Raw genomic sequence first — 57,671 nt, forward strand, 5'->3', positions numbered from 1 at the left:
AAAGCTAGCGGTAAAATCGTCCAAGGAAAGTTTTAGTACTAACTTATACTGGCTACACACGCCCGATAACGATGAGCTAAAGCTGACCACTATGCTGGGAACCAGCGTACTGACACTTAGCAGCCGTGAGGGGTACGCCAAACTGGAAGTCGATGGTAATAGCTATGAGGGGGACGATCCGCAGGCGTTGTTAAACCGGCTCGGGCACTGGCAATTTCCATTAACACAACTGCCACAGTGGATTCTGGGAATTGTCAGTGATGACTATCAGGTCAGTCGCGATGTTAATGGACGCCCGCTGCAACTCACCGATGCCAGTGTTTTGCCACCTTGGCGCATTCAATATCAGGGCTGGCAGCCGCAAAGCGGTACCACGGTGCCACGTCTGCTACGGTTAGATCGTGGCAATTTACAGTTAAAAATCCAATTGAATCAATGGCAGGCACTGACCAACGTGCAAGTGCCCATGGACAATCAGCGTTTATGACCCAAACACTTTCCTTAGGCTGGCCGGCACCAGCCAAACTCAACCTGTTTCTGCATATCAACGGGCGTCGAGCTGACGGTTATCACGAGTTACAAACGTTATTTCAATTCTTAGAACATGGCGATCTGCTGGATTTTAAGATCACTACCGGTAGCAAAATCTCGCTGCACTCCAACCTCCCGAGCAGTATTGCTGATGCCGACAATTTGATAGTCAAAGCGGCAAATTTGCTCCAACAACAAACTGGAACCCATCTTGGCGCTGAAATCTGGTTGGATAAAAAACTGCCGATGGGCGGTGGTGTTGGCGGCGGTTCATCCGATGCGGCCACCACATTAGTGGCACTCAATTCACTGTGGCAAACGGGGCTCGACAATCAGCAGTTGGCGGCCCTAGGGCTCAAGCTGGGGGCTGATGTTCCTATCTTCATCCACGGCCATGCTGCGTTTGCTGAAGGTGTTGGCGAAAAACTTCAAGCCGTTGATATTCCGGAACACTGGTATCTAGTAATAGCCCCCGATGTCCATGTTTCGACGGCAGAAATTTTTCAGCATCCTGATTTGCCAAGAGATACGCCAAAGGTTTCGCTGACAGAACTATTGTCCGCAAATTGGAAAAATGACTGTCAAACACTGGTGTGTAACGCCTTTCCTCAAGTTGCCAAGGCGTTGGCGTGGCTGCTAGAATATGCCCCGTCAAGAATGACCGGAACAGGCGCCTGTGTGTTCGGGGAATTCAAAACGCAGCAACAAGCGCTGGAGTGTCTGGCACAAATGCCAACGACATTCCACGGATTTGTGGCAAAAGGAACAAATATTTCGCCGTTACAGCGCCGTCTGACGCGGTGCTGAACAGTTTCTTCAGGGGCACAGCTTGTCACTTGTCCCTCCAGATCACAATAATGCAAACGCCCGAGGTTCATTAAAGTGCCCGACATAAAGCTCTTTGCTGGGAACGCTACCCCCAGTCTTGCTAAAAAGATAGCAGACCGTCTGTTTTGTAAACTAGGAGACGCCACGGTAGGCCGTTTCAGCGATGGAGAAATCAGTGTCCAGATCAACGAAAACGTTCGTGGTGCTGACGTCTTTATCATTCAATCCACCTGTGCGCCAACCAATGACAACCTGATGGAACTGGTTGTGATGGTCGATGCCCTGCGTCGTGCCTCTGCTGGCCGTATTACCGCTGTGGTTCCCTATTTTGGTTATGCCCGTCAGGATCGCCGTGTCCGTAGCGCCCGTGTACCAATTACTGCCAAAGTCGTGGCCGACTTTCTGTCAAGTGTTGGTGTAGACCGCGTACTGACCTGTGACCTACATGCGGAACAGATCCAGGGATTCTTTGACGTGCCAGTAGATAACGTTTTCGGTAGTCCAGTGCTGTTGGAAGACATGCTGGAGAAAAAACTGGAAACCCCTGTTGTGGTATCCCCAGATATCGGCGGTGTGGTACGTGCCCGTGCTATTGCGAAGTTGCTGGACGATACCGACCTAGCGATTATTGATAAACGTCGTCCGCAGGCAAACGTTGCCCAAGTGATGCATATTATTGGTGACGTACAGGGGCGTGACTGCATTATCGTTGACGATATGATTGATACTGGCGGCACGCTATGTAAAGCCGCTGAAGCGTTGAAAGAACACGGTGCCAACCGCGTCTTTGCTTATGCTACACACCCAGTATTCTCTGGTGCCGCGCTGCAAAACATCACCAATTCCGTGATCGATGAAGTGATAGTGACAGATACCATCCCGTTGCGCCCGGAAATTGCTGCCAGTGGTAAAGTCAAACAACTCACCATGTCTGGCATACTGGCGGAAGCCATTCGCCGCGTTAGCAATGAAGAATCTATCTCTGCAATGTTTCACCAGTAATTGCGCAGTGATAATAGAAACGCACCTAAGGGTGCGTTTTTTTATGGCTAGCGTCCAGATACTTCAAACAAAGACAGCAAAAAGCCCGTCTTATGGGACGGGCTTCATTGTATTGGCTGGGGTACTAGGATTCGAACCTAGGTATGCCGGAATCAGAATCCGGTGCCTTACCGCTTGGCGATACCCCAAAAATCGTTACATGAATATGGCTGGGGTACCAGGATTCGAACCTGGGGATGCCGGGATCAAAACCCGGTGCCTTACCGCTTGGCGATACCCCAAAAGTCAGCTTTACGGCTGAAGGCCTGATATTTCACTGCAGGCATACAGTGCAACATGGTGGCTATGGCGGGACTTGAACCTGCGACCCCAGCATTATGAGTGCTGTGCTCTAACCAGCTGAGCTACATAGCCATATTGGCTGGGGTACTAGGATTCGAACCTAGGTATGCCGGAATCAGAATCCGGTGCCTTACCGCTTGGCGATACCCCAAGATAACACTATGAAAAAATGGCTGGGGTACCAGGATTCGAACCTGGGAATGCCGGGATCAAAACCCGGTGCCTTACCGCTTGGCGATACCCCACCTGCAAGTTATCTCTATGGCTGCTTTCCTATAACAGGAAAGATGGTACGGGAGGAGAGACTTGAACTCTCACACCTTGCGGCACCAGAACCTAAATCTGGCGTGTCTACCAATTTCACCACTCCCGCATTTATCTCTTTTAACATCCGAGAAGGATGGTGGCTATGGCGGGACTTGAACCTGCGACCCCAGCATTATGAGTGCTGTGCTCTAACCAGCTGAGCTACATAGCCACGATAACTTGACGCCCCTCTGCCGAGAGGACGGGGCGTATTATGCTTATTCAGGTATTACAGGTCAACAGCTTTTTCGGGCTGAAGCCCGGCACTCCCGCCATTCGCTTAGAATCTCACCAAACTGCACATCAGATATGCAAATCGCGACAATTTATTGCGTTTTTACGCACCTTAAACGTTGAACAGGAAATGCATGACATCCCCGTCCTGGACGATATAAGTCTTGCCTTCCACCCGCAGCTTACCGGCTTCTTTTGCGCCATTCTCGCCTTTAAACTGCACAAAGTCGTCATAAGAAACCACTTGAGCACGGATAAAGCCACGTTCAAAATCAGTATGGATTTTACCTGCTGCCTGCGGTGCAGAAGCTCCCACTGGAATGGTCCAAGCGCGCACTTCTTTCACCCCAGCGGTAAAATAGGTTTGCAGATCCAGCAGCTCATAACCGGCGCGGATCACCCGATCAAGACCGGGTTCTTCTAGCCCCATATCGGCCATAAATTCCTGACGATCAGTATCTTCCATTTCCGCCAGTTCAGATTCAATAGCAGCGCAAACCGGCACCACCACCGCCCGTTCTTTCTCGGCAATAGCGCGCACCACCTCCAGATGGGGGTTGTTTTCAAAACCATCTTCAGCAACGTTGGCGATATACATGGTAGGCTTTAACGTCAGGAAGTTCAGATAAGCCACCGCTTCTAACTCTTCTTTTGAGAGATCGAGAGTTCGCAGCATGTGGCCTTCATCCAATACCGGCTTGAGCTTTTCCAGCACTTCCACTTCAAACTTGGCGTCTTTATCGCCGCCTTTCGCGCGTTTCTGCTGCCGCAGTATCGCCCGTTCACAGCTATCCAGATCCGCCAGCGCCAGTTCCGTGTTGATCACTTCGATGTCATGGGCCGGATTCACCTTGTTGGCAACGTGCACAATGTTGTCATTTTCAAAACAACGCACAACATGACCAATAGCATCGGTTTCGCGAATATTGGCCAAAAATTTATTACCCAGTCCTTCACCTTTTGACGCTCCGGCGACTAGACCGGCAATATCCACAAATTCCATGGTGGTTGGCAGTACGCGCTCTGGGTGCACTATGTCTGCCAGCACTTGCAGCCGTGCGTCTGGTACCGGCACAACACCGGTATTGGGCTCAATAGTACAAAAAGGGAAATTTGCCGCTTCAATACCAGCTTTAGTTAATGCATTGAACAGTGTCGATTTACCGACATTGGGCAAACCAACGATGCCACATTTAAAACCCATGATAGTTACCTTATCTCACTGTAATTTCCGGTATTGCTACACCGGACAGCTACTGGTGTGCCAGCAGCCTGATGTCATTGATTCGTTATTCAGCCTTGAACGCATGCAGGCGGTTCATGGCTTTGGTCATATCTTCAGCGTATAGAATATCGGTGGCCCGTAGGGCTTCGTCAATGGCGGCATCAATACGTTGTTGCTCTGCCTGAGGCGCTTTCCCAAGTACGTAACCACTGACCTTATTCTTATCGCCCGGATGGCCGATGCCGATACGCAACCGGTAGAAATTTTTATCGTTTCCCAAGCTGGCGATAATATCTTTAAGACCATTATGACCGCCATGACCACCACCGAGCTTAAACTTTGCCACTCCTGGCGGCATATCCAGTTCGTCATGTGCCACTAGGATCTCATCTGGCGCAATGCGAAAAAAACTCGCCAGCGCTCCCACCGCTTTACCACTGAGGTTCATGAAAGTAGTGGGCACTAACAGACGTACATCACGGCCTTTCACTGTAATACGGGCGGTAAGTCCGAAATATTTACTTTCTGGCATCAAGCTAGCGCCGTAATTACCCGCTAGTTGTGCCACATACCAAGCACCGGCATTATGCCGTGTCTGGGCATATTCCGCACCTGGATTACCCAGCCCGACAATCAGTTTTATTGTGGTCATCTTTTCTGTTTTTCTCACTTACCTATCGCGGAAAATAACAATGCCGCGACCAAAAACGCGGCATTTTAACACTGCAAATACGCTGGCAACAAATAATCAGGACAAACCAAGAGCGTATCTGAGTACCTGCTGTTTCACCGGCGTATTGATATCCGCCAGTTTTAGTCCAAGATTGCGCACCAGTTTCAGCGGCAGGATATCATTACTGAAACCGGCATAGAACAGATCCATCCCCGTCATCATCAGTTGGTTATCGTACCAACGCCGCCGCTGGTAGCGTGCCAGCACTGCATTATCCCACCACTGGACAGGGTTATCACTCAACGCCGATGCGACCTCTTCCAGTAGCGTATCCACGTCTTTAAAGCCGAGATTAACCCCTTGTCCCGCCAATGGGTTGATGGTGTGAGCCGCATCCCCCAACAGCACTAGGTTGTCACGATAATACTGTTTAGCATGGCGTCTAGTTAACGGAAAGCTACCACGTTCCAGCACTTCAAAATCACGGTTGAGTCGCTCCGGGAAATGACTGTCAATGGCTTGCTTCAGTTGCTTAGGTGACAACTGCATCAGCCCTTTGATCATCTTTGCATCGTCATACCACACGAGGGAAGCATGATGTCCCGGCAGTGGCAGCAAAGAACGCGGGCCACGCGGGGTAAACTGTTGCCAGGTAATATCCTGTTCATCGTCGGCGGTGGCGATATTGATTAACATACAGGACTGACTGTAATCCCAACCCGCCACGCCAATCCCCGCCCACTGGCGGACTAATGAATTGGCACCATCGGCGCCGACCAGCAGATGGCTATCCAATACTAGGCCGTTATCCAGACTCACTTCGATACCACTGCAACTGCGCACCATGCGCGTAACCTGCGCCGGACAGCAAACCGTCAGCTTGTCATAGCGCTCAAACTGCTGCCATAAGGCTAACTGCACAAGGCGATTTTCCACGATGTGCCCAAGATGCGACAATTTCAGCTGTTCAGCATGAAAGCGGGTGATACAGCCATCCATTTCCCAGGTTTCCAAGCCGCGATAAGCCACCTGCCGCATCTGTAGCAAACCTTCCAGCGCCCCTAACCGCGCCAGCAGATTCTCCGATGCCAGTGATACCGCCGATACTCGGACATCTAGCGCTTGTTCTGGGTCATACGCCTCTGGGGCACAGGCTTCCACCACGGCCACCCGCAAACCAAGTTGAGCCAGTCCCACAGCTGCGGCGGCGCCCACCATACCACCACCGATAATGACAATATCCTGCTGTTGATGTTGTTTTGTCACTGTTGCATTCCTGCTGTTGTCGTTCTATTTGCTGCGGCCACCGGATTTAGTAACGCCGACCGTTCCCCGAAAGTGAAATAATTCGCAACCCAATTCCAACCTCCTGATTCGCACTAAGTGTCCTATCTATAACACCTGCACAGTGCGGTACAGGTTCATCACAACCTAGGAGAAGAATATGGCAATCACATCCTTTGGCCGCTTTGCTGCCACCGCACTTATCGCTGTCGGAGCATTGTTCCCGTTGCAAAGCAAGGCTGAAAAACTGCCGGAAAAGCTAGAAGTGATTACTGTAACCTACATAGGTTCAGTCAATTATGCCTTATATCAACAATTCGCGGAAACCATGAGCGAATTACATTTTGCTCTGGTGGCAGATATTTATGACACGGCCAAAAGTGATAATCAGCAGATGGTACAGCGCTTTATGGCGAGCCATCCACCATTACTGACCCAACATGCAGCAACAATAGAAACAACCGGTTATGCCGCAACTCAGCACAGGGGAGCTAGGTAATGCCATTTTGCTACTGGCAAACGTTGGCAAGCGACGACAACTGTAGGTAAAATGGCGCGCTATTTTCCTTGATGTACGTGAGAGCGGCGCAAAACTGATGAGCAAGAAACTCCATATCAAAACCTGGGGCTGTCAGATGAATGAGTATGACTCAGCCAAGATGGCCGACCTGTTGAACGAATTTCAGGGCTATACCCTGACAGACGAAGCAGAAGATGCCGATGTGCTGCTGCTCAATACCTGTTCAATTCGTGAAAAGGCACAGGAAAAGGTGTTCCATCAGTTGGGTCGCTGGAAAGGTCTCAAAGATAAAAATCCGGACTTGATTATCGGTGTGGGTGGCTGTGTTGCGTCGCAAGAAGGCAAAGCCATCAAAGATCGGGCGCCCTGTGTTGATATCGTGTTTGGCCCGCAAACCTTGCATCGTTTGCCAGAGATGATCAACCAAGTACATAGTGGCAGTCATGCCGTTATTGATGTCAGCTTCCCGGAAATCGAAAAATTTGACCGATTGCCAGAGCCTCGTGCCGAAGGCCCCACAGCCTTTGTCTCTATCATGGAAGGTTGCAGCAAATACTGTTCTTTCTGTGTGGTACCTTATACCCGCGGTGAAGAAGTCAGCCGGCCAATGGACGATGTTATTCTGGAAGTGGCGCAACTGGCACAGCAAGGAGTGCGTGAAGTTAACTTGCTTGGGCAAAACGTCAACGCCTATCGCGGCGCAAAATTTGATGGTGACATCTGCACCTTTGCTGAACTGCTGCGCTACGTTGCGGCGATTGATGGCATAGATCGTATCCGCTTCACCACCAGCCATCCCATTGAATTCACCCAGGACATCATCGATGTCTATGCCGACACGCCAGAGCTGGTGAGCTTCCTGCATCTACCGGTACAATCAGGTTCTGACCGTATTCTGACCTTAATGAAGCGCGGTCATATGGCGCTTGAATACAAGTCGATTATCCGCCGTCTGCGTAAAGCTCGGCCAGATATCCAGATCAGCTCCGACTTTATTGTCGGTTTTCCCGGTGAAACCGCCGCAGATTTTGAAGACACAATGAAGCTGATTGAGGAAGTGAATTTCGACCATAGCTTCAGTTTTATTTACAGCGCGCGTCCCGGCACGCCGGCGGCTGACTTGCCGGACGATGTGGATCTGGAAGAGAAAAAACAACGGCTGGCACGACTGCAAGACACCATTACGCATCAAGCGATGCGCTACAGCCGCCAGATGTTAGGCACGGTGCAACGCATTTTGGTGGAAGGGCCATCGGTGAAAAATCCGATGGAACTGCGTGGCCGCACTGAAAACAACCGCGTGGTTAACTTTGAAGGTCAACCCCAACACATTGGTACGTTTGTCGATGTGGAGATCACCGATGTTTATCCTAACTCACTGCGCGGTAAGTTCATTCGTGGTGAAGATCAGATGGATCTGCGGCGCAATCTGCGGCCAGTGGATATTTTGGCCAAACACCAAAGTGCCGATGAACTTGGGGTAAAACGCTACCAACCCTAGTGATGACAAAAAGGCGGCCACGGTCGCCTTTTAGCTTGCTGACCAATGACATTTTTCTCATGGCATTTCGTCAGTGAGGCTCGTAAACTGAGCAGTGTAGCGTAATCTATTATCGGAGTTTTATTTGTCCCATAAATTAACCGCCATGGATCTGTATATGGAGCCCGCGGATAGTCGCCGACTGGCGTCCCTGTGCGGCCCATTTGATGACAATATCAAACAGCTCGAACGTCGTATTGGTGTCGAGATCAGTTACCGCAACAACCATTTTAAGATTGTCGGCCAGCCTCAGGGTTGCCTGACCGCCAGCAATTTGTTGCGCACATTATATGTAGAAACCGCACCACTCAAAGGCAGCACGCCGGATCTGGAACCGGAAAAAGTGCACATTGCCATTCAGGAAGCTATCTCCGTAGAAGCTGACCATGACAGTGAACAACCTCAAGAGCATTTTATTAAAACCCGTAAGGGTGTGATTAAACCGCGTAATCCTAACCAGAGTCAGTATGTGGTTAACATCGTTCGCCACGATATCACTTTTGGTATTGGCCCGGCGGGTACTGGCAAAACCTATCTGGCGGTCGCCGCAGCGGTAGATGCACTGGAACGGCAAGAAGTGCGGCGTATTCTGTTGACCCGACCAGCGGTAGAAGCCGGTGAAAAACTCGGATTTCTGCCGGGGGATCTGAGTCAGAAAGTCGACCCTTACTTGCGACCTTTATATGACGCATTATTTGAGATGCTGGGCTTTGAAAAAGTCGAACGCCTGATAGAACGCAGCGTGATTGAAATTGCCCCGCTGGCCTACATGCGTGGCCGGACTTTGAATGATGCCTTTATCATCCTCGATGAAAGCCAGAACACCACTGTGGAACAGATGAAAATGTTCCTGACCCGTATTGGCTTTAATTCCAAAGCGGTGATTACCGGTGACATCACCCAGATTGACTTGCCGCGCCATGTTAAATCGGGCTTGCGTCATGCCATTGAAGTGCTCGGCGATGTCGATGAAATTAGCTTTAACTTTTTCCAGTCAAAAGATGTGGTGCGTCATCCGGTCGTGGCGAGGATTGTGGAGGCATATGAGTCTTATGAACAACGCCAACAGGCCGCCAGTGCCCGTCACGATAGTCAGTATAAACTGACCGAACCTTCTGATATTACGGAATCCTCCGAACATGAGTCTTGAGCTGACACTAGATCTACAGATTGCCTCTGAATCCACGCAATTGCCGACAGAGGCCGAATTTTTACGTTGGGCAACCACAGCCCTGGACGGCCGCTTAGATGAAGCCGAAATGACGATTCGACTGGTCGATGAAGCCGAAAGTCATCAGCTGAATTTGGATTACCGTGGTAAAGACAAGCCCACTAACGTGCTATCTTTTCCATTTGAAGCACCTCCCGGCATTGAGTTGCCACTGATCGGGGATCTTGTTATTTGTGCCCCGGTCGTTGAGAATGAAGCACAGGAACAACACAAACCATTAGAGGCTCACTGGGCTCATATGGTTGTGCATGGATGCCTGCATCTGCTAGGTTATGATCATATCGATGACGCCGAAGCTGAAGAAATGGAAGCCATTGAGACAGAACTCATTGAAAGCCTAGGTTTTTCTGACCCTTACAAGGAGCAATAAAAGTTCGTCTTCCACGAACTGTGACACCACTATGAGTGATGATATCCCCCCGAGTACTAACGCCCACAAGAAGGGCTGGTTTGATCGTGTCAGCCAGTTGTTCATGGGCGAACCCCAGAATCGCGACGAATTGGTAGAAGTCATTCAGGACGCGGAACAACGCGACCTGATTACCGAAGATACCCGCGAGATGATCAAGGGTGTTTTGGAAGTCTCTGATCTTCGAGTTCGGGACATTATGATCCCCCGCTCGCAGATTGTTGCCATTCAATTTAACGATTCTGTCGAAGAGGTACTCCACACCGTTATTTCGTCAGCCCACTCCCGCTTCCCTGTCGTCAATGAAGACAAAGATCACATCGAAGGCATTTTGCTGGCAAAAGACCTGATTAAATACGGTTTTAATAACAGTGATGAACCCTTCACCCTGGAACAAGTGATCCGTCCGGCGGTTGTTGTCCCCGAAAGTAAACGGGTCGATGTGCTGCTGAAGGAGTTCCGTAGTCAACGTTACCATATGGCGATTGTGGTTGATGAATATGGGGGTGTTTCTGGACTCGTCACCATTGAAGATATTCTGGAAGAGATCGTTGGCGAGATTGAAGACGAATTTGACCATGATGCAGCCGAGGAACCGGATATTCGCAAAGTAGGCAGCAAAGTCTATATGGTCAAGGCGCTGACCCACATCGAAGATTTCAATGAAAATTTTAACACTCACTTCAGTGATGAAGAGTTCGACACCGTTGGCGGGCTGGTGAGTCATGCCTTTGGTCATCTGCCGGAACGCAATGAAAAAATCACCATTGAAGGGATTGAATTTAAAGTGATCAGTGCCGATACTCGGCGCTTACTACAGTTACGCATTAAACTGCCTGACGACAATAACAACTCTGAAGAAAACAACCCATAGTGATCTCATCTGCCAGCCGTATCCGGCAATCTCCCTGGGCCAATGCCGTGCTCGCGTTTTTTGCTGGTGCGGCCACCAGCCTTTCCTTTGCCCCATATGACCTGTGGCCAATCTATCCATTAGCGTTGGCGTTGGTACTGTGGTTAAGTGACAGCGCATCGCCTAAACGTGCCTTTTATCTGTGGCTGAGTTTTGGCTTTGGCAGCTTTGCCTTCGGCATCAGTTGGGTACACGTCAGTATTTACCAGTATGGAGGTTTGCCTTTACCGGTCTCCATGTTGCTGATGGCGCTGCTGGCACTGTATCTAGCGTTGTACCCAGCACTTGCTGGCGCATTATGGGTGAAGCTGGCACTACGCCGTGCTAGGCACTGGAATGCGCTGGCATTGTTTCCGGCCCTCTGGATACTGACCGAGTGGCTGCGCGGCTGGGTGCTAACCGGATTTCCCTGGTTATGGGCTGGCTACAGTCAAAATAGTGGTCCGCTGAAGCCGTTAGCGGCCTATATCGGCACACTCGGGATCAGCTTGCTGCTGGCAATGCTCGCTGGCAGCTTGGTTTTATTATTGCGCAGACGCTGGATAAGTCTGCCGATGCTCATCGCGCTGATGGCTCTGGCGGTGTGGCAAGCGCCCCATCATAACGGCATTGAGCGTACCGGCAACACGGTCAGTGTTGCGCTGGTACAAGGCAATATCCCCCAGAGTATGAAATGGGATCCCAATGCTTTGTGGCCCACCTTACTGAAATATATGGATTTGTCGCGACCACATTTTGATAGCGATATTATTATCTGGCCCGAAGCTGCCATTCCAGCACCAGAATCTATGGTCGAACCGTTTCTGGACAACGCCAATAAAGTCGCCAATCTCAACAACACGGCAATTGTCTCGGGGATTGTCAGCCTTGATCAAACGGACTTTTATAACTCATTGATTGTGCTTGGCAATGCCCATCACCATCAACAAACGGCCGGGGATTATCAGGTTAATGGTACTAATCAGTACCGCAAACATCATCTATTACCCATAGGTGAATTCGTCCCGTTTGAAGCCTTGTTACGACCTCTAGCACCGTTATTCAATTTGCCAATGTCTTCCTTCAGTCGCGGGGCCTACGTGCAACCAAACATCCAAGCGGGAGGGTTCCGTTTGGCCCCAGCGATCTGCTATGAAATTGCCTTTCCCGAACAGCTAAGAGATAACGTGACCGCGGATACTCAGTTACTGCTGACGGTCTCCAATGATGCCTGGTTTGGTGCATCCAACGGGCCATTGCAGCATATGGAAATTGCGCAGATGCGCTCGGCTGAGTTGGGGCGCCCTTTGCTGCGGGATACTAACAACGGTGTCACGGCGGTTGTTGACGAATATGGCAATATCACCGCCAGATTACCGCAGTTCCAGGAAGGAGTGCTGACTGCTAACGTGGATTTAGTCAGCGGTGTCACCCCGTTCGCTAAATGGGGGCAATGGCCAGTATTGATATTGAGCCTATCGCTGTTACTGTTACACTTGATATACCATGTTAACAAGAAATATAAATAAATTCAGTGAATTGAAAAATTCAAAATATTAATTAAATCTGAATTTCATAAGTGTTCCTTAAGCTGGCTCCGCTAGGGTGGATCATGAGATATCACCAGCGGAGTATCCTTTATGTCCCAGCAATTGCCGCAGACACCGTCGGCAGCCATCGATTCTGGCATGCACTCCCTGCAATCCATTGTCCCCTCGTTAGAACTGGTAACCATCACCCATAGTCAACGTGCGGTAGTAGAGCAATTTATCGCGTCGAAATTCCAGCAAGTCCACCATGCACATCTGCACAGTTTCTTGCCTTGGCTTATTGAAATTAACCATCACGGGCAAACTGTCGGTGCCTATGGATTGCGTCCGGGACAAAATCAACCATTATTTTTGGAACAATATCTGCCTGCGGCAATCGAACAATTAGTGGCTGAAGTTGCCAGACGTCCGGTTGTGCGTGACAGCCTGATTGAAATCGGCAACTTGGCCTTAGGAACCAAGGCATTCGGGCCAATGTTGATGGTCACGCTGGCAAAGATGCTGGCCGGTGCTGGTTATGAATGGATGGTATTTACCGCCACTGAACAGGTACAGCACTTGATGCAGCGACTCGGATTTGAACCTTATTGTCTGTGTCCTGCAGATCCTGCCAGATTGGATGGTGACTACAGTATTTGGGGCAGTTATTACCGCAATAACCCGCGAGTCATGATAGGCAATCTACAGCGGGCCTGCGACATCATCAACATAGATCCTCGACTATCAAAAATTGCAGCGACCTACAATCTCCAGACGCTGAGTATTGCCGCTGCAATCCGTCGTAAGTGAGAGATAATATGAATAATATTGTGGAGTTTTTGGGTCAGACCGCACAAGCGTTTCCGACAGTCAATGCGGTCGAAAATGGCCAGCAACACCTCAATTATCAGCAGTTAGCGCAGCGTGTAGAGGCTTTGGGAAACTGGTTGCAACAACAGCAGGTTGCCTGTGTTGCCCTACACGGCGGCAACAGTATCGACTGGGTGATTGTCGATTTGGCCTGCCATGCAGCCAACATAGTCTGTCTGCCATTACCGCTATTTTTTACTCCGCAACAAATCCGTAGTTGTCTTGAACAGGCTGGTGCTGAACTGCTCCTCAGCGAAGAATTGCTGTTGCCTGGCCAGTGCAAACTGGATTTAGACGAGGCATTACCTGGTGTGGTCGCTTGGCCGCTACCGGAACGTTTCCATTGTTGGGAATTGCCCTTCAACAGCACCGAACAGCTCCCGGAAGGCACAAAAAAAATTACCTTCACCTCAGGTTCAACAGGAAGTCCCAAAGGTGTCTGCCTCAGCCGAGATCATCAATGGCGAGTGGCACAGTCGTTGGCTGACGCCATTGCAATTGCGCATCCCAAACATCTTTGTCTGCTGCCACTGAGTACCTTATTGGAGAATATTGCCGGGGTATACAGTCCGCTGTTGTGTGGCGGTACTGTGGTTATCCCAACGGATGCTCAGCGGGGCATGCTAGGTAGCTCCAATCTAGACAGTCCGCGGTTGCTGCAATGTATTGCAGAAGTAAAACCACATTCGATGATTCTGATCCCGCAGCTACTGCGGTTACTGGTAGCCGCCTGTCAGCAAGGGTGGCAAGCACCACCATCACTTAAATTTGTTGCCGTCGGCGGCGGTCGGGTCGATCCACAATTGCTCAACAATGCACGACAGCTGGGACTTCCCGTCTACGAAGGTTATGGATTATCAGAATGTGGTTCTGTGGTGGCACTCAATACCCCTACCACTAGTTACATCGGCGCTGCCGGTAAAATTCTGCCACATTGTCAAGTTCGCATTGAAAAACAGGAAGTTGTGGTCAGTGGTGCCTGTCATCTGGGTTATGCTGGAGACGCTGACAGCTGGTACCCCAATGAAGTTTATACCGGCGACCTCGGTCACTGCGATGCTGACTGGTTATTTATTGATGGTCGTCGCAAGCATCTACTGATCTCCTCATTTGGCCGCAACATCAGCCCTGAATGGGTTGAATCGGTGCTGATGTCGGAACCCTTATTGAATCAATGCGTGGTAGTGGGAGATGACAAACCCTATCTGTGTGCCCTGCTCAGTGCATCGTCAATTGTACAAGATCAACAAGTTGCCGACTGGATAAAAACGGCCAATAGTCAGCTACCGGACTATGCCCAGATCCGCCAATGGCTGAGACTAAATGATAAACAGTTATTACCTTACATGACCGCCAATGGCCGTCTGCAACGAGCACGGCTGTTACAGGCTTTTGAGACACAGATTGACACCCTGTATCAATCCAACCCAATGAGTAACTGAGACGAGGTAGCTTATGGCTTTTTACGACGAATTACAGCTGCAAACCGCTGCCGGACGCCAGTATCTATTAGACACCCCGATTATCAACCACTGCCTAGCCGGGAATGTCACCTTGCCGGAATATGTCGCGTTTTTACAGCAGGCTTATCACCATGTGAAACATACTTCTCCTTTGTTAATGGCTGTGGGTTCACGCTTGCCAGAAAGCAAAGAATGGCTACGTGAAGCCGTTGCCGAATACATTGATGAGGAAAAAGGCCATCAAGAGTGGATATTGAACGATATTGCCGCCTGTGGTTTTAACAAAGAAAAGGCCCGTAACAGTACCCCCAATTTTGCAACCGAATTGATGGTTGCTTACGCTTGGGACATGGTGTGTCGCGTCAATCCGCTGGGATTCTTCGGAATGGTCAATGTGCTTGAAGGCACCAGCATTAATATGGCGTTAATAGCTGCCGACAGGATCCAGAGTACTCTGGGTTTGCCAGAACCAGCATTCAGTTACCTCAAGTCCCATGGTGAGCTGGACAAAAAACACATGCATTTTTTCGAGGGATTAATGAACCGCGTTACCGATCCTGCCGAACAGCAACTGATTATCCATGCCGCCAATAATTTTTATCGGTTGTATGGCAATGTATTTCGCGAACTCGATGCCTCGCAGGCATTGACACTCAGCGACGTTGCGCCTGTCTCCAAAGCCGGCTGAGGTAGATGATGAAGATACATCGCAGACGAGTTGTCATCACCGGTGCCAGCGGTGGCATTGGCAACGCCGTGACAAAAGCGCTGGCGGTTCAAGGACATGAGTTGCTGCTGTGTGGCCGCAATAGCAGCAAACTTAACGTACTCAAAGATGAAATTGAAGGCAATGGCCATCAATTACTGACGGCAGACCTTACTGCAACTGCCGGTCTCAAAGCTCTTTTTAACGCAGCGCAAGCGTTTGAAGCAGATACGCTGATTAACTGTCTTGGTGTTAATCAACTACAACTGCTGGCCGCCAGTAACGCCGCTGACAGTGAACGTATTATCAGTACTAACCTGCTGGCCCCCATGAATATCTGCCGCACCTTGCTACCACTGTTGCAACTGAAACCATCCACCATAGTGAATGTGGGTTCGGTGCTCGGTAGTATCGGCTGTGCCGGTTCAACCCTGTATTGTGCCAGTAAGGCTGGCCTACATGGTTTTACCGAGGCGCTACGCCGTGAGTTAGCAGATACCTCTGTAACGGTATTGTATTTCGCCCCTCGCGCTACAGACACCGAACTGAATAGCCAGGAAATGCAGGATATGAATCAGCAGCTCGGTAATAAAACCGACAGTCCAGAGTGGGTCGCCGAACAGCTGTGTCAGGCACTGGCTCAACGCCGCCAAGGCGATGTGTATCTTGGCTGGCCGGAATCACTCTTTGTACGTATCAACGGATTGTTACCAAGCGTAGTGGACAAGTCGCTACTCAAACAGCTGCCGATTATCAAACGTTTTTGCCAAGGTACCACCTCGGCACCGCAAACCGCAGGAGAACATCATGAAGTATCTTAATCTGTTGTTGGCGACTTGTGTGGTATTCGCCACCAGCGCCCAAGCCAGCGATGCCAGTGACCAAGCGTTACAACAGCTGCAACAGCAGTGGGCTGTCAACAATTACACGTTGAAAGGTGATGCGCAGGAAAAGGCCTTTGATGCACTGCTCAAGCAAGCGGATGACGCGGTAAAAACCCACCCGGAAGATACTGCCATTGTCATCTGGCACGGTATCATTAACTCCACTTATGCTGGCGTTAGCGGCGGACTCGGGGCGCTGAAATATGCCAAGATTGCTAAAGCTGATTTCGAAAAAGCCATTGCCCGTGAGCCCGAGACCTTGCAGGGTTCGGCATACACCAGTCTGGGGGTGCTTTATTTTAAAGTACCAGGTTGGCCCATCGGTTTTGGTGACGATGATAAAGCCGAACAGCTTTTGAAAAAGGCGTTGAGCATTAACCCCAATGGTATTGATGCCAACTACTTCTACGGTGAATTTCTATTAGATGACGACCGCTATGATGAGGCCGAAAAATATCTGCAAAAAGCCCTACAGGCTGCTCCGCGTCCAGGGCGGGAACTGGCAGATAGTGGCCGTAAGCAAGAGATAGCCGCAGCGCTAGATAAATTGAAAAAACAACAGAGTTAATCTCTGTCAACAAACGCAGCCCTAGGCTGCGTTTGTTTTATAGGCGCTGATGCACTCAGGGCATCAGTGGTTCACGGGTAAACTCTGAATGGTCACACTCAGGACAATCAGGGATCACATCCGTAAATTCAATGTCCATTTTGTAGCCGCAATTGGTGCAAGTCAGAGTACCTTGCGTCACGATATCACCACTGTGATACACGCCTTTTTGACTGAATTGCCGAGCTAACTCATGCCATTCCACTTGGCTGCGGTCACTGATCTCGCCCAACCAGTGCCAAAGCGTATTTTCCAAAGTGATCGCCGTAGGGCTGTAACTCAGATCATCTTCGGTCTGAGCAGCGATAAAACTGGCGATGTCCCGCTGCAGAAATTCCTCTACCAACTGCAACTGTTCTTCATCGGCATGGCGCTTTAACGCCAAATATTCCTTACCTTTTTTAATGGTACTGAGCAGGCTTTTGACGGTGAGAGTGTTATCCTGCTGATAGATTTCTTTCACTTTCTGAAACAAATCCCGATACAGCTCCAGCAATTCCTTACTTTTATCACTCATGGCGCTACTCCTTTAAGACGAGTCTTGGTGAATGACTCACTTCTGGTTTATTCTATGCGGATTTAAAATGCGCCGTATAGCGCGTATCTCTCAAATTTATGGGCGGCAATGCCGAAAAACCTGATGCAAGAGCAATACAATCCCTCAGAAATTGAGGCCCGGGTTCAACAGCACTGGGCAGACAACAAAACTTTTGAAGTCACCGAAGATAACAGCAAAGAGAAATTTTACTGTCTCTCTATGTTTCCCTACCCTTCCGGTCGCTTGCACATGGGTCATGTGCGCAACTACACCATAGGTGATGTTGTCTCTCGTTTCCAGCGTCTGCAAGGTAAAAACGTCCTACAGCCCATCGGATGGGACGCCTTCGGTCTACCGGCCGAAAATGCCGCCATCAAGAATAAATCGGCGCCAGCACCTTGGACTTACGCCAATATTAACTACATGAAGAACCAGCTTAAAATGCTGGGATTTGGCTACGACTGGAGCCGTGAAATCGCCACCTGCACACCAGAATACTATCGCTGGGAGCAGTGGTTTTTCACCAAGTTATATGACAAGGGTTTAGTCTACAAAAAGACCTCCTCAGTCAACTGGTGTCCGAACGATCAGACCGTACTGGCCAATGAACAGGTGGTAGACGGTTGCTGCTGGCGCTGCGATACCAAAGTCGAGCAGAAAGAGATCCCACAGTGGTTCATCAAAATCACCGCTTATGCCGAAGAGCTGCTGACCGAAATCGATAACCTGGACGGCTGGCCGGAACAGGTAAAAGCGATGCAGCGTAACTGGATTGGCCGCTCGGAAGGGTTGGAAATGACCTTTCAGGTTGCGGACAGTGACGACAGCTTTGATATTTATACCACCCGTCCCGATACCGTGATGGGGGTCACTTATGTGGCTATCGCTGCCGGTCATCCACTGGCACTGAAGGCGGCCACTAACAATCCAGCACTGGCGGCATTTATTGAAGAATGTAAACAAAGTACCGCGTCTGAAGCGGATTTGGCCACGATGGAGAAAAAAGGTGTCGCAACCGGCCTGTATGCCATCCATCCGCTGACCGGAGATAAAGTGCCGGTATGGGCCGCAAACTTTGTGCTGATGAACTATGGTACGGGTGCAGTAATGTCGGTTCCCGGACATGATCAACGTGATTATGAGTTTGCCACTAAATATGGCTTACCCATCAAAGCCGTGATCAAAGCTGTCGATAGTGAGCCCGATCTGAGCCAAGCCGCATTTACCGATAAAGGCATCCTGTTTAATTCGGGAGAATTTGACGGTTTAACCTCTGAAGCGGCCTTCAACGCTATCGCTGATAAACTGGTAAGCCAAGGCAAAGGCAAACGCCAAGTCAATTTCCGGTTGCGTGACTGGGGTGTTAGCCGGCAGCGCTACTGGGGCACCCCCATTCCTATGGTTACCATGCCAGATGGCAGCGTGATCCCAACCCCCGCCGATCAATTGCCGGTCATTTTGCCGGAAGATGTGGTGATGGATGGTGTACAAAGCCCAATTAAAGCCGATAAAGCTTGGGCGAAAACCACAGTGAACGGCCAGGATGCACTGCGAGAAACCGATACCTTTGATACCTTTATGGAATCCAGCTGGTATTACGCCCGCTATTGCTCACCCAAAGCCAACCAGATGCTGGACACGGATAAAGCCAATTACTGGTTGCCAGTAGATCAGTACATCGGCGGCATTGAACACGCCTGTATGCACTTGCTGTATTTTCGCTTCTTCCACAAGTTGCTGCGGGATGCCGGACTGGTTAGCAGCAATGAGCCCGCTAAACGACTGCTGACCCAAGGCATGGTACTGGCTGATGCCTTCTACTACACCGATGACAAAGGTGCTCGTATTTGGGTTTCGCCGCTGGATGCAGAAGTGCTGGAACGTGACGACAAAGGTCGTATCAGCAAAGCGGTAGACAAAGAAGGCCATGAACTGGTGTATACCGGTATGAGCAAGATGTCCAAGTCAAAAAACAATGGCATCGACCCGCAACTGATGGTGGAAAAATACGGTGCTGATACCGTGCGCTTGTTTATGATGTTTGCCGCACCACCAGAAATGACCCTGGAATGGCAGGAATCTGGTGTTGAAGGTGCGCATCGTTTTATCAAACGGTTGTGGAAACTGGCATCCGATCATATCAACGCCGGAGCGGTAACTACGCTCGATATTGGCAGCCTGAGCGCCGATCAAAAAGCATTGCGCCGCGAACTGCATAAGACTATCGCCAAGGTGACCGATGATATCGGTCGGCGACAGATGTTCAACACCGCCGTCGCCGCGGTGATGGAGTTGATGAACAATTTGCAGAAAGCCCCACAGGACACAGCTCAGGACCGCGCACTGATGGCTGAAGCACTGTCTGCTATGGTGCGGTTGCTGTACCCCATCACCCCACATCTGAGTTTCAGTTTGTGGCAAGCACTGGGTCATGCCGATGATATCGAAACGGCTGCCTGGCCAAAAGTTGATAACGAAGCGCTGGTGGAAGACAGTAAACTGGTAGTAGTGCAGGTTAACGGTAAACTGCGGGCGAAAATCACCGTTGCGGCCGATGCCGAACAGTCGCAAGTTGAAGCGCTGGCGTTGGCTGATGAACAGGTACAGAAACACACTGAAGGGAAAACAGTGCGCAAGGTGATCTATGTGCCGGGTAAACTGTTAAACATCGTAGCTAACTAACATAAGTCATTCAGGCACAGGACATTCATGCTGACACTTACCAAGTATATGCGGCAACTGATGTTCTCGGCACTGGCACTGGTGATGCTCACCAGTGCCGGTTGCGGGTTTCATCTGCAAGGCAGCTACTCTATTCCGCCACAACTGAGAACACTCAGTTTGATAACCCCAGACCAGTACAGCGAATTGAGCCGTCTGGTGCAGGATCGTCTGCGGCTGCACAATATCAGCGTCAAACCAGTCAGTGCCAAGTTGCCACGGCTGACCTTGATGAAGGATTCACTGGAGCGTTCAACACTGTCTATCTACCCCACAGGTAACGTGGCAGAGTATGAATTGATCTACCGAGTGTTTTTCAGCATCGCCATGCCCGATAAAGAAGCGCAGAGCTTTACTGCCGAGGTGCGCCGCGACTACCTAGATGACCCACGTACTGCACTCGCCAAAAGCCGTGAAATGGATCTGCTGGTAAAAGAAATGCGCGTTCAGGCCGCTGATTATATTATCCAGACACTGGCTGCCACCGAGGTGAAATAATGCGGGTGTATCCAGATCAGCTTGCCCGGCAGCTGACAGTGCTCAAGCCCTGTTATCTGCTGTTTGGCGATGACCCGTGGCTGCTGGATACCACCAAATCTCAATTACTAGCAGCCGCCCGCGCTCAGGGTTTTGCTGAGCGAGTGCAATTAGAACAGGAAACAAACTTTAACTGGCAGGATCTGTCTAACGAATGGCATGCCATGAGTCTGTTTGCCAGCCGCCGGATTATCGAATTGCAGTTGCCGCAGGCCAAGCCAGGAAGCGATGGCAGCGCCATGTTGCAAGCGCTGCTGGAACAGCCTAATCCCGATACGGTGTTTCTGCTCACCGGCCCCAAACTGGCACAGGAGCAACAACACAGTAAGTGGTTTAAGTTACTAGATAGTAAAGGCATTTTCGTTCCATGCACCACGCCAGAAGGGCCACAATTTTTGCGCTGGTTAGATAGCCAAATCCAACATTACCAGTTGCAGTTACAGCCCGATGCCAAGGCGATGCTTGCTAGCCTTTATGAAGGCAACTTGTTGGCGGCGGATCAGGCACTGCAGTTATTGCAGTTGTTGGCCAACCAACGTCCGGTGAATGCCGCTGAATTGGCTCACTATTTTGAAGATCAATCGCGATTCAGTGTATTTCAGCTCTCCGATGCCTTGCTGGCAAATCAGCAGGATAAAGCGCAGCACATGCTGGTACAGTTAAAAGCTGAAGATACTGCGCTGCCGATCGTCCACTGGGCACTACAGAAAGAGCTAACACAGTTATGGCAGCTGCAGTCCGCGCTTAATGTCGGACACAACCTCAATCAGCTGTTTGGGCAATACCGGATCTGGGATAAACGCAAACCTTTATACCAACAGGCGTTGAAACGCCTATCACTGGAAGCCATAGAACGTATGCTTAGCGTCAGCTCCCAACTGGAACTGGCACTTAAGCAACAAGGGCGTGAGGATTGGATCGGCATCAGCCACCTGTGTCTGATGTTTGATGCTGAGGCTCACCGGCAGTTACAGCAATTCGAGTTAAACTGATGCGAATAGGGATTATGGGCGGTACATTCGATCCAGTGCATTATGGTCACCTGCGGCCAGCGGCTGAAGTATTGCAGCAGCTCCAGCTCGATCAGCTGTGGCTGATGCCGAACAATATTCCGCCGCACAAACAGCAGGCCAGCGCCAGCGCCGCCCAACGCCTTAAAATGCTGCAATTAGCAATGCGGCCTTTTCCACAGTTTTCCATTAATGCTGTTGAATTGGAACGCGCCACCTTGTCCTACAGTGTTACGACACTGCAACACCTGCGACAACAACACCCTAACGACATGTTTTATTTCATCATGGGCACAGATTCGCTGGTGTCGTTAACCAGTTGGCAGCGCTGGCAAGAGCTGTTCAACTTATGCCATCTGGTAGTCTGTTACCGCGATGGCTGGCAACTGCAAACTGACAATCCGCTCTACAGCGAATGGCAGCAGCGACACATCAGTCCCGAGCAGCATTTGGCGCAGCTACATCTTGGGCTCGGCCACAACAGTGGTGACATCATCATGGTGGATGTTGCACCGCAACCCTACTCCTCAACGGCGTTGCGTAAGGCCGTTGCCACAGAGAACTGGCAATTATGTCGGGAAGCCGTTCCCACCGAAGTACTGGATTACATCTTAGCGCAACAGCTTTACCGCAACTGAGGCTGATTCTGCCAACGGTTTAGGTATATACTACGGCGTTTGAACATCTATCACCCCATGAGGAATAACAGCTTGCAGAGTGCGGAGTTGAAACAATTCGTTATTGATAAAGTCGAAGACATCAAAGCCAAAGATATTGTGGTGCTTGATGTACAGCAAAAATCCAATATTACCGATTATATGGTGATATGTACTGGTACCTCCAATACCCATATCAGCGCGATTGCCCAGCATGTGATCAGTGAAGCCAAACAGGCTGGCATGCTGCCATTAGGGGTTGAAGGCCGCGATGGCAGCGAGTGGGTATTGGTCGATTTAGGCGATGTGATACTGCACGTTATGCTGGAACAGGCTCGCGAACATTACCAACTGGAAAAACTCTGGACTGAAGTGTAGCGCGGATGAAGTTACAACTCATTGCTGTCGGTACCAAAATGCCCGACTGGGTCAGTAAAGGGTTTGCTGAATACCAGCGCCGCTTCCCCCGGGATATGGCATTGGAGTTGCTGGAGATCCCGGCTGGGAAACGGGGTAAAAATGCCGACATTGCCCGCATTCTGCAAAAAGAAGGCGAAGCGATGCTGGCAGCCGTAGCCAAAGGGAATCACATTGTTTCGCTGGATCTGCCGGGAAAGAACTGGACCACACCTGAACTGGCCGAAAACCTAGCGAAATGGCAACTTGATGGCCGTGATGTCAGCCTGTTGGTAGGCGGTCCTGAAGGATTGGCACCAGCATGCAAGCAGGCGGCAACACAAAGCTGGTGTCTGTCGGCACTGACCTTACCACACCCGCTGGTGCGGGTAGTGGTGGCAGAAAGCCTGTACCGCGCCTGGAGCATTAATAACAACCATCCCTATCATCGGGAATAACCGCCGTCGGAGATCCGCGAGTGCAGCAACGAAAGCGAATTACCATGCACGATCATGCCGCCGAGGCCGCCTTATTCAGGCGCCGTGCAATGTTCACTTTCATCTGTGTGGTGATTTTGCTGCTGACCCTAGTAGGGAATCTTTATCATCTGCAGATCACCTCTTACAAAGACTACGCCACTCGCTCCAACGATAACCGTATCCGGGTAGTGCCACTGCCCCCTAGTCGCGGCTTAATCTACGATCGCAACGGAAAATTACTGGCAGAAAACCAGCCGTTTTACTCTTTGGAAGTGATCCCGGAAAAAGTCAAAGACATGGGCACCATGCTGAATGAACTGAATAAAGTCATTCCACTGTCAGATGACGAACGGCAAAATTTTACCGAAGCGCTGAAATTTCATCGCCGCTTTAAACCGTTAACACTGAAAAGCCATTTAACTGAACAGGAATTAGCCGCCTTTAGTGTTAACCAATACCGTTTTGACGGCGTGTCGATAGAGGCCGGGCTAAACCGTTACTATCCGTATGGTGAACTGCTGACCCATGTGCTGGGTTATGTCGGTCGTATCAACAACCGCGACCAAAAGGCATTAGAACTTTCTGGAGACTGGCCGGATTATGCAGCGACCAACGACATCGGCAAACAAGGCGTCGAAAAATTCTATGAAAGCTTGCTGCATGGGAAACCCGGTCATCTGGAAGAGGAAGTCAACAACTTAGGTCGCCACATCCGTACCTTGAAAGTCGAGGCTCCGGAACCCGGTCAGGATATCTACCTCACTATAGACCTAGCATTACAGCAAAAAGCGATGGAGCTGCTCGCCGGACGACGGGGTTCCATTGTGGCTATCGATCCACGCGATGGCGGGATCTTGGCAATGGCCTCCAGCCCCAGCTACGATCCTAACCAGTTTGTCCACGGCATCAGTGCCAAAGCCTACAGCGACCTACTGAACTCCCGTTCACGACCATTAATTAATCGGGCCACCCAAGGGCAATATGCCCCCGCTTCAACCGTTAAACCATTTCTGGCGTTGATGGGGTTGGAAGACGGCATTGTCAACGAAAAAACCCGGGTATGGGATCCCGGTTTTTGGCAGATCCCTGGGGTAGAACGTAAATACCGCGACTGGAAACGTTGGGGTCATGGCTGGGTTGATGTCTATGGCGCCATTATTAACTCCTGTGACACCTATTTTTACGATTTAGCCTACAAGAGTGGTGTCGATAGGATTTCCAGCTTTATGGATCAGTTCGGTTTTGGAGAAAACACCGGGGTCGATATCTATGAAGAATCGCCCGGAAATATGCCATCTCGCGACTGGAAGCGATTGCGCTATAACCAGCCGTGGTATATCGGCGATACCATTTCCGTCGGGATTGGTCAGGGTTACTGGACTACCACACCATTACAACTGGCAACAGCAGTCACAATTCTGGCGAACAAAGGTCGGCGCTTGCCGCCACACCTGCTGAAATCCATCAAAGACAGTACCTCAATGATCGATTCCCCCGTGGAGGAACGCGCGCCACTGGAGCTGAAGAACCCCCATCATTGGGAAGTGATTGCCGACGCCATGCGCCAAACAGCCCTTAAAAGTCGCTTCAGCGATGCCAGTTATAGCGCGGCCATGAAAACTGGTACGGGGCAGGTGTTCAGTGTGGCAGAAGACGCCAAATATGATGCGGATACCATTGATGAACACTTACGAGATAATGCCTTGATTGTGGCCTATGCGCCTTTTGAAAATCCAAAAATCGTCCTGACGGTAATTCTTGAAAACGCTGGTTGGGGTGGTCAGAATGCCGGCCCAGTTGCTAGGGCAATGATGGATGAATATCTGTTGCGAGATAAATGGGAGTTAACGCATGCACAGCCATGAACCTAATTTCTGGCAGCGGCTACATCTGGATTTGCCGCTATTGCTTGGCTTGCTGGCGCTGATGTGCTTTGGCCTGTTCGTAATCTATTCTGCTAGCGGAGAAGACCCTGGCATGCTGGAACGCCAGATGGTGCGCATGGTACTTTCACTCGGCTTAATGTTTGTGTTGGCACAGATCAACCCTGAGGTCTATCGCCGTTGGGCCCTGCCTATCTATCTCTCCGGCGTAGTGTTTCTAGTAGCGGTCCACTTTTTTGGTGAAATTAACAAAGGTGCCCAGCGTTGGCTGAATCTGGGGTTCATGGAGTTTCAGCCATCAGAATTAATGAAACTAGCGTTTCCTATCACCATGGCCTGGTACATCAGTAAATTTCCGCTGCCCCCCAAAAAACGCTATCTAGCAGGAGCCGCGGTGTTACTGGCCGTACCCACATTGTTGATTGCCAAGCAACCGGATCTGGGCACCTCCATTCTGGTGGCCGCTTCTGGGGTGTTTGTGCTGTTTTTGTCAGGCATGAGTTGGGCCATAGTTGGCGGCGTTGTTGCCGGGGTACTGGCGTTTCTGCCAGTGTTGTGGTTTTTTTTGATGCACGACTATCAGCGTAACCGCGTGCTGACATTGCTTAATCCAGAAGCTGACCCACTCGGCACGGGTTATCATATTATCCAGTCGAAGATTGCTATTGGCTCTGGCGGGCTCTGGGGGAAAGGTTGGCTGGACGGCACCCAATCACAGCTGGAATTTCTGCCTGAGCGACATACCGATTTTATCTTTGCTGTTATCGGTGAAGAGTTTGGTCTCATCGGTAGTCTATTTCTGCTAGCGCTATATCTGTATGTGATTGGTCGTGGACTGGTGATAGCGTCACGCGCTCAAACCAGTTTTGCACGTTTGTTGGCAGGTTCTATTACCCTCACCTTCTTCGTTTATGTGTTCGTCAATATCGGCATGGTGTCCGGTATCCTGCCAGTGGTTGGGGTTCCTTTACCTTTAATCAGTTATGGCGGCACCTCTATGCTGACATTGCTGGCGGGTTTTGGCATTCTAATGAGCATTCATACTCACCGACGCTTTATCGACAGATAGGAACACCTACTTCATGCCGAGATCAAAACAGTTGCTCGCGCTGCTACTGATGGCAATAGCCCCCGTTGCTACCGCCGCTTCCGCGCCCTCTTATGAGCAACTGCAACAACAATTTATTGAACAACAGCAGCAACAGGGATTTACTGCCCAAGAAGTGAAACAGTTTCTGGCAAGTGCCCACAAAAATCAGCAGGTACTAGACGCAATAGCCACGCCATGGGAGGCCAAGCCTTGGTACCAGTATTATCCACTGTTTCTGACGGACAAACGATTACAGGCTGGGTTAGATTTCTGGCAACAGCATCAAGCAGCCATTAGCCGCGCTGCCAAGCAGTATCAGGTTGACCCCGAGATCATCGTTGCCATTATTGGCATAGAAACCTTTTATGGGCAGTTTCTTGGCAACTATCCGGTGATAGACGCGCTTTATACACTGGGATTTTATTATCCGCCCCGTGCGGATTTCTTCCGTCGCGAACTTGGCAAACTGATGGTGTTGCTGCGGCAAGAAAAACTGGATGGCAACCATCTTAACAGTTCCTATGCGGGTGCGATGGGCTTTGGGCAGTTTATTCCGTCCAGCTACCTAGCCTATGCGGTAGATTTTGATAACGATGGAAAACGCGATCTGGTTGGTAGTGCCGATGATGCTATTGGTAGCGTGGCCAACTACTTCCATCAGCACGGCTGGCAAGCAGGGCGTGCAGTAGCGTTACCATTAAAGGTAACAGGCAAGCCTACAGCACATATCTGGCAACCACAGGATAAACTGACACAAACTGCCGCCGATATTCTGGCACCCAATGTTGCCTTGGCACAATCAATGGATTTGGATATCTCGCAACCGGCAATGCTAATTGAGTTGCAACAGGCTGAGGCCAATGAATACTGGTTGGGGTTGAAAAATTTTTACGTGATCACCCGTTATAATCGCAGTCCGCTGTATGCCATGGCGGTATATCAGTTCAGCCAACAGTTGAGACAACATCATGCCACGCATTAATTGGTTGCTTCCTTTATGTGTTCTGCTGTTACTGGGCGGTTGCGCCAGCGAGCCCGCAAATCGTAACGATGGCCGTTACAGCATGAAACACGACCGACCACCAGAGAATCCACCAGACTTGTCACAGGTCAAAGACGCCACGCCGCGTTATGAACCTTATAGCAAACAAGGCAATAAAGACTACGAAGTATTGGGCCAATCCTATGCGGTACTGCCCTCCGGTAAAGGCTTTGTTCAAGAAGGGCTGGCCTCTTGGTATGCCTCAAAATTTCATGGCCATAACACCTCCAATGGTGAAACTTATGACATGTATTCCATGTCTGGTGCCCATAAAACGCTGCCAATTCCAAGTTACGTGCGAGTCACCAATCTGGATAACAACAAGAGCGTGATTGTGCGTATCAATGATCGAGGACCGTTTCATTCCAATCGGATAATCGATGTGTCCTATGCCGCAGCTTATAAACTGGATATGCTGAAGAGTGGCACCGCACCCGTGCGTCTGGAAGTCATCTATAATGACAGTCCAGAACATCAGGCGGTTGCGGCCATTAATAGTGACAATGCGGTGTATTACATCCAGATTGTTGCAGCGAGCTCCAAAGAGAAACTCCAGTCGCTTGCCTCCGTTCTGGAACAGAAATTCAACTTGCAAAGTCGCGTTACCACCGCCGAAAATCTGTATCGCTTACAGTTAGGGCCAATGGCTAACGAAGATCTGGCCAACCGCATGCTGGACACTATTCGCAATGGCGGATATCCCCAGAGCTATCTGGTACGCGATGCAAGTGCAAAGGGTGGTTGATATTTGAGCGGTTCTCATAAGATTAAGGAACCTTCACTGATATCGCTGGTCGACAAATGATATACTGGCTGTCTTTAGGCAGTTTCACTCCAACCAAAAAAACGTATCCAGTCAATGATGAATTTCGCAAAAAAAACCGCAACAGCACTGTTCATGTTCACTGGCGTTGTCTGTGCAGGCGCGCTGGCTGACCCGGTCTCTCCAACGCCGATCCCCAATAATCCTTCGCCAGCGTTAACCGCGCCCAGGCCGATGGTGATCCCTGATGCGCCTGAAGTCGCAGCAAAAGCTTACGTTTTGATGGATTACAACTCCGGTCAGGTGATTGCAGAAAATAACGCCCATGAGCAACTCGATCCAGCCAGCCTCACCAAAATGATGACCAGTTATGTCATTGGGCAGGAAATAAAACGCGGCAATATATCGCCCGATGATGAAGTCACCATCTCTCAAAATGCCTGGTCAAAAAACTTCCCAGACTCGTCCAAGATGTTCATTGAAGTGGGCAAACAGGTCAAAGTCTCCGATCTGAACCGCGGCATTATTATTCAGTCAGGCAATGATGCTTGTGTAGCAATGGCGGAACATATTGCCGGGACTGAAGGTGCCTTTGTGGATCTGATGAACAGCTGGGCCAAACAGTTGGGCATGAAAGACAGCCACTTTGAAAATGCCCATGGCTTACATGGTGAAAACCATAAAAGTACCGCATACGATTTAGCATTGTTAGGTGCAGCACTGATCCGTGACGTGCCCAATGAGTATAAGATTTATGATGAAAAATCTTTTACTTACAATGGAATAAAACAATATAACCGCAATGGTCTGTTATGGGATAACAGCCTTAATGTGGATGGCATCAAAACTGGTCATACCTCAGAAGCCGGTTATAACCTGGTAGCCTCTGCCACCAAAGACGGTATGCGACTGATTTCCGTAGTGTTGGGTACCAAGAGCGAATCTGCCCGTAAAGCAGAAAGCAAGAAGCTACTAGAATTCGGTTTCCGTTTCTTTGAAACCGTGACCCCCTATAAAGCAGGCGACAGCTTTGTTACCCAGCAGATCTGGTATGGTGATAAGCCAACCGTTAGTCTGGGCGTGGTCACTGACACTCCCATCACCATCGCCCGTGGTCAAGCTAAAAACCTCAAGGCCAATTTCGAGCTAACTAAAGAGTTGGTTGCCCCAATAGCCAAGGGCGAAACTGTGGGTCGCCTGTATTTCCAATTAAATGGTAAAGACATCGCGCAATATCCGCTGGTATCGCTAGAGGAAGTCAAAGAAGGCAACTGGTTCAGCAAGCTGATCGACTACTTCAAACAGATGTTTTCCGGATGGTTTAACTAAGTGAAAAAGGCCGCCTCTTGGCGGCTTTTTTAATGCCTAAATTGTCCCGGATATCAGCAACGGCTAAGCCGATGCTGGTTTGCATTTCCTGTCTGATGGATTTTTGCTATACTCCGCGGCCGCCTTTGTCTGGCAGTATCAAAAGGCAATTGGGCCCCACAGCTTGAACACAGGAAGCGTAACATGAAATTTGAATCTTACAGTTTTGCCCCCGAGATCATTCGCGCCGTAAGCGAATGTGGTTATGAGGACATGACCCCGATTCAAAAGTTGGCAATCCCACCTATCCGTCGCGGTCAGGATGTGTTGGCCAGCGCCCAAACGGGTACCGGAAAAACCGCGGCGTTCGTGTTACCGCTGTTGCAGCGGATTATTGATAATCCCACAGCATTGCAGCCGGGTGTCGTTCGTATCTTAATTTTGGCACCTACTCGCGAGCTGGTGGCACAAGTCGCCGATAATGCCAAGGCATATAGTCGCTATCTTGATGCCCGAGTTGTGTCACTATTTGGTGGTGTAAAAACCACCGGACAAGCCAATAAATTGAGACAAGGGGCGGAGCTGGTCGTGGCAACGCCCGGTCGCTTGCTGGAACACCTGCAAGCTGGCAATATCAATCTATCGCAGGTTGAAGTGCTGGTACTGGATGAAGCCGACCGGATGTTAGACATGGGCTTTATCAAAGACATCCAGAAAATCCTGCAGGCCACCAATAAAGAGCGGCAAACGCTGATGTTTTCAGCAACGTTTTCTGGTGGCGTGAAACAGCTTGCCGAACAGATCCTGCGGCGGCCGAAAGTGCTGGCGGCCGATCGCCAGAACACCACCGCCGCCACTGTCAGCCAGGTGGTCTACCCAGTAGAACAACGCCGGAAGCGAGAGTTATTGGCGGAGCTTATCGGCCGTAAAAATTGGCATCAGGTGCTGGTCTTCTCGGCTACCCGTGAAGATGCCGATCAACTGGCCGATGAACTGAATCAAGATGGTATCCCAACGGCTGCTGTACACAGTGAAAAAGCGCACGGCAAACGCCGTCGCTCACTCAAAGAGTTCACCGAAGGTAAAATTCGGGTGCTGGTATCGACTGAAGTCGCCGCTCGTGGCCTAGATATTCCTGACCTCGATTATGTAGTGAATTATGACATGCCGTTTCTGGCCGAGGATTATGTTCATCGCATAGGTCGTACTGGACGGGCAGGAAAAACCGGTGTGGCAATCTCCTTTGTCAGTCGCGAAGAGGAACGCATTCTGGCCGACATTGAAAAGTTGATCGGCCAACGCCTGAAACGCATCATGATGCCGGGTTATGAAGTGAGTAATCGTGATGTGTTACTCAAGCAATTGCAGCGCCGGCGTTTTGGTAAACATAAGCCGGACGCCAGCAGTGCCACGGAGCAAGTTGCAGCAGAAAAATCGATGTCAGGCCGCCGCGTAAAAGTCAAAGTGGGTGGCAATCAACAGCAGAAAAAACTGAAATAAACCTCGGCCAGTTTGCTGGCGCGCTTAGGACTCAAAACGAATAGCGCGCCAGATCATACCTTCCCGCTGCAACAACAGCACACGAGTCCCAGCTTCAAATGCAATATTTTCTTCCTGAGGCTCTACCAGCACGTAATGAATATGGTGTTGATCATCATGGACTAACGCTTCGGCTGGATTGCCCTTAATCGCTTTACCCAAAGTCATAATCCCTATATTCCCGCACAGATTATCAGTCTCCTCTTCCGCCCCCGCTTGCCAGTTAAGCTGTCGTCCTAGGAGATGACAAACCACGGCGGTAAGCGCAAATGCCAGCCATACGGAAATTTCCTGCGGCAACAGCGTATCTGCCGATAACCATAACAACAGATTTATCAGAAAGCCGCCGATGGCAAACGAAACCAGCGCGAAAATAAACCAAAGTAAGACGGGCAGACGGTTAAGACCCAACCATGAGGCAAGGGACGGCGCTTCGGTAAATTCCGTGGCCGGTCGCTGTAACGCTGGCGGTTCATCCATCAACACCCCTAGGCTACCACCGGCAATCCGCGCCATTATCTCAACAACAGCTAACATCACTACCACAGTTGCAGCAACAACATATGGCAGGTTGTCATTGGCCAGAATGAAGTCCAGCACTTTGCTCCTCCTTGAGGCAATCCGCCTCCTGCAGATGTCTCTATCCTTAATCCATTCAACTGACACTCTAAAATTTTAGACCTGGACGCATCAGCCCGCCAGCGACTCTATAAGAGATGATATAACGGTTGCAGTTGAGGACTCACGCTTGTCCCGCTAGCATGATAACAATATCCGTGTTTATCAGGTCAAGCCATGCGCCGCAAATCTGTTACCGCCTATCAGCAACTCAGCGACCATTTCCAGAAAATTTCCCATTTTGAACATTTTGCCGCCTTGGGCGACTGGGATCAGGCCACGATGATGCCGTCTGCCGGCAGTGACCACCGCGCCGCGGCTATGGCAGAACTGGCGCGCCATATTCATGAGCTGAAAAATGCCCCGGAGCTAACTGATTGGTTTGCTGAAGCGCAACAACAACTGACACAGCTCTCCAAAGCACAACAGGCAAATCTGCGGGAAATGTTGTGGCAATGGCATCAAGCCAATTGTGTACCCGCAGAGATAGTGCAAGCCAAGACAGCTGCGGCTTATCGCTGTGAACATCAATGGCGCCAACAGCGACCAGCGAATGACTGGCAGGGTTTCAAGCACAATCTTCAGCCATTGCTGGCGTTGGTTAAAGAAGAAGCACAGAGTCGTGCCGCCGCTAGCAATATCACGCCCTATGATGCGTTGCTGGCGCGCTTTGAACCCGGAATGACCGCCGCCAGGCTGACGCAGATCTTTGACCACCTCAGCCAATGGTTACCGACACTCATTCAGCAAATCTGCGAGCGTCAACCCGCCCTTAAACCCGTGGACACCAACATCCGCTATCCGCTGTCACGACAGCAGGATTTGGGCAGAGAAGTGATGCAGTTTTTGGGATTTGATTTTCAACAGGGACGATTGGATATCAGCGCCCACCCGTTCTGCGGCGGTGTTCCAGGAGATGTGCGTCTCACCACCCGTTATGATGAACACAGTTTTTTACCGGCGCTATTGGGCATTATCCATGAAACAGGACATGCCAGTTATGAGCAGGGGCTCCCCGTCGCTTGGCGCGGCCAACCCGCAGGACTGGCGCGCTCTATGGGGATCCATGAAAGCCAGAGCCTGTTTTTTGAAATGCAGTTGGCGGGCAGTGCCGCGTTTATCAAGCGGCTATACCCGATGCTGAAGCGCCACCTTTCCTGTCGAGATTCGGCAGCGGAACTGCATCAACAGATCCTGCAGGTACAACCAGGATATATTCGGGTTGATGCCGATGAAGTCACTTATCCCTGCCATATCATGTTGCGCTTTGCGGCTGAGCAGGCGCTGCTCAATGGTAGCCTCGACTTGGCTGACCTTCCGGATTTCTGGGATCAGCAAATGCAGCAGTATCTTGGCATCAGTACCAAGAACAACTACCGTGATGGCTGTATGCAGGATATTCACTGGGCAGTGGGCGAATTCGGGTATTTCCCAAGCTACACACTCGGCGCCATGTATGCTGCCCAGTTTCGCTTTGCCCTAGAAAAGCAACTCGGTTCGCTGGATGTGTTGCTAGAAAATGACCGATTACCCGAGGTACTTAGCTGGTTACAGCAACATATCTGGCAGCAAGGCTCTTTGCTGGACACTGACACCTTGGTACAGCAAGCGACCGGTGAGCCGCTCAATCCTGACTATCTGCACCGCCATCTGCGCCAGCGTTATCTGAGTTAACCCAACGGCAGAAACTGGTATACTGACGACACTCGTTTCTCAGGTGATGAACCATGCTTATTCGTGCCATCAAAACCGGCGACTGGCCGGCAATTGCGACAGTACAGCAACAGAGTTACCACGATATTGAACCAGAACCATTAGCGGTGCTGCAAAACAAGTGGCAACTATCACCAGATAGTTGCTTCGTGATGGAACTGCATGACCAAGTTCAGGGATACTGCCTTGCACACCCTTGGCTTGAAGGAAATCCACCAGCGCTCTACAGCATGCTTGAACCCTGTTTAGCAGCCAACACCTTGTATCTGCATGATATAGCGGTCAGTCCAGAGGCTCGCGGTCATGGTTTTGCCACGCAGGCATTTCGCCGTCTGGTACAGTTTGCACTGCAACAACAACTGCCAACGTTATCTTTGGTGGCGGTGCAGGGTGCGGCGGATTACTGGCAGATGCTGGGTTTTCGTCCCCGCACCATCGAGAAATCCCTCGCCAGTTATACCGATGATGCCTGCTATATGCTCTATTCTTTGTCGCGGAACGCCTGAATGCAACCAACCCTTATCACCATCGGCCTGCTATGCCTGAGCAATATTTTTATGACCTTTGCTTGGTATGGTCATTTGCGAACCCTAGGCACAAAACCTTGGATAATTGCCGCACTGGTCAGTTGGGGCATAGCGCTGTTTGAATATTTGCTGCAAGTACCAGCTAACCGCATTGGCTACACCGTCATGAATGTCGGCCAACTGAAGATCCTGCAGGAAGTGATCACGTTGAGTATCTTCGTCCCCTTTTCCGTATGGTTTTTGCGGGAACCGCTGAAACTGGATTATCTCTGGGCCGGGCTATGTCTGCTCGGCGCGGTATACTTTATTTTTCGCAGTAAATTCTGACCGTTACAGGAGTCCTTATGGCCAGATTGGTAAGCTACGAATTTCGTGGCCAGCAGAAAACCGTCAATTTCGCCTTTGATCAATATCACGATATATTTGAAGCAGCAGCTGCCGCTGAAGGCGTTGATATCAGTGCATTTCTGAGAATGGAGCAACAAGTGGCTATGACCGCCAAAGGTGGCGGGGCACTGAAAAGTTTTCGACTGCACGAGTTTGCCCGTATGGGCTTTACCAATGTAAAGCTATTGAAAACAGATGACTGAATGACAGTAGCACACACACCTGATTATCAATTGGCCAATCTCCCGCGGGCTAGCATCGGCAGACGACTGGGGGCAACCGCCTACGATTTGCTGTTGGCAATAGCGGTATATATCTTGGCGGGTATTATTGGTTTTGCATTGTTTGCCTTGTGCCAAAAGGCTGGCTTAATCATTATCCCTACTGGAACACTGCTGGCAGACAGTCTGCGCCAAAATGTGCTTTACCACGGTTTGTATCAATGTTGGCTATGGTTTGCAGTAGTAGCTTTTTATAGCTATTTCTGGAGCCGGGCCGGTCAAACCCTAGGGATGCAGGCATGGCGGCTAAGAGTGCAGCATTTCAATGGACAAAACCTCAGTCTTATCACTGCCATCGCCAGATTCTGCTGGTCATTACTTGGGGTTGGCAATCTGTGGTTGCTGTTCAGCAAACAAAAGTTAGCGTTACAAGATCAAATGACGCACTCAGAAATGGTGGTTTTGCCAACACATCGCCATAAAAGCTAACGCCCCGCACGCAGGGCGCTTGGTTACTTGCGCATGTAGTAAATGGCGGCACCGGTGAACAGCAGACTGGGCATAATCGCGCCCACCACTGCGGGCATATTGTAGACAATACTCATCGGCCCGAAAATCTCATTACTAATATGGAACACAAACCCAGCAACCACACCCAGCAGCACCCGCGCCCCCATGGTGACATTACGTAACGGCCCGAATACAAATGATAACGCCACCAACATCATCACAGCGACTGTCACCGGTTGCATCAATTTATGCCACAATGCCAGTTCATAGCGGCTGGCATCCTGGTTATTCCCTTTCAGATAATCCATATATCCAGCTAACCCTTTGATTGGCAGTGAATCTGGATCAACTGATACCACACTGAGCTTGTCAGGCGTCAGGCTGGAAGGCCAACGATCTTCCGTCAGATTGTTAACCACCACCTGCTCATTCTTGATGCTGGTACGGCGCACATCCTGCAGCCGCCAGTAGTCATGGGAATAAAACGCGTCGGCCGCATGCACCACGCTCTGCAGTCGTTGGTTGTCATCAAATTCGTACAAGGTGACATTGCTGAGATGTTCAATGGTTTCTATCTGTCCGATATTCACGAATAGATTGCCATCTCTGGCCCAGATCCCACGGTGTGACTTAATCAGATTACCACCGGAAATTTTAGTGGCTTTTAATTCACTGGCTTTCATCTGCGCCACTGGCGCGCCCCATTCCCCAAGCGCCATCACCAATAACATTAGCGGTATGGCGGTTTTCATTACGGACAGGGTAATCTGTAACCGCGACAATCCCGATGCCTGCATGACCACCAGTTCTGAGTTAGACGCCAGCATGCCCATGCCGATAAGCGCACCTAACAGCACCGCCATCGGGAAAAAGGTTTCAATATCTCGGGGAACCAGATACAGCACATAGACGGCAGCATCCATCATGCTATAAGTGCCTTTTCCGACCAAACGCAGTTGATCAACCCATTTGATGATGCCGGACAACCCGGTCAGGATAAGCAGGCATAGTGCAGAAGAACTCAGCAGCGCACGGGCAATATACCAGTCGAGGATTTTCATCATACTACCGCCCTCCGCCGTCGAAATAGTCCGGCAATACGCGTTCCCAAGGGACGCTCCTTGCTCAACAACAAAATGCCCAACAGTAGTGCTGAACCGTGGATCCACCACATCCCCAATGACAGCGGAATGACATTATCTTGCAGCGCCTTGCGCCCGGCGACCAGCAAGCCGAAATAACCTAGATAAAGCAGCACCGCTGGGAATAATTTCCCAAATTTTCCCTGGCGCACGTTGACTCGCGCTAGTGGTACGGCAATCAGCGTCATCAACGGAATGGCAATAGGAATCGCCAGACGCCACTGCAACTCAGCAACCGCAGTACTGTTATCCTGCTTCAGCAATTCGTCAGTAGACAATGCTGACATGCGCCGGTCAGTTTCATCGATTTCCTGTTCTTTAATCTGTGTTTGGTAGCTACCAAATTCAATCACCTGCACATCTTTGCGATTCGCGGATCCTTGATAACGAACACCATTATCAAGTTTCAAACTTTCAGCACCACTGGCGTCTTCTGTTACCCGGCCGCTTTTTGCCACTACTAGGTTTGCCTGCCCAGACTCCTTACCAGCTTCCGGCATTTGCGCCACAAAGACCTTCTCCAGTTCATTGTCTTTGCTGATCTTTTCCACAAAAATAACCGCTCGCCCGTTGGGGCTGGTTTGGAACCGCCCCTGCACCAGCGCCGCCAGTCCGGCTTCTGACTTGGCTTTTTCCAGTACCAACCGCTGCTGCTCTTCGGCCCAGGGTTTGCCATACATGGATAACCAAAAAGTGAACAGGCAGTTCACCAGTGCCAGCAACAAGGTAACTCGCGTGACATACCATTCACTGATACCCACGCCATGCAGCACCACCATTTCATTTTCGGCATACATACGCCCATGAGCCAACAGTATTCCGAGGAACAGACTCAGTGGCAAAATTAATACAACCAGACCAGGCAGGTTAAGCCCAATCAGAGTCATTACTAGCGAAGAGGGAAATTCACCGTCAGAAGCCCCCGCCAGAATGCGGACAAATTGTTGGCTGACAAAAATAGCCAGCAGCACAGTCAGTACTGCAACTTGTGTTTTGAGCACTTCACGGATTAAGTATCTGAATACAATCACAGGCTGGGTCCTGTATCTAAACTTATCTTTTTGCTGATATCAGAGTATCTTTTATGTAGACTGTCCACTTTTGACAGTTATCTGTCCAAACTGGCGATGCCGATACTGATTAAGGTCACCCATCGCTACAGATAGATGGTTCAGCGCCGTCTGCCGCCGGATATAAAATCCGCCCCAAATACAGATGGACACGAGCTGGCATTATCCAATAAATCAAAAAGTTTGTCTTTAAAAGAATCTAGGAGAGCTCATGGAGTTTAGCGTAAAGAGCGGCAGTCCGGAGAAACAGCGTTCCGCCTGTATCGTGGTTGGCGTTTACGAACCACGCCGTTTGTCCGGTATTGCTGAGCAGCTGGACAAAATTAGCGGGGGCTATATCAGTAATCTGTTACGGCGAGGGGATCTGGAAGGCAAAACCGGCCAGATGCTGCTGTTGCACCACGTTGACAACGTCCTGAGTGAGCGAGTACTGCTGGTTGGCTGTGGCAAAGAAAGAGAACTTGATGAACGCCAATACAAACAGATTATTGCCAAAACCATCAATACTCTCAACGAAACTGGTTCGATGGAAGCGGTATGTTTCTTAACTGAACTTCACGTCAAAGGACGCGACACCTACTGGAAAGTGCGTCAGGCAGTGGAGACAACTAACGCGGCACTATACAGTTTTGACGCACTGAAGAGCCGCAAAGGCGAAGCCCGTCGGCCGTTGCGTAAGTTAGTGTTTAACGTCCCTACTCGCCGCGAACTCACAGTGGGGGAACGGGCGATCACTCACGGTTTGGGGGTTTCTGCTGGTATAGAACTCTGCCGCAATGTGGCCAACATGCCGCCTAATATCTGCAACGCCGCCTATCTTGCTTCTCAGGCCAAACAGCTTGCTGAAGTGCATCACAATCTAAAAGTCTCCACTATTGGTGAAGAACAGATGGCACAGTTAGGCATGAATGCCTATCTGGCAGTAGGTCGCGGCAGTGCGAATGAATCGATCATGACCATCATGGAATATCGGGGTGCCGTGGATAATACGGCCAAGCCAGTGGTGTTGGTCGGCAAAGGGCTGACGTTTGACTCTGGTGGTATCTCCCTTAAACCTGGCGAAGCCATGGATGAGATGAAATACGACATGGGAGGCGCTGCTGGGGTTTTGGGTACCATGAAGGCTATTTGCGAGCTACAACTGCCCATCAATGTCATTGGTGTTCTGGCAGGTTGCGAGAATATGCCATCAGGTAACGCCTATCGTCCTGGCGATATTCTCACAACCATGAGTGGTCAAACGGTAGAAGTACTCAATACCGATGCCGAAGGCCGTTTGGTATTGTGTGATGCACTCACCTATGTGGAACGTTTTGATCCTGAATTGGTTATCGATACCGCGACTTTGACCGGTGCCTGTGTGATTGCTCTGGGCAAACACGCATCAGGACTGTTCTCCAGCCATAATCCGTTGGCCCATGAAATATTGAATGCTGGAGAACAAGCTGGCGATCGCGCTTGGCGCTTGCCATTATGGGATGAGTATCAGGAACAGCTAGACAGCCCATTTGCCGATATGGCCAACATTGGCGGTCGTCCAGCAGGCTCAATCACCGCCGCCTGTTTTCTGTCACGTTTCACTAAGAAATATAACTGGGCTCATCTGGATATCGCGGGCACCGCCTGGACCAGTGGGGCGAACAAAGGCGCTACCGGACGCCCGGTACCAATGTTGACACAGTTTATTATCAACCGTTCTGGCGTAGAACAGGGCGAGTAATCTAGTTGATACTCATCAAAAAGCGAAGCTTAAAGCTTCGCTTTTTGTTTTTTAGCTGATTATGGCGGTGATCCGTCGTAAATGGTGATAAAGCTGCAATGTTCCGGCAGCAACGAAGATGTTTGCGCCGTAACGGTTAGCTTATCCGCTTGCCGCTCACCGGCCCACGTAGACACTGGCACGCGCACCAGTTTAAAAAGCATCTGCGTATTCTGGGTTGATAGCGTGCCGTTGCCTTGTGCATTTAGACTGTAATTGCCTTTGAGCAAGGGATATTCATCCCCTCTATCGAGGGTGAAATTGTGAGTATCGGCATCGGTTTGCAGCACCATATATTGACCAGCACAATTATCAGTCTGCATGACTACGGGCATATTGATACTAAATGATGAAGGCAGATACAGCCCCACATTGTAGCCATTATAAAAGTGTTGTGCCGTCTGCATCGATATCACATCAACCGTAGCGTATCCCTGCTGCTGTATAGCACGCACAATGCCATTGATATAAGCGTCATCAAACAGCAATGGACTCTTAATCAGCAATGGCTGCGTTAATTTATAGGGTGGTGCCACATTGATGACAGTAACGTCATAGCCCTGCTGTTGTAATTGCTGTTGGAGCGCATCGATCTTGGCTGGAATGACCTGAGCACGTGACAAAAACACCTGCTGACTGCTGCATCCGCATAGCAGGCAAAGCCATAATGCCTGCCGCATTTTATTCAAAATCACTAGGGTGCAACGAGACATAAACATGCAAAATTCCATCGATTTTCGTATCTTAACAAACCAGATACAGCGCTAATTGACCTTGATGAGTAACATCCATCTAAAAATATAATTTAAATAAAAACAATAAATTAATCAAAAATCAAAGAAGCTCCTGCCCCCCAACCTCATACTTTGTTACTAAATCTTCACTGGACGCCGCCGAGTGAAACAAGTAACGTGCTGCCGTTATAACAGATTGTCCTGAATCGAGATGTTACGTCGAATATTACCGCAAAACAAAAAGTGGCTATGGTTGCTACTAGGCGTTTGGCTGACTGTATTGCAGTCGGTTGCGGTCGTGCATTCGGCGGAACATGGGTTGGTTCATGAACATTCCCACTGTCTACTCTGTAACTTCAGTAACCACCCAAGCAGTGGACCGGCAGCAATACTGCCAGTGGCCGCGACTCAGTCGTTGGTTATTAAAGTAACCAGGCCGTTATACATCCAGCCTGCCTTACCTTGGTTACGCACACTTTCGGCCCGCGCCCCCCCATCTCTGTCCTGATAATTCGTAAAAAATCTATCTATTTTATTGCTTATCAAAAAGGACAGGCATAATGAAACTCGCAGTTTTATTTGTAGCACTGGCGTCTGCTGGTGTGACTTCTGCTGCATTTGCAGCACAATTACAAGGTAAAGTGACTGACAACCAAGGCAATCTGGTGGCCAATGCACTGGTTAGTGTTGATGGTGGAAACCAAGTGACAACCGATGCCCAAGGGCAATATCGGCTACAAGTGGCAGACAACAGTCATTTACATCTGCATATCAGTAGTGACAAATTCAAACACAGTGAGCAAGACCTCAAAGTCAGTAGCGGCACTATCACTCAGAATTTCACCTTAAGCGCGAGCCAGATAGAAAACATTGTGGTTACCGCCTCACCTTTAGGGCGCTCCGCACTGGAAAGTACAACGCCAGTTACCGTGCTTAGCGATGACCAACTAAAACTCAATACCGAACCAACATTAGGCGATACGCTGGATAAATTGCCTGGCGTTCAGGCCTCTCACTTTGGTGCGGGAGCCAGTCGTCCAATCATCCGCGGCATGGATGGTCCCCGAGTAAAAATCCTCGAAAATGGTTTGTCTGTCGGTGACGCGTCTACCGTCTCGGCTGACCACGCGGTAACTGCCGAAGCCGCGTCAGCACAGCAGATTGAAATTCTGCGTGGCCCAGGCACGTTGCTTTATGGCAATGGTGCCATCGGTGGGGTAGTCAACGTGGTAGATAAGCGCCTGCACGAACAGCCGGTAGATAGTTTTAACGGCGAAGTAGGCGCTCGTTACGATACTGCTAACGATGGCAAGACCCTGAATGCTGACCTAAACGGCGGTAATGGTCAGTTTAACTGGCATCTTGACGGTACTCGACGCCGCACCGATTCTTATGACATTCCAGGCAACGCCATTGCCGAAGATGCGGCGACCCATGGCACGGTCGATAACAGCCAACTAAAGCTGGATGAATATGCCGGTGGTGTGGGTTATACCGGTGATAACGGCTTTATCGGTGTTTCCGGTGTTCGTACTGAGTCTAACTATGGCATTCCAGGCCGTGGAGAAGAAGGTGCGCCCGATATCACTATCGATCTCAAGAAAACAGCCTGGCAGTTGCATGGCGGTTTATTAAACCCATTTGCGGGTTTCTCTAAAGTGCGTCTGGATGCCGGATACACCGACTATCAACATGCCGAAGAGGAAGATGGCGATGCTGATACCTTCTTCTATAACAAACAGACAGAAGCCAGGCTGACGCTCAATAACACGCCTTGGGGCGAATGGCAGGGTGCCATGGGCCTGCACTTTATCCACCGTGACTTTTCGGTGCAAGGAGCTGAACAGCTAACCCCCAATAGCAATACCGATACGGTCGCCGCTTTTATCATGCAGGAACGCAAAGTGAATGATTTCCGCTTTGAACTGGGTGGACGCATTGAGAGTTATCGCCTCAAACCTGAAGCCATGACACTGGATACGCTGGCTGGGGAAGAGGCGTATCAACCGCAGAAATTGAGCGATGTGAATGGTACTTTATCAGCAGGCGTAGTATGGGACTTCGACCCGTCTTATAACTTGAGTGTGGCACTGACTCGGGCGGAACGTTCAGCAACGGCCGAAGAGCTTTATAGCTATGGTCCCCACGATGCGACCCAGAGCTTTGAATTGGGTTCGGAATTCCGGGTAGAAAACGGCCAGATTGTGGTTAATGCCGGTAACGCAGATAAGGAGATTGCCAATAACCTCGACCTGACGCTGCGCAAACTCGATGGCAGTTGGACTGGCTCTTTAAGCATGGCCTATAACCGAGTAAATAACTTCTTCTATGAAGCCAATACCGGCCTCATTGCATCAGATCTGGTGAATAGCGATGAAGAAGGCGATCTACCGGTTTATCAGTATGCTCAAGGTGATGCCGAACTTTACTCACTGGAAGCACAAGCTAAGATCCCATTCAACGACCTATGGTCACTAGATCTGTTTAGCGATTACACTCGCGGTAAATTGGTAGACGGTGGCAATCTGCCAAGGATCTCGCCATTACGATTTGGCTCAACCTTGAATTTCGATCTGGATCAGTGGCATGCGGATGTCGGCATGATTGCTTATTCCCGTCAGAATGATGTTGCAGACAATGAAACAGAAACTGCAGGCTACACCCTCGTCAACGCTTCTGTGACCTATCGTTTGTTCAGTGATAATGGCGACATGTTGTTATACCTGAAAGGAACCAACCTTACCGATCAGGAAGCGCGGCCGCATACCTCACTGTTGAAAGATTACGCACCATTGATGGGACGCAATCTGATGCTGGGTGTCAGTTACTCGTTCTAAAAACATTTGACCAGTTGAGTAAGGGATCGTCAAAAAGCGAAGCCATTTGGCTTCGCTTTTTTATTAAATGCCGCTAATCATTGAACCTTTTACATACTCGCGAAGGAAAACTATTGCATTATGGTGCAGGATTTGGCCCACTGTGATGCATCACAATGCAACATAAAAATACATTATTATAACATTCAATCAGTTAATCTCTGGCATGGTTAATGCTGATGCCAACTGATAACAACTACCACAAGGAGAGAATTCAATGGCAGACAGCGACAAAACTAACACGCAGCGACGGCAATTTCTAAAGTTTTCCGGTATGTTAATGGGTGGCGCAGCCGTCAGTGGTCTGAGCCAACCGCTACTGGCAAAAACGCAACTTAGCCCAACATTCACGCCACCCAGTGCTGATAATCCCATCCGCATCAATTTCAATGAAAATCCGCTGGGGATGTCGCCTAAGGCTCAGGCTGTTGCCAAAGAAACCATAGCCATATCCAATCGTTACCCGATGAAAGAAATGTTTGAGCTGCGTAAGCAATTGGCAGATCAATATAGCATGCCAGAGACTGCGGTAATCCTCACATTGGGGGCGACCGAGGGCATCCGCGTGGTAATAGAAGCACTGGCCGCAGCCAATGTACAGTTAGTTGCACCAGAACTGACCTTCAGCGCCGCTGAAGATTATGCCCGCAGCAATGGCATGAAAATTACTCGGGTGCCAATGACCAAAACATGGGATATCGATTTAGCCGCCATGAAAAAAGCTGTGGCTGACTATAAAGGGCCGTCAGTGGTATATCTGGTCAATCCGAATAACCCGACAGGAGCCATCTGTAAAGCGGCAGAAGTGGAAGCGTGGATCAACAGTAAACCCGCAAATACGCTTTTCATGATGGATGAGGCTTATGCCGAATTTGCTGATGATCCGAACTTTCGCTCGGTTGCCCCGTTGCTCAAAGCGGGTGCTGACAATGTGATTCTGCTGAAAACTTTTTCTAAGTTATTCGCCATGGCCGGGATGCGTGTAGGCTATGCGGTGGCCACCCCGGCATTGATTGCCAAGCTGCAACCGAAAATCGGTGATAACCTGCTAAATTACTGTGGGATTAAGGCTGCCATGGTGTCATTGAAAGATGAAGCCTTCATCAAATACAGCCGAGCTAGTAACGATACCTCGCGCAAAATTCTGCTTCAGGCATTGAATGCACTGAACATTTCCTATGTGCCTTCCAACACTAATTTCATTTTCCACAAGCTCAACGTTCCTCTGAAAGAATATCAGGAACATATGAAACAGGCCGGGATCCTAGTAGGCCGAGCATTTCCACCAGCAGATGACTATTGCCGGGTGTCGTTAGGGACACCGGAAGAGATGACTTATGTTGCCAAGGTGATGCTGGAGTTTGGCAAAAAAGGCTGGATTTAAGCGGTTATCAATAGACAAAAGCCAGTGCAATGCACTGGCTTTTCTTTAAGTATCAGCTATTAAGGTCTTGGAAGAATTTCTTCACGCCATCAAACCAGCCTTCGGCCTTGGGACTGTGCTTGCCGCCACCACTGAGGGTGTCTTCAAACTCACGCAGCAGTTCCTTCTGGCGTTCGGACAGATTTACTGGGGTTTCCATCACTACCTTACATAACAAGTCACCCACAGCATGGCTACGCACGGACTTCACGCCTTTACCACGTAAACGGAACATGCGCCCGGTCTGCGTTTCTGGCGGGATCTTCAGGCTGACCTTTCCTTCAAGCGTTGGCACTTCGACTTCACCGCCCAGTGCTGCTTTGGCAAAGGAAATCGGCACTTCACAGTACAGATTATTGCCATCACGCACAAAAATCGGATGCTCGCGCACCGTTACCTGTACATACAGGTCGCCCGCTGGCGCGCCGAATTCGCCGGCTTCGCCCTCGCCCGCTAGACGGATGCGGTCGCCGGTATCCACCCCGGCCGGGATTTTGACCGACAGGGTTTTGCTTTTCTCCATGCGGCCGTCGCCATGACATTTGCTGCAAGGCTCCTTGATAATCTTACCGCGCCCATGACATGTCGGGCAGGTTTGCTGTACGGCAAAGAAACCCTGACGCATCTGCACCTGACCACTGCCATGACAAGTACCACAGGTGGTCGCTGAAGTACCTTTTTTGGCACCTGAGCCACCACAAAGATCACAAGTCGCTAGGGTCGGGATCCTTAACTCTCGGTTTACACCGCGAACCGCTTCTTCCAGTGACAATTCGAGGTTATAGCGCAGGTCGGAACCACGGGCGGGTTGTCTATGTCCACCACGACGACCACCGCCGAAGATATCCCCGAAGACATCACCGAAAATATCGCTGAAATCTGCACCATTACCCCCACCAAAACCACCTGCACCACGGCTGGGATCAACCCCAGCATGACCGAACTGGTCATAAGCGGCACGTTTGTCGGCATCGGTCAGAATTTCATAGGCTTCTTTGACTTCTTTGAATTTGGCTTCGGCTTCTTTATCGCCGGGATTGCGGTCCGGATGATATTTCATCGCTAGGCGTTTATAGGCCTTTTTGATGTCCCGTTCGCTGGCATCCCGGGCGACGTCCAATACTTCGTAATAATCTCGCTTTGACATAATCTCTCACGCGTTCTTGGCTGGAGCAGAACGAGCGGGCGTTAGGGTCACCCCATAACGCCCGCCTAATTAATCAGGGAAGATGGCCTGATTATTTCTTGTCGTCTTTAACCTCTTCAAATTCAGCATCGACGACATCATCGGCAGTAGCGTTGCTGTTGTTACCCTGATGGGCTGACTCAGCACCACCCTGAGCATGTTGCGCTTGGGCCTGAGCCACTTCTACCAGTTTGGCAGACGCTTCAATCAGTTCCTGAGTCGCCTTTTCAATCGCTTCTTTATCACTGCCTTTTACTGCAGTTTCTACCTTGCTGATGGCAGCATCGATTTTTGCTTTATCGTCACTGCTCAGGGCTTCACCCGCTTCAGTTACCTGTTTCTTGGTAGCATGCACCAGACCATCGGCCTGGTTACGGGCACTGACCAGTTCTTCAAACTTCTTGTCATCTTCTGCGTGAGCTTCAGCATCACGTACCATTTTTTCCACTTCGTCGTCAGACAGACCAGAAGAAGCTTTAATGGTGATGGCCTGTTTCTTACCGGTTTTCTTATCGGTAGCAGACACATTCAGAATACCATCGGCGTCGATATCAAAAGTCACTTCAATCTGTGGCATGCCACGTGGTGACGGTTCAATACCTTCCAGGTTGAACTGACCCAGAGACTTGTTGGCACTGGCCTGTTTACGTTCACCCTGCAACACATGGATAGTCACAGCGTTTTGGTTATCTTCGGCAGTTGAGAACACCTGCTGCGCCTTGGTAGGAATAGTGGTGTTTTTCTCAATCAGCTTGGTCATTACCTGACCCATGGTTTCGATACCCAAAGACAGCGGTGTTACGTCCAGCAGCAGTACGTCTTTCACGTCACCGGCTAACACCCCACCCTGAATTGCCGCACCAACCGCTACCGCTTCGTCAGGGTTCACATCTTTACGTGGTTCTTTACCAAAGAAGTCAGCCACGGCTTTCTGCACTTTAGGCATACGTGTCTGACCGCCCACTAAGATCACTTCGTTGATATCAGACACTGACAAGCCAGCATCAGACAATGCCACTTTCACAGGTTCCAGTGAACGGGTGATCAGGTCATCTACTAGCGATTCCAGTTTAGCGCGGGTGATTTTTACCACCAAGTGCTTAGGACCGGTAGCATCTGCAGTGATATAGGGCAGATTGACTTCAGTTTGAGTGGTGCTAGACAACTCAATTTTCGCTTTTTCAGCAGCTTCTTTCAGACGCTGCATCGCCAGCGGGTCATTGCGCAGGTCAATGCCCTGCTCTTTCTTGAATTCGTCAGCCAGATAGTTAATCAAGCGGTTATCGAAATCTTCACCACCCAAGTGGGTATCGCCGTTGGTTGCCAGCACTTCAAACGTCTGATCGCCGTCATTGCTGTCAATTTCGATAACAGAGATATCGAAAGTACCACCACCGAGGTCGAACACGGCAATCACGTTATCGCCCTGTTTTTTGTCGATACCATAGGCCAATGCGGCGGCTGTGGGTTCGTTGATAATACGTTTAACTTCCAGACCGGCGATACGGCCAGCGTCTTTAGTCGCCTGACGCTGAGAATCGTTGAAGTAAGCAGGCACGGTAATGACCGCTTCGGTCACTGGTTCACCGAGGAAATCTTCTGCTGTTTTCTTCATTTTCTTCAGCACTTCGGCTGACACCTGTGGTGGTGCCATTTTCTTGCCACGGCTTTCTACCCATGCATCGCCGTTGTCGGCTTTGATGATCTTGAACGGCATGATGCTGACATCACGCTGTACTTCGTCATCAGTGAAACGACGTCCAATCAAACGCTTAATCGCGAAGAAGGTATTCGCTGGGTTGGTCACTGCCTGACGTTTGGCCGGCTGACCTACCAGGGTCTCATCTTCGGTATAAGCAATGATTGAAGGAGTGGTGCGATCGCCTTCAGCATTTTCCAAAACCCGAGGCTTGCCACCTTCAAGTACGGCAACACAAGAGTTAGTTGTGCCTAAGTCGATACCAATAATTTTACCCATGAGGTCCTCCGAAAAATCTTTTCTTTCGAACTAAAATAATCATCTGCTATGGATCTGGGGGCAAAGTTGTTGATTTCAAGGCCTTTGCCAAACTACCCAAATCGCGCCTTAACCCCTATATAGGGGCGCAATTCTGCTTTACAAGGGTTCAGTTAAAAAAATTGATCTTAAACGCAACCTTTTTCATAAAGTGCCGCTAAAATACGCGCTGCTTACCGCTGAACCACAGCCGTGGTCCGGCTTTTATCCCTGTTTTACTGAGTTGAGTAGACATAATTGAAAACATCCTCACTGGCGTTTGCCTACGGTCTGGGTGCAGTTCTGCTGTGGTCCACAGTCGCAACTGCGTTTAAAATTGCCCTGACTTTTTTTACGCCGCTACAGTTGGTATTTGTTGCGACGATTGTGTCTTCACTCTGCTTATTATTAATTCTTGGACGACAGCGTAAGCTGCCATTATTGTGGCAACAGTTTCGTGCCAGACCACTGCTGTATCTGCAGACAGGCCTGTTAAGCCCGTTTCTTTACTATCAGGTATTGTTTAAAGCCTACGATATATTGCCAGCACAACAGGCGTTGTCGCTGAACTACACTTGGGGGATTTTGCTGCCGTTGTTATCGGTGCCTATGTTGAGTCAGAAACTGCGCGCTTCCGACATTGTTGCGGCTGTCGTTGCCTATACGGGGGTACTGTTCATCGCGACCGAGGGCAATATCACCGCCATGCATTTTGAAAATCCGTTGGGGATTGGGCTGTGTTTTACCGGCACACTGCTGTGGTGTCTGTACTGGATAGTCAATACCAAGGATAAAGGTGACCCAGTGGTCAGCCTGCTGTTGAGTTTTCTGGTAGCATTGCCTTGTATCACGTTGATGTTGGTATTCACCCAGTCATTACCGCAACTCAGCGTTAAAGCCGTGTTGGCAGGCACCTATGTGGGGTTGTTTGAAATGGGCATAACCTTTGTGCTGTGGTTAATGGCGCTTAAAACGGCGACGCGTACCGCCAGCATCAGTAATTTAGTGTTTTTGTCACCGGTATTGTCGATGTGTTTTATTGCTGTGATCTTGGGTGAGACCATCCTGCCATCAACCCTTGCCGGGCTCGGTCTGATCATCCTAGCGTTATTGCTGCAACAACTACTGCCACATTTGGGCAACCACCGCCGACCACGGTTCCGGCGGACACTGTGACAGGCAACATCTGTTTTTAATTGGTTTAGGAGGTCAGTGTGACACCTGCAATCGATCTTGCCAATAAAGCCAAGATTAACTTCAGCGTCCACGAATATCATCACGATAAGAATGCTGCATCTTATGGGGAAGAAGCCGCCAATGCGTTGGGATTGAACCCGGATCAGGTGTTTAAAACCCTGCTGGTCAGCAGCGATGAAAAGAGTGCGCCAATGGCTGTGGCGCTGGTGCCGGTAAATCATCATTTGAGTCTGAAAGCCGCCGCTAAGGCGCTGAAACAGAAAAAACTGGTAATGGCGGATCCACAACTGGCGCAAAAATCATCAGGTTATCTGGTCGGCGGCATCAGTCCACTGGCGCAGAAAAAACAGCTGCCAACCCTTATCGATAGCAGTGCCAAGAATTTTACTGAAATCTATGTCAGCGCTGGCCGTCGTGGTCTGGAAATCTGTCTGGCACCAGAAGCGCTAGCGGCGTTATGTCGCGGCAGTTTTGCCGACATAAAAAGCGAATAACCCGTTGCATTCATAAATGACAAAGGCCCTTTTGCGGGCCTTTGTCAGGGTGTAATAACAGTTACCGCATTAACTGCGAGATGTGTAATCCCCGACCGCCAACCATTTATAGGTGGTTAAAGCTTCTAGCCCCATGGGACCACGCGCATGCAACTTCTGGGTGCTTACCGCAACCTCGGCCCCCAAACCAAACTGACCGCCATCGGTAAAGCGAGTGCTGGCATTAAGATACACCGCCGCCGAGTTCACTTCATTCATAAAGCGGGTCGCAGTGGTAATGTCATTGGTGAGAATGGCTTCTGAGTGACCACTGGAATATTGCCGAATATGGGCAATCGCTTCATCCAGATCCGCTACCACTTTTATGCCAAGTGTCAGTGACAGCCACTCAGTGCGATAGGTTGCATCACTGGCCGAGCGCACGTCATAAGCAGGCAACAGCTGCCGGGTGGTCTCACAACCGACGAGACTCACTCCTTCTGCTGACAAAGTAGCTGCTAGTTGCGGCAGATAATGTTCGGCAATCGCCTCATGCACCAATAAGGTGTCCAGCGCATTACACACGGTTGGCCGCTGTACTTTGGCATTGACTATCACTGACGTTGAACGCGATAGATCGGCCGCCTTATCCAGATATAAATGACAAATACCAATACCACCGAGGATCACCGGAATAGTTGCCTGCTCGGCACATAAGCGCTGCAACTTACTGCCCCCTCGAGGCACTATCATGTCGACGTATTGATCCAGTTTTAGCAATCCAGTGACCAGCGCTCTATCTGGATCATCGATAAGCTGCACCGCATCGGCAGGCAAACCGAACTTCGCAATTCCCGCACGGATAGCTTGCGCCAGCGCCAGATTAGAATTAACTGTCTCTTTGCCACCACGCAGGATCACCGCGTTACCGGTTTTCAGCGCCAGCACGGCAATATCCACTGTGACATTAGGCCGAGCTTCGTAAATCACCCCAATAACGCCTAGAGGTACAGTGCGGCGACACAAGCGGATACCGTTATCGAGCAAACGCGAATCGAACTCTCGACCAATCGGATCGGCTAACGCGATAACATTGCTAATATCGGCAATCACAGCCGCGAGACGTTTATTGTCCAGCAGTAGTCTGTCAATCATTGCCGCATCTAATCCTGCCGCTTTGGCCGCCGTAACATCTTTGGCATTCGCCGCCAGAATGTCATTGCTCGCCGATTGCAGCGAATCAGCAATCGCTTGAAGTAATTCTCGTTTATCAGCAGCGGTGAGATTTGCCAAGGCAAAACTTGCCTCTTTCGCCCGTTGCCCTAGCTGTTGCAGGTATGTTTCGCTCATAAAACCACCATATCGTTACGGTGTACGATTGCATCACCATGATCATAGCCCAGCAGCGGCTCAATATCGTCGGAATGTTTACCAGCAATGATACGCAGGGCAACGGCGCTGTAACGGCAGATACCACGGGCAATTTTATGCCCATCCTGATCCAGTAACTCCACCGTTGCGCCGCGCTCAAAATTGCCTTCGACGGCAATAATACCTTTGGACAGCAGACTCCGGCCCTTCTCTGATACCGCCTTCACTGCACCAGCATCCAGCAGCAACCGTCCCTTAGCCTTAGGCCCGGCAAGGATCCACTGCTTGCGGCTTTCGAGCGGATTTTCGGTGGGGCTGAAATGAGTCCCAACCGCTTGATGACTGCTTACTTTGATAATAACGTCAGGATGATGACCGGAAGCAATCACCACTTCTATGCCAGCGCGCCTAGCGATATCCGCCGCCTGTAGCTTGGTTGCCATGCCGCCGGTTCCCAGACCAGACACAGAATCACCGGCAATTTCCCGCAGATTATCATCAATATTTGCCACTTCGCTAATCAAGTGCGCCTCGGGGTGAGTACGCGGATCGGCATCAAACAAGCCTTTCTGATCAGTCAGCAGCAGCAACAGATCTGCATCACACAGCAAAGCCACCCGTGCCGACAGATTGTCATTGTCCCCCACTTTGATCTCATTAGTGGCAACCGCATCGTTTTCATTAATGATGGGGATAATATTCTGTGCCAGCAATGCCGTTAGCGCATCCCGAGCATTCAGATAGCGTTCGCGATCATGCAGGTCAGCACGGGTCAACAGCAGTTGCCCCACATGCAGCCCGTAAATACTGAATAATTGTGCCCACGCCAGGATCAGTTGGCTTTGACCAACTGCCGCCAATAACTGTTTATTGGCAATAGTATCGGGCAGTTCAGGATAAAGCAGATGTTCGCGTCCGGCGGCAATGGCCCCGGAAGTACATAACACAACTTCAACACCGCTACGCATCAAAGTTGCCATCTGTCTGGCTAACTCCACCATGTGTGCTTTATCGAGCTTTTTACTGCCAGAAGTTAGCACGCTGGTGCCCAGTTTTATCACTACCCGTTTGTAACGGGAGTTTGAAAGGTCCATCGTCTACTGTAAAAAAATGTTTCGGGGATTCATCTTATACCCAATCCCCGCCAAGATTCCTAGCAGCTGAGGGCAGGAAATCGCTGAAATCCCCATAAAAAAACCGCTAGAGCGGCGGCTTTCCCGATTATACAGTTCAGGCCCAGATAAATTTAGCGATAAATAACAACGCCAGCACGACCACGCCGACATTGAGATCCTTGAAACGACCGCAGAGCACTTTGATCGCCGCATAAGTAATGAAACCACAGGCAATGCCATTGGCAATGGAATAGGTGAACGGCATGATTAGCGCAGCGACTACCACAGGTGCAGCTTCTGTTAAATCTTCCCACTCCACATGCAGCAAGCTGGAGGTCATCAGGATCGCCACATAAAACAGCGTGCCCGCAGTGGCATATGCTGGAACCATGCCTGCCAGCGGTGAAATAAACAAGGCTGCAATAAACAGCAATCCCACCACGACCGCCGTCAGTCCGGTACGCCCCCCCGCACACACACCCGCGGTACTTTCAATATAACTGGTGGTGGTTGATGTCCCCAATGCCGCACCAGCAATGGTTGCCAGACTATCAGCGGTCAATGCCCGATTAAGCCTTGGTAACCGGCCATTTTGGTCTAGGAAGCCACCGCGATGCGCCACGGCCACTAAGGTACCGGAGGTATCGAATAAGTCGACAAACAGGAAAGCAAACACAATAGAGATCATGCTGACGTCCAGCACACCCGCCAGATCCATCTTCATAAAGGTAGGCGCAATCGATGGCGGCATAGAAACAATCCCGGAATACTTCACATCACCAAACAGCAGCCCAAGAATAGTCACGGCCAAGATACTCATGATTACCGCGGCTTTATAGCCACGATGCACAAAGGCGATGATCAGCAGAAAACCCAAAATCGCCATCACTGCATGGAAAGAGGTCAAGTCTCCCAGTCCAACTAACGTGGCGGGATTATCCACCACAATCCCAGCCCCGCGCAGACCAATCAACGCCAGAAACAGCCCGATGCCGGCAGCAATCCCCATGCGCAATGACATGGGAATCGAATTCACCACCCATTCACGAATGCGTACTAACGACAAAATCAGGAAGCAACAACCGGAGAGAAATACCGCACCTAGGGCGGTCTCCCAGCTATAGCCCATATCACCGACTACTGTATAGGTAAAAAAGGCATTCAGCCCCATTCCCGGTGCTAAGGCAATGGGGTAGTTCGCTAATAGTCCCATCACCAAACAACCGACAGCCGCCGCCAAACAGGTCGCCACAAAGACAGCGCCCTGATCCATGCCTGCGTTCGCCAGCATGCTGGGATTAACGAAAATAATATAGGCCATAGTCAGAAAGGTAGTGATACCTGCTAACACTTCCTGCTTAAGCGATGTCTGATGTTCTTTGAGTTTAAATAGTTTTTCCAGCATGGAACTGGGTTCCTTGATTATTATGTAGTGTAGGGCAAGATTTAATAACAGTTATTTAACAAAACTGCATTGGCAGCGGCAGATTATAAAAACTTTGCCTGAACCACACCAGACAAAATATGCCAAGGACAGACGGGAGTTATGCAATTGCCTAGCTGATCACAAAACCTCCAGCCGAGATTTTAGGCAAAAAAAACCTGCTCAGAAGAGCAGGCAGAAATACGTTAAACGCCCATAGACCTGGGAACTTTTGCACAAACAGACTGATTAGCCAAAGGATATACCCGGCTATGAAATCTGCATCAACAAGCAACCACGCATGTGGTCAAAGTAGCGAGGGGGATTGATGCAGAAAGATGGAGCCCTCCTGATCCCAGTCATACGATCAGCCGCAGTGGTTTAACAGAAAACCGTTAACACTGCAGAGTCTTATGCTGAATCCAGAAAAGATTGGGGACGCTTCCAGAACAACACCGCAGCAATAGCCACTCGACTCATCAGTCACAACATCATCGCTAGCAGCTAAAAATAATACATTTATGAAATTTAACTACAAGTTTTATGGCTAAATAATTTTGTTTTGAAAGTTTTTTGTATTTTAATTTCAAAAATACATAGTTCTATCGAGATAAAAAATCATCAAGGATTAATATATTATGTTTAACTTTATGAATTTATTGTATTTTTAACACTCACCACCAAATAACAAGTTAACAACATTAACAAACAGTACAATCACCATATCCCAGTCATCACTGGTAGATTGCCGCTGCATCGGTCGCTTCAATAAAATGTTAACATCAGTGCTCCTTAGCATGCTTTTTCTGAGCATTACAGCCCTTGCTGATGACAATTACCATGCAATATGGAAGCGTCAGATACAGGCACTTAACAACACATTATGGTAAACTTGTTGGCATTCATTACGCTGGCAATCCCAGCGTCGTTGTTCAGAAACATATTAAGTTCAGGAGTCTCACGTGTCCGATCTCAGCCAGTTAGCCCCCCAGCCTCTGTGGCAATGGTTTGAAAAGATTTGTAGCTTCCCACGCCCGTCAGGGCATGAAGCCGCACTCAGCCAGTTCATCCAAAACTGGGCCAGAGACAAACAGCTAGAGGTGATTGAAGAAGCTGTAGGTAATCTGATTATCCGCAAACCAGCCACTCCAGGTATGGAAAATCGTAAACCCGTGGTGATTCAGGCGCATATGGACATGGTGCCGCAGAAGAACGCCGATAAAACCCATGATTTTACCAAAGATCCCATCGAACCTTGGGTCGATGGTGAATGGGTCAAAGCACGTGGTACCACGCTCGGTGCCGACAACGGTATTGGTATGTGCTCAGCGCTAGCAATCTTGCAAAGTGATGATATTGCGCATGGGCCATTGGAAGTGTTGCTGACGGTGGATGAAGAATCAGGTATGACCGGCGCCTTTGGCTTACAGCCCGGCGTATTGCGTGGCGAAATCCTGATTAACACCGATTCAGAGCAAGAAGGCGAAATCTACATGGGCTGCGCTGGCGGTGTGGATGCAGCGTTAACGCTGCCATTATCCCATCAACCTGCCAGTAAAGACAGCCAGAGTTTTCGCTTGATGATCTCCGGTCTCAAAGGCGGCCATTCTGGGGTTAATATCCATCTCGGACGAGGTAATGCCAATAAATTACTGGCACGCTTCCTGTTTGAACAATCTACCAAGCTTGGTCTGCAATTAATTGATTTTCAGGGGGGTACGCTGCGCAACGCCATTCCTCGGGAAGCCGATGCGGGTATTAGCATTGCCGCTTCTCAAGTGGCGGCATTGCAGCAGGCGGTTAGCGACTATCAAGCCCTACTGCGCAGTGAATTTGCCATTGCCGATGCGGGTGTCAAACTCACCCTCACCGAAATACCTGCCACGGCTGAAGTGATGACAATGGCGAGTCAACAGCAGTTGTTGGCGCTGCTGAATGCCTGTCCCAATGGCGTCATCCGCATGAGTGATGAAGTGGAAGGCGTTACTGAAACCTCATTGAATCTTGGTGTAGTTTCCATAAAAGATCAAAAGGTTACCGTGCTGTGCTTAGTACGCTCACTGATTGATTCTGGCCGCGACTATGTGTGTGGGCAGTTATCAGCGCTGGCATCACTGGCAGGGGCAGAAGTCAAATTTAGTGGTGCTTATCCTGGCTGGAAACCCGACAATAGTTCACCGATCATGGCAATTGTGCGTGATACCTATCAGCATATCTACCATAAAGAACCGGTGATTATGGTGATCCATGCCGGTCTAGAGTGTGGACTGTTTAAAAAACCTTATCCAGACATGGATATGGTATCCATCGGCCCCACTATTCGCTTCCCTCATAGCCCCGATGAAATGGTTAATATCACGACCGTAGGCCAGTATTGGCAGCTATTGCTAGCAGTGTTGCAGCGGGTTCCTGAAAAAGTGTAAAAAATTAAGCCACCTCATGGTGGCTTTTTTATTGCTTTTGAAAAATGCTGCTACAATGATCTGGTCGTGATTTTTGTATCACCAAAAATGACACAATAGCTGCACGGACGCCTGCGACAGCCTTAATGCCGTATACCGTTGCAGACAGTCAGGTAACTGCCATACTGTTATCTCGCTGGCAACGGTAAATTAGGGCAGGCCTAGCCCCTTATCATCCACCACCCGGAATGTTGCCGATGTCCTTTAATCCATTTAAGAAATCACCAGACAACACACTAGTAAAACTCCAGCATGAACATCAAAAACTGCTCGCTGTGCTTAATTCCATAAAAAAGCATATGGCCTGTATCAGTTTTGCCCCGGATGGCACGATTATCGAAGCAAACGCATTGTTTGCCGATGTCAGCGGTTATGACATCGACAAGCTGCTACATATGAAACATAAAGACTTATGTTTTCCTGACTATGTAACCTCCCGTGACTATGGCGCGTTTTGGGAACGATTGCGTCAGGGAAAAGTATTCCGAGGCGTAGTACCTCGCCGCAGTGCTGCCGGAAAACAGCTATGGTTGCAATGCACCTATTTCCCTATTTTTGAAAATGACCAACTGACTACGGTGATGAAAGTTGCCGAAGATGTTACCGCTGATCATGACCATAATCTCAGCCAGCGGGCAGTGTCAGATGCGCTGGAAAAATCCCAAGCAATTATTGAATTTGACCCTCAGGGACAAATTCTGCATGCCAACAAAAATTTCCTTGAAGCGATGAATTACAATGCCAAGGAAATTGAAGGCAAGCATCATCGGATATTCTGTGAAGACGAGTTTTATCGTGAAAATCCGAGCTTCTGGCAAGATCTAGCTAAAGGCCAGTATAAGTCTGGATTATTTAAACGCCTGGATAAATACGGGAATGTGGTCTGGTTGGAGGCGTCATACAACCCGGTGCGGGATGCGTCAGGGAAGATCTACAAAGTGATTAAATTTGCCAGCAATATTACCGAACGCGTTAAGAAATCCGAAGCTATCCGCGAGGCTGCTAGTATTGCCCTGGATTCCGCCATCAGCACCACAGATAAAGTGCAACAGGCGTCAGGTCTGCTAGAGACAGTCACTCGCACCTCCAATGCCAATTTTGAACAGGTACAGAAAGCCACTAAAGCGATTGAAAAGCTGAACGAGCAGTCCCGCAATATTGAAGCCATAGTGTCCACCATCAGTGGTATCGCCGATCAGACTAACTTGCTGGCACTCAACGCCGCCATTGAAGCGGCTCGCGCCGGTGAACAAGGGCGAGGCTTTGCCGTGGTGGCAGATGAAGTGAGGCAATTGGCAGCACGCACCAGCACGTCCACTAAAGAGATCTCTGAAGTAGTAAAACAAAATGGCCTCTATACCGATGAAGCCACTAAAGGTATCTCTTCGGTTGCCACCGCAACTCAGCAAGGAAAGGAACAATTAGTCTTAGTAGAAGATGTCATGCAAGGGATTTTACAAGGTTCTCGCAATGTCGCGGATACGGTATCGGCGCTGACGACAGACAACCGCCGTTAATATTGAGTCTTATGCAAAAAAAGGGAGCAATGCTCCCTTTTTTATAGTCACCTAGGCCTTACACCGACATACACAGGTATTTCATCTCTAGGTATTCATCAATGCCATATTTAGAGCCTTCCCGCCCCAACCCAGAGGCTTTGATACCGCCAAACGGTGCCACCTCGTTGGAAATCAGTCCAGTGTTAATACCTACCATCCCGTATTCCAGCGCCTCAGCCACCCGCCAAACTCGTGACAGGTTGTTAGCGTAAAAATAAGCCGCCAATCCAAATTCGGTATCATTGGCCATAGCGACAACTTCAGCTTCATCATGAAAACGAAATAGTGGTGCTATTGGGCCGAAGGTTTCCTCATGAGCAACTTTCATCTGGCTGGTAACGTCTGTCAGTACCGCCGGTGTCATGAAGTTTCCGACTAACGGCTGCCCGCCACATAACAGTTTGGCACCTTTATCCAGCGCATCATGCAGGTGTGTCTGTACTTTTTCTAAGGCTTTGGCGTCAATCAGTGGGCCAATGACCACTCCGTCATCAACGCCTGCACCAACCTTCAGAGCCATCACTTTAGCAGCAAGTTTTTCAGCAAACGCCTCATAAACTTTCTCGTGAACATAAATGCGGTTGGCACATACGCAGGTTTGACCAGCATTGCGATATTTGGCAATCACCGCGCCCTCTACCGCAGCATCCAGATCCGCATCATCAAACACAATGAAGGGAGCATTTCCCCCGAGTTCCAGCGAAAGTTTTTTCAAGGTAGGTGCACACTGTGCCATCAGTTGCTTACCCACAGCAGTAGAACCGGTAAATGACAGCTTGCGGACGACGGGACTGTCACATAACACCTTGCCAATACTCTGCGCATCTCCAGTGACCACACTGAAGACGCCTGCGGGCACACCCGCTTCTTC

At 49.8% G+C, this 57,671-nt stretch carries 52 protein-coding genes and 7 tRNA genes (2 of these 59 only partly in view); 38 read left to right on the forward strand and 21 right to left on the reverse strand.

Annotation, left to right across the window (positions count from 1 at the left end; genetic code table 11):
• The 3 genes from lolB to J3L11_RS02475 all read left to right on the forward strand — a co-directional run.
• A protein-coding gene (lolB, locus tag J3L11_RS02465; RefSeq protein WP_207569899.1) for a lipoprotein insertase outer membrane protein LolB crosses the window boundary here: on the forward strand, positions 1-487 show its 3' portion. The gene continues 101 nt to the left of window position 1, outside the view; 487 of the gene's 588 nt are visible here — the last part of the coding sequence; its start codon lies off the left edge, out of view; the stop codon is at positions 485-487.
• A complete protein-coding gene (ispE, locus tag J3L11_RS02470) occupies positions 484-1,338 on the forward strand; it encodes a 4-(cytidine 5'-diphospho)-2-C-methyl-D-erythritol kinase (protein ID WP_207569900.1) in 855 nt (284 codons plus the stop codon). The genes lolB and ispE overlap by 4 nt, the downstream gene beginning before the upstream one ends.
• A 75-nt stretch (positions 1,339-1,413) precedes the next feature.
• A complete protein-coding gene (locus tag J3L11_RS02475) occupies positions 1,414-2,361 on the forward strand; it encodes a ribose-phosphate pyrophosphokinase (protein ID WP_133039539.1) in 948 nt (315 codons plus the stop codon).
• Positions 2,362-2,474: 113 nt separating this feature from the next.
• Here the strand turns inward: J3L11_RS02475 and J3L11_RS02480 are convergent.
• The 10 genes from J3L11_RS02480 to J3L11_RS02525 all read right to left on the reverse strand — a co-directional run bounded on the left by J3L11_RS02480 (position 2,475) and on the right by J3L11_RS02525 (position 6,407).
• Positions 2,475-2,549, reverse strand: a tRNA-Gln gene (locus J3L11_RS02480).
• A gap of 18 nt (positions 2,550-2,567) precedes the next feature.
• Positions 2,568-2,642: transfer RNA gene (locus J3L11_RS02485), tRNA-Gln, on the reverse strand.
• 56 nt (positions 2,643-2,698) lie between these two features.
• A tRNA-Met gene (locus J3L11_RS02490) sits at positions 2,699-2,775 on the reverse strand.
• 4 nt (positions 2,776-2,779) lie between these two features.
• Positions 2,780-2,854, reverse strand: a tRNA-Gln gene (locus J3L11_RS02495).
• A 19-nt stretch (positions 2,855-2,873) separates the two neighbouring features.
• Positions 2,874-2,948: transfer RNA gene (locus tag J3L11_RS02500), tRNA-Gln, on the reverse strand.
• A gap of 43 nt (positions 2,949-2,991) precedes the next feature.
• Positions 2,992-3,076 (reverse strand) — tRNA-Leu (locus J3L11_RS02505).
• 28 nt (positions 3,077-3,104) lie between these two features.
• Positions 3,105-3,181, reverse strand: a tRNA-Met gene (locus J3L11_RS02510).
• 174 nt (positions 3,182-3,355) lie between these two features.
• Positions 3,356-4,447 carry a redox-regulated ATPase YchF gene (gene ychF, locus J3L11_RS02515; RefSeq protein ID WP_207569901.1) on the reverse strand — a complete coding sequence of 364 codons (1,092 nt, stop codon included), beginning with the start codon at positions 4,445-4,447 and terminating at the stop codon, positions 3,356-3,358.
• A gap of 85 nt (positions 4,448-4,532) precedes the next feature.
• On the reverse strand, positions 4,533-5,120 hold the full coding sequence (pth, locus tag J3L11_RS02520; protein WP_133039541.1) for an aminoacyl-tRNA hydrolase: 588 nt from the start codon (positions 5,118-5,120) through the stop codon (positions 4,533-4,535).
• A gap of 96 nt (positions 5,121-5,216) precedes the next feature.
• Entirely contained in the window at positions 5,217-6,407 is a 1,191-nt protein-coding gene (locus J3L11_RS02525) for an FAD-dependent monooxygenase (protein ID WP_279388873.1), read from the reverse strand.
• Positions 6,408-6,585: 178 nt separating this feature from the next.
• On the opposite strand from J3L11_RS02525, the gene J3L11_RS02530 reads away from it, so the two are divergent.
• The 11 genes from J3L11_RS02530 to J3L11_RS02580 all read left to right on the forward strand — a co-directional run bounded on the left by J3L11_RS02530 (position 6,586) and on the right by J3L11_RS02580 (position 17,037).
• Positions 6,586-6,924: a hypothetical protein gene (locus tag J3L11_RS02530; protein WP_189618093.1), complete on the forward strand. Its 339-nt coding sequence runs from the start codon at positions 6,586-6,588 to the stop codon at positions 6,922-6,924.
• Positions 6,925-7,021: 97 nt separating this feature from the next.
• Positions 7,022-8,446 carry a tRNA (N6-isopentenyl adenosine(37)-C2)-methylthiotransferase MiaB gene (gene miaB, locus J3L11_RS02535; protein WP_207569902.1) on the forward strand — a complete coding sequence of 475 codons (1,425 nt, stop codon included), beginning with the start codon at positions 7,022-7,024 and terminating at the stop codon, positions 8,444-8,446.
• 124 nt (positions 8,447-8,570) lie between these two features.
• Complete coding sequence (locus tag J3L11_RS02540; protein ID WP_207569903.1) at positions 8,571-9,635, forward strand: PhoH family protein; 1,065 nt, start codon at positions 8,571-8,573, stop codon at positions 9,633-9,635.
• Positions 9,625-10,086, forward strand: a complete 462-nt coding sequence (ybeY, locus tag J3L11_RS02545; protein WP_133039545.1) for an rRNA maturation RNase YbeY — start codon at positions 9,625-9,627, stop codon at positions 10,084-10,086. Before J3L11_RS02540 ends, ybeY begins: the two co-directional genes overlap by 11 nt.
• 31 nt (positions 10,087-10,117) lie before the next feature.
• On the forward strand, positions 10,118-10,999 hold the full coding sequence (gene corC, locus J3L11_RS02550; RefSeq protein WP_189618091.1) for a CNNM family magnesium/cobalt transport protein CorC: 882 nt from the start codon (positions 10,118-10,120) through the stop codon (positions 10,997-10,999).
• On the forward strand, positions 10,999-12,546 hold the full coding sequence (gene lnt / locus J3L11_RS02555; protein WP_207569904.1) for an apolipoprotein N-acyltransferase: 1,548 nt from the start codon (positions 10,999-11,001) through the stop codon (positions 12,544-12,546). The genes corC and lnt overlap by 1 nt, the downstream gene beginning before the upstream one ends.
• A gap of 111 nt (positions 12,547-12,657) precedes the next feature.
• Positions 12,658-13,356: a thermostable hemolysin gene (locus J3L11_RS02560; protein ID WP_189618089.1), complete on the forward strand. Its 699-nt coding sequence runs from the start codon at positions 12,658-12,660 to the stop codon at positions 13,354-13,356.
• Positions 13,357-13,364: 8 nt separating this feature from the next.
• Complete coding sequence (locus J3L11_RS02565; protein ID WP_207569905.1) at positions 13,365-14,858, forward strand: AMP-binding protein; 1,494 nt, start codon at positions 13,365-13,367, stop codon at positions 14,856-14,858.
• Positions 14,859-14,871: 13 nt separating this feature from the next.
• Positions 14,872-15,567 (forward strand): iron-containing redox enzyme family protein, encoded by a 696-nt coding sequence (locus J3L11_RS02570; protein ID WP_207569906.1) that lies wholly within the window; start codon positions 14,872-14,874, stop codon positions 15,565-15,567.
• Between the two features lie 5 nt (positions 15,568-15,572).
• On the forward strand, positions 15,573-16,406 hold the full coding sequence (locus tag J3L11_RS02575; protein WP_207569907.1) for an SDR family oxidoreductase: 834 nt from the start codon (positions 15,573-15,575) through the stop codon (positions 16,404-16,406).
• The gene (locus J3L11_RS02580) at positions 16,393-17,037 is read left to right on the forward strand and encodes a tetratricopeptide repeat protein (RefSeq protein ID WP_207569908.1); all 645 of its coding nucleotides are present in this window, start codon (positions 16,393-16,395) and stop codon (positions 17,035-17,037) included. Before J3L11_RS02575 ends, J3L11_RS02580 begins: the two co-directional genes overlap by 14 nt.
• Before the next feature lie 55 nt (positions 17,038-17,092).
• On the opposite strand, the gene J3L11_RS02585 is transcribed toward J3L11_RS02580, so the two are convergent.
• Positions 17,093-17,593, reverse strand: a complete 501-nt coding sequence (locus tag J3L11_RS02585) for a zinc ribbon-containing protein (RefSeq protein ID WP_133039552.1) — start codon at positions 17,591-17,593, stop codon at positions 17,093-17,095.
• A gap of 123 nt (positions 17,594-17,716) precedes the next feature.
• Here J3L11_RS02585 and leuS point away from each other — a divergent pair, with 123 nt between their 5' ends.
• The 12 genes from leuS to J3L11_RS02645 all read left to right on the forward strand — a co-directional run bounded on the left by leuS (position 17,717) and on the right by J3L11_RS02645 (position 30,999).
• A complete protein-coding gene (gene leuS, locus J3L11_RS02590; RefSeq protein ID WP_207569909.1) occupies positions 17,717-20,296 on the forward strand; it encodes a leucine--tRNA ligase in 2,580 nt (859 codons plus the stop codon).
• A 27-nt stretch (positions 20,297-20,323) separates the two neighbouring features.
• Entirely contained in the window at positions 20,324-20,833 is a 510-nt protein-coding gene (gene lptE / locus J3L11_RS02595; protein WP_242695051.1) for an LPS assembly lipoprotein LptE, read from the forward strand.
• Entirely contained in the window at positions 20,833-21,864 is a 1,032-nt protein-coding gene (holA, locus tag J3L11_RS02600; protein ID WP_207569910.1) for a DNA polymerase III subunit delta, read from the forward strand. The genes lptE and holA overlap by 1 nt, the downstream gene beginning before the upstream one ends.
• Entirely contained in the window at positions 21,864-22,520 is a 657-nt protein-coding gene (gene nadD, locus J3L11_RS02605) for a nicotinate-nucleotide adenylyltransferase (protein ID WP_207569911.1), read from the forward strand. Before holA ends, nadD begins: the two co-directional genes overlap by 1 nt.
• 72 nt (positions 22,521-22,592) lie before the next feature.
• On the forward strand, positions 22,593-22,916 hold the full coding sequence (gene rsfS, locus J3L11_RS02610; RefSeq protein ID WP_133039556.1) for a ribosome silencing factor: 324 nt from the start codon (positions 22,593-22,595) through the stop codon (positions 22,914-22,916).
• A 5-nt stretch (positions 22,917-22,921) separates the two neighbouring features.
• On the forward strand, positions 22,922-23,392 hold the full coding sequence (gene rlmH / locus J3L11_RS02615; protein WP_207569912.1) for a 23S rRNA (pseudouridine(1915)-N(3))-methyltransferase RlmH: 471 nt from the start codon (positions 22,922-22,924) through the stop codon (positions 23,390-23,392).
• Positions 23,393-23,412: 20 nt separating this feature from the next.
• A complete protein-coding gene (mrdA, locus tag J3L11_RS02620; protein WP_133039558.1) occupies positions 23,413-25,278 on the forward strand; it encodes a penicillin-binding protein 2 in 1,866 nt (621 codons plus the stop codon).
• Positions 25,265-26,365 carry a rod shape-determining protein RodA gene (gene rodA, locus J3L11_RS02625; RefSeq protein ID WP_133039559.1) on the forward strand — a complete coding sequence of 367 codons (1,101 nt, stop codon included), beginning with the start codon at positions 25,265-25,267 and terminating at the stop codon, positions 26,363-26,365. Before mrdA ends, rodA begins: the two co-directional genes overlap by 14 nt.
• 49 nt (positions 26,366-26,414) lie before the next feature.
• A complete protein-coding gene (gene mltB / locus J3L11_RS02630) occupies positions 26,415-27,368 on the forward strand; it encodes a lytic murein transglycosylase B (protein WP_229800040.1) in 954 nt (317 codons plus the stop codon).
• Positions 27,355-28,173 (forward strand): septal ring lytic transglycosylase RlpA family protein, encoded by an 819-nt coding sequence (locus J3L11_RS02635; protein WP_207569913.1) that lies wholly within the window; start codon positions 27,355-27,357, stop codon positions 28,171-28,173. The genes mltB and J3L11_RS02635 overlap by 14 nt, the downstream gene beginning before the upstream one ends.
• Positions 28,174-28,287: 114 nt before the next feature.
• Positions 28,288-29,520: a serine hydrolase gene (locus J3L11_RS02640; RefSeq protein WP_229800027.1), complete on the forward strand. Its 1,233-nt coding sequence runs from the start codon at positions 28,288-28,290 to the stop codon at positions 29,518-29,520.
• A gap of 183 nt (positions 29,521-29,703) precedes the next feature.
• A complete protein-coding gene (locus J3L11_RS02645; protein ID WP_189618078.1) occupies positions 29,704-30,999 on the forward strand; it encodes a DEAD/DEAH box helicase in 1,296 nt (431 codons plus the stop codon).
• Between the two features lie 24 nt (positions 31,000-31,023).
• Here J3L11_RS02645 and J3L11_RS02650 read toward each other — a convergent pair whose 3' ends face one another.
• Positions 31,024-31,638 (reverse strand): OB-fold-containig protein, encoded by a 615-nt coding sequence (locus J3L11_RS02650; protein WP_207569914.1) that lies wholly within the window; start codon positions 31,636-31,638, stop codon positions 31,024-31,026.
• A gap of 195 nt (positions 31,639-31,833) precedes the next feature.
• On the opposite strand from J3L11_RS02650, the gene J3L11_RS02655 reads away from it, so the two are divergent.
• The 5 genes from J3L11_RS02655 to J3L11_RS02675 are packed head-to-tail and all read left to right on the forward strand — an operon-like array spanning position 31,834 to position 34,993.
• Positions 31,834-33,330, forward strand: coding sequence for a carboxypeptidase M32 (locus J3L11_RS02655; protein WP_207569915.1), 1,497 nt, complete (start codon positions 31,834-31,836; stop codon positions 33,328-33,330).
• 53 nt (positions 33,331-33,383) lie between these two features.
• On the forward strand, positions 33,384-33,875 hold the full coding sequence (locus J3L11_RS02660) for a GNAT family N-acetyltransferase (protein ID WP_207569916.1): 492 nt from the start codon (positions 33,384-33,386) through the stop codon (positions 33,873-33,875).
• Positions 33,876-34,223 (forward strand): DMT family protein, encoded by a 348-nt coding sequence (locus J3L11_RS02665; RefSeq protein WP_133039566.1) that lies wholly within the window; start codon positions 33,876-33,878, stop codon positions 34,221-34,223.
• A 17-nt stretch (positions 34,224-34,240) separates the two neighbouring features.
• Positions 34,241-34,486, forward strand: coding sequence for a DUF2960 domain-containing protein (locus J3L11_RS02670; protein WP_189618074.1), 246 nt, complete (start codon positions 34,241-34,243; stop codon positions 34,484-34,486).
• Entirely contained in the window at positions 34,487-34,993 is a 507-nt protein-coding gene (locus J3L11_RS02675) for an RDD family protein (RefSeq protein ID WP_207569917.1), read from the forward strand.
• A gap of 23 nt (positions 34,994-35,016) precedes the next feature.
• On the opposite strand, the gene lptG is transcribed toward J3L11_RS02675, so the two are convergent.
• Entirely contained in the window at positions 35,017-36,075 is a 1,059-nt protein-coding gene (gene lptG, locus J3L11_RS02680) for an LPS export ABC transporter permease LptG (RefSeq protein WP_189618118.1), read from the reverse strand.
• Entirely contained in the window at positions 36,075-37,187 is a 1,113-nt protein-coding gene (gene lptF / locus J3L11_RS02685; RefSeq protein ID WP_207569918.1) for an LPS export ABC transporter permease LptF, read from the reverse strand. Before lptF ends, lptG begins: the two co-directional genes overlap by 1 nt.
• A 250-nt stretch (positions 37,188-37,437) precedes the next feature.
• Between lptF and pepA the strand changes: the two genes are divergently transcribed.
• A complete protein-coding gene (gene pepA, locus J3L11_RS02690) occupies positions 37,438-38,946 on the forward strand; it encodes a leucyl aminopeptidase (protein WP_189618071.1) in 1,509 nt (502 codons plus the stop codon).
• A gap of 59 nt (positions 38,947-39,005) precedes the next feature.
• Here the strand turns inward: pepA and J3L11_RS02695 are convergent, their stop codons facing one another.
• Complete coding sequence (locus tag J3L11_RS02695) at positions 39,006-39,704, reverse strand: hypothetical protein (protein ID WP_207569919.1); 699 nt, start codon at positions 39,702-39,704, stop codon at positions 39,006-39,008.
• Positions 39,705-40,279: 575 nt separating this feature from the next.
• Here J3L11_RS02695 and J3L11_RS02700 point away from each other — a divergent pair.
• Positions 40,280-42,556: a TonB-dependent receptor gene (locus tag J3L11_RS02700; protein ID WP_207569920.1), complete on the forward strand. Its 2,277-nt coding sequence runs from the start codon at positions 40,280-40,282 to the stop codon at positions 42,554-42,556.
• A gap of 256 nt (positions 42,557-42,812) precedes the next feature.
• Positions 42,813-43,979 (forward strand): histidinol-phosphate transaminase, encoded by a 1,167-nt coding sequence (locus tag J3L11_RS02705; RefSeq protein ID WP_133039574.1) that lies wholly within the window; start codon positions 42,813-42,815, stop codon positions 43,977-43,979.
• A 52-nt stretch (positions 43,980-44,031) separates the two neighbouring features.
• Here J3L11_RS02705 and dnaJ read toward each other — a convergent pair whose 3' ends face one another.
• Positions 44,032-45,165 (reverse strand): molecular chaperone DnaJ, encoded by a 1,134-nt coding sequence (gene dnaJ, locus J3L11_RS02710; protein ID WP_133039575.1) that lies wholly within the window; start codon positions 45,163-45,165, stop codon positions 44,032-44,034.
• Between the two features lie 91 nt (positions 45,166-45,256).
• Complete coding sequence (dnaK, locus tag J3L11_RS02715) at positions 45,257-47,182, reverse strand: molecular chaperone DnaK (protein ID WP_133039576.1); 1,926 nt, start codon at positions 47,180-47,182, stop codon at positions 45,257-45,259.
• Between the two features lie 276 nt (positions 47,183-47,458).
• Between dnaK and J3L11_RS02720 the strand changes: the two genes are divergently transcribed.
• Both J3L11_RS02720 and ybaK read left to right on the forward strand, forming a co-directional pair.
• Positions 47,459-48,376, forward strand: coding sequence for a DMT family transporter (locus tag J3L11_RS02720; protein WP_133039577.1), 918 nt, complete (start codon positions 47,459-47,461; stop codon positions 48,374-48,376).
• 38 nt (positions 48,377-48,414) lie between these two features.
• Positions 48,415-48,891 (forward strand): Cys-tRNA(Pro) deacylase, encoded by a 477-nt coding sequence (ybaK, locus tag J3L11_RS02725; RefSeq protein WP_189618067.1) that lies wholly within the window; start codon positions 48,415-48,417, stop codon positions 48,889-48,891.
• A 69-nt stretch (positions 48,892-48,960) separates the two neighbouring features.
• Here the strand turns inward: ybaK and J3L11_RS02730 are convergent, their stop codons facing one another.
• The 3 genes from J3L11_RS02730 to J3L11_RS02740 all read right to left on the reverse strand — a co-directional run bounded on the left by J3L11_RS02730 (position 48,961) and on the right by J3L11_RS02740 (position 52,761).
• The gene (locus J3L11_RS02730) at positions 48,961-50,220 is read right to left on the reverse strand and encodes a glutamate-5-semialdehyde dehydrogenase (RefSeq protein WP_207569921.1); all 1,260 of its coding nucleotides are present in this window, start codon (positions 50,218-50,220) and stop codon (positions 48,961-48,963) included.
• Positions 50,217-51,335 carry a glutamate 5-kinase gene (proB, locus tag J3L11_RS02735; RefSeq protein ID WP_207569922.1) on the reverse strand — a complete coding sequence of 373 codons (1,119 nt, stop codon included), beginning with the start codon at positions 51,333-51,335 and terminating at the stop codon, positions 50,217-50,219. The genes J3L11_RS02730 and proB overlap by 4 nt, the downstream gene beginning before the upstream one ends.
• A gap of 136 nt (positions 51,336-51,471) precedes the next feature.
• The gene (locus tag J3L11_RS02740; protein ID WP_133039581.1) at positions 51,472-52,761 is read right to left on the reverse strand and encodes an NCS2 family permease; all 1,290 of its coding nucleotides are present in this window, start codon (positions 52,759-52,761) and stop codon (positions 51,472-51,474) included.
• Between the two features lie 980 nt (positions 52,762-53,741).
• On the opposite strand from J3L11_RS02740, the gene J3L11_RS02745 reads away from it, so the two are divergent.
• On the forward strand, positions 53,742-55,202 hold the full coding sequence (locus J3L11_RS02745; RefSeq protein ID WP_189618065.1) for an aminoacyl-histidine dipeptidase: 1,461 nt from the start codon (positions 53,742-53,744) through the stop codon (positions 55,200-55,202).
• Positions 55,203-55,438: 236 nt separating this feature from the next.
• Positions 55,439-56,758: a PAS domain-containing methyl-accepting chemotaxis protein gene (locus J3L11_RS19510; protein ID WP_278250706.1), complete on the forward strand. Its 1,320-nt coding sequence runs from the start codon at positions 55,439-55,441 to the stop codon at positions 56,756-56,758.
• A gap of 58 nt (positions 56,759-56,816) precedes the next feature.
• Here the strand turns inward: J3L11_RS19510 and gabD are convergent, their stop codons facing one another.
• On the reverse strand, positions 56,817-57,671 hold the 3' portion of the coding sequence (gene gabD / locus J3L11_RS02755) for an NADP-dependent succinate-semialdehyde dehydrogenase (RefSeq protein WP_207569923.1). Its footprint extends 588 nt past the window's final position; the window shows 855 of its 1,443 coding nt (coding positions 589-1,443); its start codon lies beyond the right edge, outside the window — the gene reads right to left on this strand; it ends in the stop codon at positions 56,817-56,819.

Source organism: Shewanella sp. 4t3-1-2LB (assembly GCF_017368415.1).
GTDB classification, from domain to species: domain Bacteria; phylum Pseudomonadota; class Gammaproteobacteria; order Enterobacterales; family Shewanellaceae; genus Shewanella; species Shewanella fodinae.

What these genes read in the sequence shown, in the direction of transcription:
- lptG (WP_189618118.1), bottom strand. Translation starts at nt 36,075, where the DNA reads ATGAAAATCCTCGACTGGTATATTGCCCGTGCGCTGCTGAGTTCTTCT.
- J3L11_RS02700 (WP_207569920.1), top strand. Translation starts at nt 40,280, where the DNA reads ATGAAACTCGCAGTTTTATTTGTAGCACTGGCGTCTGCTGGTGTGACT.
- J3L11_RS02660 (WP_207569916.1), top strand. Translation starts at nt 33,384, where the DNA reads ATGCTTATTCGTGCCATCAAAACCGGCGACTGGCCGGCAATTGCGACA.
- nadD (WP_207569911.1), top strand. Translation starts at nt 21,864, where the DNA reads ATGCGAATAGGGATTATGGGCGGTACATTCGATCCAGTGCATTATGGT.
- J3L11_RS02585 (WP_133039552.1), bottom strand. Translation starts at nt 17,593, where the DNA reads ATGAGTGATAAAAGTAAGGAATTGCTGGAGCTGTATCGGGATTTGTTT.
- J3L11_RS02655 (WP_207569915.1), top strand. Translation starts at nt 31,834, where the DNA reads ATGCGCCGCAAATCTGTTACCGCCTATCAGCAACTCAGCGACCATTTC.
- J3L11_RS19510 (WP_278250706.1), top strand. Translation starts at nt 55,439, where the DNA reads ATGTCCTTTAATCCATTTAAGAAATCACCAGACAACACACTAGTAAAA.
- dnaJ (WP_133039575.1), bottom strand. Translation starts at nt 45,165, where the DNA reads ATGTCAAAGCGAGATTATTACGAAGTATTGGACGTCGCCCGGGATGCC.
- J3L11_RS02575 (WP_207569907.1), top strand. Translation starts at nt 15,573, where the DNA reads ATGATGAAGATACATCGCAGACGAGTTGTCATCACCGGTGCCAGCGGT.
- ybeY (WP_133039545.1), top strand. Translation starts at nt 9,625, where the DNA reads ATGAGTCTTGAGCTGACACTAGATCTACAGATTGCCTCTGAATCCACG.
- J3L11_RS02730 (WP_207569921.1), bottom strand. Translation starts at nt 50,220, where the DNA reads ATGAGCGAAACATACCTGCAACAGCTAGGGCAACGGGCGAAAGAGGCA.
- leuS (WP_207569909.1), top strand. Translation starts at nt 17,717, where the DNA reads ATGCAAGAGCAATACAATCCCTCAGAAATTGAGGCCCGGGTTCAACAG.
- miaB (WP_207569902.1), top strand. Translation starts at nt 7,022, where the DNA reads ATGAGCAAGAAACTCCATATCAAAACCTGGGGCTGTCAGATGAATGAG.
- J3L11_RS02675 (WP_207569917.1), top strand. Translation starts at nt 34,487, where the DNA reads ATGACAGTAGCACACACACCTGATTATCAATTGGCCAATCTCCCGCGG.
- J3L11_RS02705 (WP_133039574.1), top strand. Translation starts at nt 42,813, where the DNA reads ATGGCAGACAGCGACAAAACTAACACGCAGCGACGGCAATTTCTAAAG.
- J3L11_RS02580 (WP_207569908.1), top strand. Translation starts at nt 16,393, where the DNA reads ATGAAGTATCTTAATCTGTTGTTGGCGACTTGTGTGGTATTCGCCACC.
- J3L11_RS02560 (WP_189618089.1), top strand. Translation starts at nt 12,658, where the DNA reads ATGTCCCAGCAATTGCCGCAGACACCGTCGGCAGCCATCGATTCTGGC.
- J3L11_RS02740 (WP_133039581.1), bottom strand. Translation starts at nt 52,761, where the DNA reads ATGCTGGAAAAACTATTTAAACTCAAAGAACATCAGACATCGCTTAAG.
- J3L11_RS02570 (WP_207569906.1), top strand. Translation starts at nt 14,872, where the DNA reads ATGGCTTTTTACGACGAATTACAGCTGCAAACCGCTGCCGGACGCCAG.
- rodA (WP_133039559.1), top strand. Translation starts at nt 25,265, where the DNA reads ATGCACAGCCATGAACCTAATTTCTGGCAGCGGCTACATCTGGATTTG.
- mltB (WP_229800040.1), top strand. Translation starts at nt 26,415, where the DNA reads ATGGCAATAGCCCCCGTTGCTACCGCCGCTTCCGCGCCCTCTTATGAG.
- dnaK (WP_133039576.1), bottom strand. Translation starts at nt 47,182, where the DNA reads ATGGGTAAAATTATTGGTATCGACTTAGGCACAACTAACTCTTGTGTT.
- J3L11_RS02530 (WP_189618093.1), top strand. Translation starts at nt 6,586, where the DNA reads ATGGCAATCACATCCTTTGGCCGCTTTGCTGCCACCGCACTTATCGCT.
- holA (WP_207569910.1), top strand. Translation starts at nt 20,833, where the DNA reads ATGCGGGTGTATCCAGATCAGCTTGCCCGGCAGCTGACAGTGCTCAAG.
- J3L11_RS02635 (WP_207569913.1), top strand. Translation starts at nt 27,355, where the DNA reads ATGCCACGCATTAATTGGTTGCTTCCTTTATGTGTTCTGCTGTTACTG.
- J3L11_RS02565 (WP_207569905.1), top strand. Translation starts at nt 13,365, where the DNA reads ATGAATAATATTGTGGAGTTTTTGGGTCAGACCGCACAAGCGTTTCCG.
- J3L11_RS02645 (WP_189618078.1), top strand. Translation starts at nt 29,704, where the DNA reads ATGAAATTTGAATCTTACAGTTTTGCCCCCGAGATCATTCGCGCCGTA.
- pepA (WP_189618071.1), top strand. Translation starts at nt 37,438, where the DNA reads ATGGAGTTTAGCGTAAAGAGCGGCAGTCCGGAGAAACAGCGTTCCGCC.
- lptE (WP_242695051.1), top strand. Translation starts at nt 20,324, where the DNA reads ATGCTGACACTTACCAAGTATATGCGGCAACTGATGTTCTCGGCACTG.
- pth (WP_133039541.1), bottom strand. Translation starts at nt 5,120, where the DNA reads ATGACCACAATAAAACTGATTGTCGGGCTGGGTAATCCAGGTGCGGAA.
- corC (WP_189618091.1), top strand. Translation starts at nt 10,118, where the DNA reads ATGAGTGATGATATCCCCCCGAGTACTAACGCCCACAAGAAGGGCTGG.
- ychF (WP_207569901.1), bottom strand. Translation starts at nt 4,447, where the DNA reads ATGGGTTTTAAATGTGGCATCGTTGGTTTGCCCAATGTCGGTAAATCG.
- J3L11_RS02665 (WP_133039566.1), top strand. Translation starts at nt 33,876, where the DNA reads ATGCAACCAACCCTTATCACCATCGGCCTGCTATGCCTGAGCAATATT.
- rlmH (WP_207569912.1), top strand. Translation starts at nt 22,922, where the DNA reads ATGAAGTTACAACTCATTGCTGTCGGTACCAAAATGCCCGACTGGGTC.
- J3L11_RS02640 (WP_229800027.1), top strand. Translation starts at nt 28,288, where the DNA reads ATGATGAATTTCGCAAAAAAAACCGCAACAGCACTGTTCATGTTCACT.
- J3L11_RS02695 (WP_207569919.1), bottom strand. Translation starts at nt 39,704, where the DNA reads ATGTTTATGTCTCGTTGCACCCTAGTGATTTTGAATAAAATGCGGCAG.
- ispE (WP_207569900.1), top strand. Translation starts at nt 484, where the DNA reads ATGACCCAAACACTTTCCTTAGGCTGGCCGGCACCAGCCAAACTCAAC.
- proB (WP_207569922.1), bottom strand. Translation starts at nt 51,335, where the DNA reads ATGGACCTTTCAAACTCCCGTTACAAACGGGTAGTGATAAAACTGGGC.
- J3L11_RS02670 (WP_189618074.1), top strand. Translation starts at nt 34,241, where the DNA reads ATGGCCAGATTGGTAAGCTACGAATTTCGTGGCCAGCAGAAAACCGTC.